The 41263-nt window shown below is 35.4% G+C and carries 40 protein-coding genes, 3 pseudogenes and 3 riboswitches (1 of these 46 running past the window's edge); of the genes and pseudogenes, 6 read left to right on the top strand and 37 right to left on the bottom strand.

The window, feature by feature from the left end; translation table 11 throughout:
• Window positions 1–381 precede the first annotated feature (381 nt).
• From OSO01_RS19365 to OSO01_RS19345, 5 genes are all read right to left on the bottom strand, one after another.
• Window positions 382–1737: a glycosyltransferase gene (locus tag OSO01_RS19365; RefSeq protein ID WP_147212125.1), complete on the bottom strand. Its 1356-nt coding sequence runs from the start codon at window positions 1735–1737 to the stop codon at window positions 382–384.
• Window positions 1738–1831: 94 nt separating this feature from the next.
• Window positions 1832–2542 (bottom strand): GntR family transcriptional regulator, encoded by a 711-nt coding sequence (locus OSO01_RS19360; protein ID WP_147212124.1) that lies wholly within the window; start codon window positions 2540–2542, stop codon window positions 1832–1834.
• A 73-nt stretch (window positions 2543–2615) separates the two neighbouring features.
• Entirely contained in the window at window positions 2616–3356 is a 741-nt protein-coding gene (locus OSO01_RS19355) for an SIS domain-containing protein (protein WP_147212123.1), read from the bottom strand.
• A gap of 35 nt (window positions 3357–3391) precedes the next feature.
• Entirely contained in the window at window positions 3392–4690 is a 1299-nt protein-coding gene (locus OSO01_RS19350) for a neutral/alkaline non-lysosomal ceramidase N-terminal domain-containing protein (RefSeq protein WP_147212122.1), read from the bottom strand.
• A gap of 382 nt (window positions 4691–5072) precedes the next feature.
• Window positions 5073–6233: an MFS transporter gene (locus OSO01_RS19345; RefSeq protein WP_147212121.1), complete on the bottom strand. Its 1161-nt coding sequence runs from the start codon at window positions 6231–6233 to the stop codon at window positions 5073–5075.
• A 100-nt stretch (window positions 6234–6333) separates the two neighbouring features.
• On the opposite strand from OSO01_RS19345, the gene OSO01_RS19340 reads away from it, so the two are divergent.
• The gene (locus OSO01_RS19340; protein WP_147212120.1) at window positions 6334–7203 is read left to right on the top strand and encodes a LysR family transcriptional regulator; all 870 of its coding nucleotides are present in this window, start codon (window positions 6334–6336) and stop codon (window positions 7201–7203) included.
• Between the two features lie 200 nt (window positions 7204–7403).
• On the opposite strand, the gene OSO01_RS19335 is transcribed toward OSO01_RS19340, so the two are convergent.
• The 5 genes and pseudogenes from OSO01_RS19335 to OSO01_RS19320 all read right to left on the bottom strand — a co-directional run bounded on the left by OSO01_RS19335 (window position 7404) and on the right by OSO01_RS19320 (window position 11476).
• Window positions 7404–8759 carry a DHA2 family efflux MFS transporter permease subunit gene (locus OSO01_RS19335; protein WP_307725859.1) on the bottom strand — a complete coding sequence of 452 codons (1356 nt, stop codon included), beginning with the start codon at window positions 8757–8759 and terminating at the stop codon, window positions 7404–7406.
• A 205-nt stretch (window positions 8760–8964) separates the two neighbouring features.
• Window positions 8965–9102 carry an RAxF-45 family protein gene (locus tag OSO01_RS23965; protein ID WP_281289861.1) on the bottom strand — a complete coding sequence of 46 codons (138 nt, stop codon included), beginning with the start codon at window positions 9100–9102 and terminating at the stop codon, window positions 8965–8967.
• 319 nt (window positions 9103–9421) lie between these two features.
• Window positions 9422–9795: pseudogene (locus OSO01_RS19330) on the bottom strand (histidine phosphatase family protein); the annotation flags it as partial.
• Window positions 9796–10280: 485 nt separating this feature from the next.
• The gene (locus OSO01_RS19325) at window positions 10281–10838 is read right to left on the bottom strand and encodes an NADPH-dependent FMN reductase (RefSeq protein WP_147212119.1); all 558 of its coding nucleotides are present in this window, start codon (window positions 10836–10838) and stop codon (window positions 10281–10283) included.
• A 116-nt stretch (window positions 10839–10954) separates the two neighbouring features.
• The gene (locus OSO01_RS19320; RefSeq protein WP_147212118.1) at window positions 10955–11476 is read right to left on the bottom strand and encodes a VOC family protein; all 522 of its coding nucleotides are present in this window, start codon (window positions 11474–11476) and stop codon (window positions 10955–10957) included.
• 255 nt (window positions 11477–11731) lie between these two features.
• Between OSO01_RS19320 and OSO01_RS23470 the strand changes: the two genes are divergently transcribed.
• Window positions 11732–11896, top strand: a complete 165-nt coding sequence (locus tag OSO01_RS23470) for a nucleoside/nucleotide kinase family protein (RefSeq protein ID WP_186813712.1) — start codon at window positions 11732–11734, stop codon at window positions 11894–11896.
• Window positions 11897–12622: 726 nt separating this feature from the next.
• The gene (locus tag OSO01_RS19310) at window positions 12623–13231 is read left to right on the top strand and encodes a class I SAM-dependent methyltransferase (RefSeq protein ID WP_147212116.1); all 609 of its coding nucleotides are present in this window, start codon (window positions 12623–12625) and stop codon (window positions 13229–13231) included.
• 151 nt (window positions 13232–13382) lie between these two features.
• Here OSO01_RS19310 and OSO01_RS19305 read toward each other — a convergent pair whose 3' ends face one another.
• From OSO01_RS19305 to OSO01_RS19280, 6 genes are all read right to left on the bottom strand, one after another.
• On the bottom strand, window positions 13383–13877 hold the full coding sequence (locus tag OSO01_RS19305; protein ID WP_147212115.1) for a LysM peptidoglycan-binding domain-containing protein: 495 nt from the start codon (window positions 13875–13877) through the stop codon (window positions 13383–13385).
• 767 nt (window positions 13878–14644) lie between these two features.
• Complete coding sequence (locus OSO01_RS19300; RefSeq protein WP_147212114.1) at window positions 14645–14965, bottom strand: antibiotic biosynthesis monooxygenase; 321 nt, start codon at window positions 14963–14965, stop codon at window positions 14645–14647.
• Between the two features lie 184 nt (window positions 14966–15149).
• Complete coding sequence (locus OSO01_RS19295; protein WP_147212113.1) at window positions 15150–16157, bottom strand: ABC transporter substrate-binding protein; 1008 nt, start codon at window positions 16155–16157, stop codon at window positions 15150–15152.
• A gap of 1 nt (window position 16158) precedes the next feature.
• The gene (locus tag OSO01_RS19290) at window positions 16159–16899 is read right to left on the bottom strand and encodes an ABC transporter permease (protein ID WP_147212112.1); all 741 of its coding nucleotides are present in this window, start codon (window positions 16897–16899) and stop codon (window positions 16159–16161) included.
• Between the two features lie 3 nt (window positions 16900–16902).
• A complete protein-coding gene (locus OSO01_RS19285) occupies window positions 16903–17676 on the bottom strand; it encodes an ABC transporter ATP-binding protein (RefSeq protein WP_147212111.1) in 774 nt (257 codons plus the stop codon).
• 141 nt (window positions 17677–17817) lie between these two features.
• Window positions 17818–17927, bottom strand: a riboswitch (TPP riboswitch).
• Between the two features lie 104 nt (window positions 17928–18031).
• Window positions 18032–18131, bottom strand: a riboswitch (TPP riboswitch).
• Window positions 18132–18257: 126 nt separating this feature from the next.
• Complete coding sequence (locus OSO01_RS19280; RefSeq protein ID WP_147212110.1) at window positions 18258–19979, bottom strand: SulP family inorganic anion transporter; 1722 nt, start codon at window positions 19977–19979, stop codon at window positions 18258–18260.
• Between the two features lie 258 nt (window positions 19980–20237).
• A riboswitch (TPP riboswitch) is annotated at window positions 20238–20339 on the bottom strand.
• Between the two features lie 201 nt (window positions 20340–20540).
• On the opposite strand from OSO01_RS19280, the gene OSO01_RS19275 reads away from it, so the two are divergent.
• Together OSO01_RS19275 and OSO01_RS19270 are read left to right on the top strand one after the other, a co-directional pair.
• The gene (locus OSO01_RS19275; RefSeq protein WP_147212109.1) at window positions 20541–21233 is read left to right on the top strand and encodes a FadR/GntR family transcriptional regulator; all 693 of its coding nucleotides are present in this window, start codon (window positions 20541–20543) and stop codon (window positions 21231–21233) included.
• Between the two features lie 4 nt (window positions 21234–21237).
• A pseudogene (locus OSO01_RS19270) lies at window positions 21238–22463 on the top strand (CynX/NimT family MFS transporter).
• A gap of 115 nt (window positions 22464–22578) precedes the next feature.
• Here the strand turns inward: OSO01_RS19270 and OSO01_RS19265 are convergent.
• The 3 genes from OSO01_RS19265 to OSO01_RS19255 form a co-directional block, all read right to left on the bottom strand.
• On the bottom strand, window positions 22579–23103 hold the full coding sequence (locus tag OSO01_RS19265; RefSeq protein ID WP_147212108.1) for a hypothetical protein: 525 nt from the start codon (window positions 23101–23103) through the stop codon (window positions 22579–22581).
• A gap of 121 nt (window positions 23104–23224) precedes the next feature.
• A complete protein-coding gene (locus OSO01_RS19260; protein ID WP_222595748.1) occupies window positions 23225–23860 on the bottom strand; it encodes a class I SAM-dependent methyltransferase in 636 nt (211 codons plus the stop codon).
• 481 nt (window positions 23861–24341) lie between these two features.
• Window positions 24342–24740, bottom strand: coding sequence for a VOC family protein (locus OSO01_RS19255; protein WP_147212107.1), 399 nt, complete (start codon window positions 24738–24740; stop codon window positions 24342–24344).
• 303 nt (window positions 24741–25043) lie between these two features.
• Between OSO01_RS19255 and OSO01_RS19250 the strand changes: the two genes are divergently transcribed.
• The gene (locus OSO01_RS19250) at window positions 25044–26432 is read left to right on the top strand and encodes an aminotransferase-like domain-containing protein (protein ID WP_147212106.1); all 1389 of its coding nucleotides are present in this window, start codon (window positions 25044–25046) and stop codon (window positions 26430–26432) included.
• Window positions 26433–26492: 60 nt separating this feature from the next.
• Here OSO01_RS19250 and OSO01_RS19245 read toward each other — a convergent pair whose 3' ends face one another.
• The 18 genes and pseudogenes from OSO01_RS19245 to OSO01_RS19170 all read right to left on the bottom strand — a co-directional run.
• On the bottom strand, window positions 26493–27488 hold the full coding sequence (locus OSO01_RS19245) for an aminotransferase-like domain-containing protein (protein WP_246145237.1): 996 nt from the start codon (window positions 27486–27488) through the stop codon (window positions 26493–26495).
• 22 nt (window positions 27489–27510) lie between these two features.
• Window positions 27511–27705 (bottom strand): hypothetical protein, encoded by a 195-nt coding sequence (locus tag OSO01_RS23795; RefSeq protein ID WP_246145236.1) that lies wholly within the window; start codon window positions 27703–27705, stop codon window positions 27511–27513.
• An 85-nt stretch (window positions 27706–27790) separates the two neighbouring features.
• Window positions 27791–29103: pseudogene (locus tag OSO01_RS19240) on the bottom strand (MFS transporter).
• 244 nt (window positions 29104–29347) lie between these two features.
• On the bottom strand, window positions 29348–29578 hold the full coding sequence (locus OSO01_RS23465; RefSeq protein ID WP_186813711.1) for an aldo/keto reductase: 231 nt from the start codon (window positions 29576–29578) through the stop codon (window positions 29348–29350).
• Window positions 29579–29636: 58 nt separating this feature from the next.
• Window positions 29637–29768: a hypothetical protein gene (locus OSO01_RS23960; protein ID WP_281289860.1), complete on the bottom strand. Its 132-nt coding sequence runs from the start codon at window positions 29766–29768 to the stop codon at window positions 29637–29639.
• A gap of 321 nt (window positions 29769–30089) precedes the next feature.
• A complete protein-coding gene (locus OSO01_RS19230; RefSeq protein WP_147212104.1) occupies window positions 30090–30380 on the bottom strand; it encodes a glutaredoxin family protein in 291 nt (96 codons plus the stop codon).
• A 19-nt stretch (window positions 30381–30399) separates the two neighbouring features.
• Window positions 30400–31176: a sulfite exporter TauE/SafE family protein gene (locus OSO01_RS19225; protein ID WP_147212103.1), complete on the bottom strand. Its 777-nt coding sequence runs from the start codon at window positions 31174–31176 to the stop codon at window positions 30400–30402.
• 101 nt (window positions 31177–31277) lie between these two features.
• The gene (locus OSO01_RS19220) at window positions 31278–32687 is read right to left on the bottom strand and encodes an MBL fold metallo-hydrolase (RefSeq protein ID WP_147212102.1); all 1410 of its coding nucleotides are present in this window, start codon (window positions 32685–32687) and stop codon (window positions 31278–31280) included.
• Between the two features lie 21 nt (window positions 32688–32708).
• Window positions 32709–33269: a DUF1641 domain-containing protein gene (locus tag OSO01_RS19215; RefSeq protein ID WP_147212101.1), complete on the bottom strand. Its 561-nt coding sequence runs from the start codon at window positions 33267–33269 to the stop codon at window positions 32709–32711.
• A 54-nt stretch (window positions 33270–33323) separates the two neighbouring features.
• Complete coding sequence (locus tag OSO01_RS19210) at window positions 33324–34523, bottom strand: NAD(P)/FAD-dependent oxidoreductase (RefSeq protein ID WP_147212100.1); 1200 nt, start codon at window positions 34521–34523, stop codon at window positions 33324–33326.
• Between the two features lie 515 nt (window positions 34524–35038).
• Entirely contained in the window at window positions 35039–35932 is an 894-nt protein-coding gene (locus OSO01_RS19205; protein WP_147212099.1) for a LysR family transcriptional regulator, read from the bottom strand.
• A gap of 183 nt (window positions 35933–36115) precedes the next feature.
• Window positions 36116–36691, bottom strand: a complete 576-nt coding sequence (gene srtD / locus OSO01_RS19200; RefSeq protein ID WP_147212098.1) for a class D sortase, LPxTATN-specific — start codon at window positions 36689–36691, stop codon at window positions 36116–36118.
• A gap of 167 nt (window positions 36692–36858) precedes the next feature.
• Window positions 36859–37944, bottom strand: a complete 1086-nt coding sequence (locus tag OSO01_RS19195; RefSeq protein WP_147212097.1) for a sensor histidine kinase — start codon at window positions 37942–37944, stop codon at window positions 36859–36861.
• The gene (locus OSO01_RS19190) at window positions 37931–38614 is read right to left on the bottom strand and encodes a response regulator transcription factor (RefSeq protein ID WP_077604052.1); all 684 of its coding nucleotides are present in this window, start codon (window positions 38612–38614) and stop codon (window positions 37931–37933) included. Before OSO01_RS19190 ends, OSO01_RS19195 begins: the two co-directional genes overlap by 14 nt.
• 34 nt (window positions 38615–38648) lie before the next feature.
• Window positions 38649–39239, bottom strand: a complete 591-nt coding sequence (locus OSO01_RS19185) for a peroxiredoxin family protein (protein WP_147212096.1) — start codon at window positions 39237–39239, stop codon at window positions 38649–38651.
• 13 nt (window positions 39240–39252) lie between these two features.
• Window positions 39253–40011, bottom strand: coding sequence for a cytochrome c biogenesis CcdA family protein (locus OSO01_RS19180; RefSeq protein WP_147212095.1), 759 nt, complete (start codon window positions 40009–40011; stop codon window positions 39253–39255).
• Window positions 40008–40664: a hypothetical protein gene (locus OSO01_RS23460; protein WP_186813710.1), complete on the bottom strand. Its 657-nt coding sequence runs from the start codon at window positions 40662–40664 to the stop codon at window positions 40008–40010. The genes OSO01_RS19180 and OSO01_RS23460 overlap by 4 nt, the downstream gene beginning before the upstream one ends.
• A gap of 376 nt (window positions 40665–41040) precedes the next feature.
• Window positions 41041–41263, bottom strand: partial view of a TetR/AcrR family transcriptional regulator gene (locus OSO01_RS19170; protein WP_147212094.1) — the 3' portion only. 341 nt of this gene lie beyond the right edge of the window; 223 of the gene's 564 nt are visible here — the last part of the coding sequence; its start codon lies beyond the right edge, outside the window; its stop codon occupies window positions 41041–41043.

Raw genomic sequence — 41263 nt, 5'->3', positions numbered from 1 at the left:
TTCTTTATGGTTGGTAAAGCTTCAACAAATATTTAAAGCGCTTTCAAAATTAATAAAAAATATGAGTGAAAACGAGGATTAAATAAAGATAGGGATATGAAAATATCCTTACTCTTCACTTTAATCACTACACTTCACTCATATCTAATGGAATCAGTAATATCTCAATATAAAGTGATTGTTCTAATAGCTCAGAATGAGTAATAGTTCTAATAGAAATAAAGTTATTAATAATTTACAAACTAGCATTAAATACAGTAATGCTCTGATTATTATCCACTTTTTCCTGCGTTCTCATCAGCCGTAAAATAACCACTTTAAGAAATAGAGAAATTTCATATTTTTTATTGGATTGAAAACTAGTCTATATCCATACCAATCCTACCAACCGTATTTTTTATATCCCCATTCTTTTTCAATATGTTCTTCTTTTTTTATAACAAGTGTTTCGTGAGGTATATCTTTTTCCACATTCAACCCAGGGTATAATGCACATTCACTTCCTACTTTCACTCCTGGGAAGAATATATTATTAATACCTGTTCTAGTATAGTCACCAATAAAAATTGCGTTTGAATAAATATCTGAATAAATTCTTCCATTTATTTTGTGTGTCTGTGGAGTATCATTAAATCTTACAATTCCGCATACACAGGCTGCAGCAATATCCACATATTGACCAATCACACCGTACATTTCGCTATAATGAATAGCTGAAATACCTTTCATGGTAACACCTTCTATTTCAGCATTATGCCCAATTCTGTTCTCACTGCCGATTACAGTATTTGGTTCAAGTTTTGCGTAATCTTTAACATATGAATTATTCCCTATCAAAACAGGTCCATTTATGATAGCTCCAGTATCAACGTTTACATTATCCCCGATAATTACATTGCCATTAATGGTCACATTTTTACCTATAGTTGAATTATCCCCTAATATAATATTACCGTTTATAGTTGATTCTTCAGAGATAAATGAATTATTTCCAATAGAATGACTATTTATCTCCTGAGTTAATGAATTAAGATAATATGCATTCACGTTTAATATATCCCACGGGAATTGTAAATGATGCACTTCATCCTTAGCAAATACAGATTGAATCTTTTTTCCCTCTTTCAAATAATCATTCAAACCATTTTCGATAAATAACTGATTAGGAATTACGGATCCTGTCACACGTTGACTGAATCCATAATTCGTGCAAGAAATTGTTTCCAGAGCATGCTTATCCAACTTAAATAATCCCGCCACTTCAGAGTTAACATAGTGTTCACGAGCATGAGCCAAAAATTGATTTACTTGATTATTCTCTACATGAGCACCAATCATATCAATACTTTTTTGTCTTTTTTCTATTAGCAGAACACTGGTATCTTCCTCTGATTTCTCAAGAGATACTATATCCTGTACACTAATAAGAGAATTACCTTTTTGAATAATTGCTCCTTCCTTAAATATTTCAAGATTCTTCCGCAAAAAATCATCTAAATTTTGATTAGGTTCTATACAATTAATTTCTTGATATTTTTTTATAAGATTTCTTGTTTGATCTGGTTTATAATTAAGAAATACATAAATATCCGATTCCAATATACCAGCTTTTAATAATCTCTCTATTTGCCAAAGAATCATTTCCTTATTCAATATCGGGAGGCTATTAATTTGATAATGTTTATCAAAGGGAAACATCCTTGGCTCTATTTCAGTACATAATATAAAAGCTTTCATTGTTTTCCTCCTAATCTTATCTTTCTGTTTTTTATTAAATATAAAATAAAAATCCAAGATAAGCGGGTCCAGAGAATATAGAATTTGGTCAGATTTATTTATATACAGTATGCATCAAATAGTAATTTTTTGTTTGATACAGTGCAAACCCAACATTAAATGGTTTTCCATTCTCCATACAAGCAATTATTTTTGTATCGATCAATGGCGCTCCTTCTTCAACATTCAAAAACTCAGCTACTTTTGAATTAGCTAAGGTAGCACTAATACGCTGATCTACAAATTCGTAAGATATTCCTTGCTCATCTAGATATTCATAAATAGAATTTTCACAAATCTCGGCATTTAAATCTTTCACAATGGAAGCATCAAAATATTCTACCTCATAAATAACTGCTACTTTATCAGCGTATCTAATTCGTTCAACCAGCCACAGTTCATCGCCGACAGCAATTTTCATATCTTCCGCTTGTACAGCATCCGCTTTTATTTTTTTCAATTCAAGTAATTTTGTAGAAGGTTCTATCCCCCTATTTTTCGCTTCGGAAGAAAAACCAATACCAGCCTTGAATCCAAAAAATTTAGGTATTGGATTAACAAATGTTCCTATCCCCTTTTTTTTGGATAATATTTTCTCATTGACAAGTTCTTCGATTCCCCGTCTAACAGTTATTCTTGACACCGAAAGATTATTAGATAATTCTGATTCTGATTCAATAATTTGATGTGGTTGATAAATACCTGCTTTAATTTTGCTTAGTATATAATTTTTTACAATCTCATATTTTGGTGCGTTATTAGCCATGTTAAATATCCTCTCAATCTGTTATAATCTGTTGTTATTATATCATCAGAAAGAATATTAATCATTTGGTGTGTTATTTCCAATATCCGTAATATTGATTGAAAAGCCTATCATTGTATTCGTCAGCTCCGTCTAAATTCGAGCTTTTAAACACAGGTATTTCTAACTCGGCTTCTTTTAAGCGTGAAATAACGCCAATAATAATTGCTTGTGAAATTCCAATTCCAGTAAAATCAGATGTAGGTCCTAACCCCGTATCTACCCCTTCCATGCGATAGGCAGCATCTCCTTTTGGTGCATGGTTATCAATAGTGACATCGGCAATTTCATAAATATTTTTTCCAGACTTATGCCGAGAAGAAACCGATTGAGAGTGCTCCATAGATGTCAATGCAATCACATTAGCCCCCAGCTTTTTAGCTTCCATACACATTTCTATCGATATGTTATTTCGGCCCGACTGAGAAACGACCATAATTGAATCTCCTGCTTCAACTTTATAAAGCGTTAACATATTCTTAGCATATCCATCTAATCGTTCCATATATGTGCTTTTATTCGGCATTTGATGCAGCATTAATTCAGGCGGAAGAATACCCTTCACATAAGCCAGTCCTCCAGCTCTAATATAAATTTCCTCTGCCACCATATGAGAATGACCTGATCCAAAAACATAAAAACGACCGCCGTCTTTACAGCTGTTAAAAATTAACTCTGCAGCCTTATTAATTGCTTCATCTTCATTTTCTATGACTTGTTGCCACGTATTACTCAAATAATTCAAGAATTTTGTAACTTCGTTTTTAACAGTCATTTTATCCCTCCTTTTATTATTATACATTCATATTATCATAACCTGTTATAACATGTAAAGAGTTCGACGTATTCTTCTATTTTGTTAATTAATTTCTCTGCCTCGCCTGCCTTAAAAAAGCTGCTTTGCGCCTCATACATATTCGCTTTATATAACTCCTTTTCTGCAAAATAAAATAAATAATCATTTGTCAGACTGAAAATGAAAGCATGATAGTTGTTTCTCAATTTCTCTGTTAAATTAGAAGTTATTTCTCCAGGGATAAAGATAATTAATTGATCATCGAATGCACCTATCCAAAAAGGTACTTTAAGTGAAGAAATATCACTTAGGGATTCCTTCATTTTGATAGCAGCACGCTTTCCTTCAATTTTTACTTGAATTAATTTTCTTTCTTTTTCACTGTATGTCTTATTTAACTTCTGTTTTAATTTTTCTTTAGAAATCTGTTCTTCTTTTTTAGAAATAGTACTGACATCTTTTGTTTCTAATCTTATTGATTTTTCTTCAAAAGAAAATCGTCCTAATATTTCTTTTTCTTTTATATATGCTTTCTCTCTTATAAACTGACTATATAATGCATTGCTAAAAAAACTAGATTGCCTGAAACTTTGTTCCTCTCTCGTAAATCGTGTACTGATATTTGCACTGCTCCCATTAATAAAACTTACTAAATCAAAAGCTTCATTCATCTTTTCATAAAAACCTGAAAGAAAGTCTGCTGAAATTAAGTAATTACTAGATGGCAAAACAGTAGGATGACAAGCATAATTAACGATAGCTGTTTTACTTGTATCCGTAGTAATTTCAAATACGGTCATTATCTGGTCTATTTTTTTTGAAGGCTGATGTCTATCTGTTGCAATTTCTTGAATATTTGTTTTACTTATACTGTAGCGAAACGACTTCATTTTATTTTTACTCCATACTATTGATTTAGTTATTAACAAAATAAGATGCTCCTCCAGGAAATTATCGTATTCTCCAAAAATCCCCGTTAAGCCTCTCTTAAATTGCTTATTTGTATCAATCATTCCACTGGGCCCCGAATGAGTATGAGTTGCAAAAAGAAATAAATCAAATGTATAAGAATCAGTTAAGAAATTTTCTTTAATTATTTTTTTAATTTTACAGTGTAATGTGCTATCAATGCCCACTACATCGAGTGAAATAAAAAATAAGTAATGGTGATTAGATTCATCCAAAAAAGTATGCGTTTTAACAAACAGTGGGTCATGTTCTCCTTGGCATTCTCTAACAGGATAATATCCACTTAATTTCTTCACTTTTAGAAAATCTATTTTCTTTTCTGAAAAACCATATAGAATTGCCATTAATATTCCTCCTCAAAACAAATTGTTACTTATTATAATATGTTATAAATACATGTAATTCAATGATTAAAAGGATATAAAAATAATGGCAGTCCAGTATAAGATATAAAATATCACGTCATTTCAGTAAAAAAGGTGCTCTCTTATTTTTCATTAACAGATTCGTTCTAATTGATCTCTCGGCATATATTCTGTAAATTCATCCAAGCAACTAGATACATCATCAGCAAAAAATGATTCTAATCAATGATGACCAGAATCATTTTTAAATTGATTTTAATCAGTTATGCCTGTAACTGCAGCTGTTCCAGTGTCATCTTCATCTGCTCTTATTATTAAAATAATGGATGCGCTGCTTCTATTTTGTGTCCGCCTCTTTTTATCACAACATTTTATTCAAATAAAAAGACCGCCTGATAAAAATAAGCGCAACTGCCACAAACAACCCGGCAATCCAGCTTAAGTTAACAATATCCATATTCTGAATAATAATTCCTCCTAGAGCAGAACCAAACATCATTCCCACATTCATTAATGCGGTATTAAAACTGAGTACTGTTTCAGATGATTCGGGTCTCAGTGAAACTAAATATAATTGCTTTGCCGGCGTTGTTGTCCAGGTTGCTACACCCCAAACCGCTAAGGTGATAAATACACCTATCGTCGAGTATTGGGTAAATGCCAGTACAAATAAGGCAGCAATATGAATACATAAACTGAGAGATATGGTTCGATTTGGCCCCCATTTGTCTACCGCATATCCTCCGAAACGTGATCCAATAAAAGCAAAGGTGCCTAAAACAAATAAGGCAATACTTGTCATCTTTATAGAAAATCCGGCTGTACTGCTTAACAATGGAGCGATGTAGGCGAACACCATAGTATATCCTAAAATCCAAAAAATTGTGGTCATCAACCCGGAAAGAACCCGCTTGTCTTTAATAATTTGCAGCTGTTGTTTAAACGGCGGTGATGGGTTTCCTTCGATAGCCGGCAGTAATTTGTAAAGTCCGGCTAACAAAAGAACTGTACCAAGCGCAATGATAAGAAAAACGTAACGCCAATCAACATATCCAGCTAAAAATGTTCCTATTGGCACCCCAAGTACCAAGGAAATCGTAAAACCAGTAAGAACCGTCGCCATGGCACTTCCCTTTCTTTCAGGAGCTGCAATTTGAGCCGCATAATTAGTAGCTATGACAATAAACAGTCCCCCACTCATTGCCTGAACAACTCTGGCTGCCATAAGAACGGCAAAATGATAGCTGAAAAATGCTATCAGATTTCCTGCAACAACCGTAGAGATGGCAAATAAAAGCACTTTTTTACGGTCAAATTTAGAAGTTAACATGACCAGTACCAATGCCCCGACGGCATAAGATAGCGCATAAATCGTGATCAACTGACCGGTCGTTGCTATAGACACGCCCAAATCAAAAGAAATCAGTTCTAATATTCCAGAAACAACAAATTCCCCTGTTCCTGTTACAAATGCTCCCAAAGCTAAAAGTATAATTGTAAATTGATTCTTCCTGTTTTTCATTTTCTATGTTTCTCCCTTCTTTGAACATTGTTTTTATTGTAAGTCCCGTGTTAATATAAGTAAAACTCGATTTTTTAATAAGGGAGATGAGTAAAAACTCATGAGCGTTGTTCGCTTTGAAATCATTGCAAAAGTAGTTGAGTCGGGGAGCTTTACAGCCACTGCTAAAAAACTAAATATGACACAATCAGCAGTAAGCCACGCTGTAGCCAGTCTGGAGACTGAATTGGGCGCTTCTCTGTTAATCCGCGACCGTAAAAAAGGAATTACTCTTACAGATGTAGGCCAAAAAGTTCTTCCTCATATTAGAGAAATACTGAGAAGAATGGAAAGTATCCATCAGGAAGTTGCATTAGCAACCAATTTAGAAACTGGAATGATTCGTGTGGGAACATTTGCAAGTGCTTCTTCCTGTTTGTTACCGAAATTGCTCGCAAAGTTTCAGAAAAAACATCCTAAAATAGAATTTAAGTTTTATGAAGGAACCTATGAAGAAATTATCGATTGGCTGAGTTCAGGTATTATCGACATCGGTTTTGTTGTAAAAGGAAAGTCAAATTCAGGTTTTGACTTGGTTCCTTTGATAAAAGACAACATGGTGGTAGCTTATCATCCAGAACACCCCTTCCATTCAAAAGGAACGGTGGATATGAATGATTTAAAAGACCAGCCTTTTATTATGCCGACAGGAATGTATCAATCTCATGTAGAAGAGTTGTTTGAAGAAGCACAAATAAAACCTCCTATCCGTTTCGAAGTGCATGATTGTACAACGATTGCTAATATGGTACAGGAAGGTCTCGGCATTACGATTGGTCCAGAATTATTCTTAAAGACACAGCAGAATATAAAAATCAGTAACTTGAATATTAAAAACACACGTGAAGTGACACTTGCCTGTCAGTCCATTGAAAATGCTTCACCTGCAGTAAAGGAATTCTTACGTGTAGCGAAAGATGTTTTTGAATGAAGACAAAATGTTTATGGTATTTATTGAATGGTATAAATACAAAAAGAAGCTATCTTCAAATGAAAATTAAGATAGCTTCTTTCATCTCGCTAGAAAAGGTTCATTGTCGCGAATTAATTACTTACTCCTCATTAGGCGGTATAGCTCGCCTTATAAAAAGTGAAAATATCAAACCCACTAAAGCAAAACAACTACCCACTTTAAAAGCAAACTGTATCCCGGCAACGACTGTATCTTCCTGCCCCCCCGATAATGCCCGATGTACTTGGGTAAAGGTTTTGCCCTACACTCATCATCGTGACATAAAAGGCGATACCAGTTGCACCTGCAATTTGCTGTAATGTATTGAAAATAGCAGTACCATGTGAATAATACTTAGCAGGAAGCTGGTTTAATCCATTTGTCTGTGCCGGCATGATAATCATGGCAATGGCAATCATCACTAACGTGTAGAGCAATATAAACATGAGTATCGAAGTTGCAGTGTTTACTTTGATGAATAACTGTAAACCAATTACTAACAAAATCATTCCTGGTATCACTAAAATTTTTGGACCGAATTTATCGAATATCCGGCCTATAAATGGAGAGATAGCCCCATTTATAATTGCACCCGGCAATAAAATAAGACCAGCAGCAACGGTACTGACACCAAGTGCATTCTCGAAAAGGAATGGAAGTAAAATAATCGTTGAAAATTGTGTCATCATGCCGATAAATAGGAGAAGAGCAGCCAATGAAAACATAGGATGTCTAAAGGTCCGCATTTCAAGCATGGGCGTTACTGACTTTAATTGCCTCCATACAAAACCTGAAAGACATACAAGACCAACACAAAGTGAAATATATACACTTGGATTCAGCCAGCTTACAGATTCATCACCAGCAAAACTAAGTCCAAAAACAATGCCGCCAAATCCAAAAATGGAAAAAAGAATAGAACGAATATCTATTTTTGGCCTTGTAACAGTTGTCACATTATCTAATACGAATATGGAGCTAATCAATACAAGAAAGATAAGTGGCAGCATCATGAAAAAGAGCCATCTCCAGTTCAAAAAATCTAATATGACTCCTGAAAGTGGCGGTCCTATAGCTGGGGCGACCATGATGACTAAACCAATAAACCCCATAACAGTACCTCTTTTTTTCGCAGGATAGAGCATGAGCAAAGTGTGCATCATTAATGGAAGTAACAAAGCAGTACCCATAGCCTGAAAAAATCTCCCGATAAATAAATATGGCAAAGCAGCAGCTAAACCAGAAACAAGACTTCCTACAGAAAATAAAACAAGGGATCCAATAAATAATTGTCTTGTTGTAAACCACTGAATCATCAGAGAAGATACAGGAATAAACACTCCCATGATCAACATATATCCTGTAACTACCCATTGAACAGTCGAAGGAGCAGCATCCATCTCATTTACGAGCACAGGAATCGCTAAATTTAAAAGTGTTTCATTTAAAAGGGTGAAGAACACTCCGGTTAATAGAATAACCATGATTAAAAATCTTTTTTCTTTTGGTATCTCTTTAGAAATATTTTTTGTCATATAAACCAACCTTTTTGTCACAATATATTTTCAAATCGTGTTGTCAACTCTAAAATTGTATTTTATGACGTATGACCTTTTAATCAACAAAAAGCCATGAGGAAATATACTCCCCATAGCTTCATTTCAAATTTAGCAAGCAAAAAGAAGAGCATGAAAAGCTCTCCTTAAACCAAATTTATATCACGATGGATAAGAGGTGGTTTCACTGTTTTTGTTCCCCTATCAAGTTGTTAAAAAAGGACATACGTATCCTGTTAACAACTGAAGCAGCAAACTTTGCACGATTCAAAAACAGATATTCTGTCCAAAATTCATGCGTAAATACAGTGAGATTTAACATCTCTTTCCACCTCCTTTTCCGTATACTCTGTCTTAAAGTGTAAAAGTTTCAAAATAATTTTTCAAGACATAAATACTATTTTATTAATAATAAATGCTTAAATACAGCATTATTGAATATAAGAGTATTACTTTATCAAATTGAAGAATAGTGCTTGGTCTTATATTTATACCAGATTCCGGGGGCCCTATTCCTTATATAAGGAATAGGGCCCCCGGATTTTGACTCATTTTTTATACCGCTCCTTCTCTTAGGGGTTGATATTGTCTTTTGTCTAAAAGTGTTTTATGAATTATCCAGATTAAGTATTTCTCCCTTCCTCTTGCTGCATAATATCTAATAAGCAATCAGAAATACGTTTCTGTACTTCATCCTCACCATCCCCACCAAATTGAACAAAAAAATCTCTATATGGAAGTGCTGGATTCAAATATTCATGCTCCCCTTCAAAACGGCCAAAATTCCATTCTTTCAATCCTTTTATTCGTTTATAAGGCAGATCTGTCACTAGTTCCAGAGAGTATCGCAGGCCCGCTCAGATGTGGAACTATAAGCAGCATCTAGTTCAATATTTTGTTTCTTAAAATACCCTTCGGCAATCCGCGCCTGCTCTACACTGTTTTCGGTTAATGGAGAGTCACACCATCCTTGAATCTTTTTCATTTGATTAAAAAATGTTTTTCCATGTCTCATTAAGTATAAATATTGTTTTGACACAATTGTTCTTCAATAATCTTTTACGGAATACAGTTTACCAAATATTGTATCTATTTCACTAATTCAATTTGGCTGTTTGAATCTTTTTAATATATGCTCAGGATTACTGGATTTAAGGATTAATATTTGCTCTGAAACAAATGTATGATGTAACTTTCTCTTAAGATAGCTTATGTGGAGCAGTATAGATTAAATGTTGTTGCTACCTTTAATCTAATAGCAACATTTGTCATGATGGTAAAAGAAAGTGTTGGCTATGTTTGTTTTACCTTTTGATAAGCTGATTAATACGAAAGAGGTCGTAATATTTGTACTCGCCCCTTAGATCAAAAACATTATTAATGTTCAAGCCAATTCCTGTAGTTCTAAGGAATACATTGGTATAGGCGCTAACCACCGAGCACAAAAATAGTTCCGGCCATTCTTTTTAATGGACTGGAACTATTTTTAATTTAGATCAGTTAATTTGCTTCAAATGTCTCAATTAAATCTACAAAAGCATCTACAAAAGACTGGAGAAATTGAATAGTGCTGTCATTATTAATTTTTCCAGTCTCATCTAACAGTGTCGCAACATTTGCTAAATATGCTTCTGGCTGCTGTACGACAGGCATGTTAAAAAACACGAGCGACTGCCGTAAATGATGGTTGGCACCAAATCCACTCAAGTTACTTGGTGAGTTACTGATAATTGCTGCTGGTTTATCATTCCAAACGCTATCTTCTTTAGGGCGGGAACCAATATCAATGGCATTTTTTAATACACCAGGCACGGAACGGTTATACTCCGGTGTTACAAATAAAACAGCATCAAATTCTTTCATTTTTTCTCGGAAGGTTGTCCAATGATGAGGAGGGTTACCCTCATCATCAAAGTCTTGGTTGTATAATGGCAAATCTCCAATCGGAATAATTTCTGTTTCAAATTTATCCGGAAATAACCCCATTACATTTTTTGCAACCTTCCTGGAAAATGACTCTTTCCGTAATGATCTTATTAATACTGCAATTTTTGTCATTTTTAACACACTCCTATTTTGTTATTAAACTGAAGTATATCCTGCTTGTATATTTTCAAGTGAATAATTATGCTCCATACAAACCATGAAATGAAAAATGGACCTAAATATATATTTTAAGGTGTAAATCTTTTTGCTTCACTATATTCAGGGTAATCTAATTTATTTGGATTGTAGCTTATTAACTCAATCAGCATACCCCATGGAGCACGTCCATAAACAAATTCCCCTGCTCCATTTTCCACATCTCCTAATAGCTCGCCTGGTTCCGTTAATAGTTCCCCGCCTGCTTCAACAAAATAATCAGCTGATTGCTGGATATCATCAACATAAAATGCAAAGTGCTGTACTCCCAGGTCAGAAGCAATAACTGGCTCTCTTTGCTCTGTATTTTTAAAATTAAAAAGCTCTAAGCTGGAGCCATTACCAAAAGAAAGAATACGGATATGAATAACCTTTGCCCCTTTTTTAAGACCTAATGTTTTTTCCACATCCTCTCCCTGCTGTGGTTCATCACCTAATTTCTTATTATCGTAGGAAATTTTTGCGTGAAAAGCTTTTTTGAAAAATGTAGTAGCTTCTTCAATATCTGGGACTGTAACTCCGATATGATCAATGCCGCTTGTTAAATTTGCCATGATAAAATCACTCCTTTTATTAAATGAACTAATATCTTTATATTAACTTATAGTATTTGCGAGTGCATACATATTAAAGGGGGGCTGGTTCTTAGTCAAGTGATAAAGTGCATTCTCTTTAATAGATACTTTTAAAATTTCAACTTGAACCTATTAATTTTTTCAGAAAACATATATGCTAGATATGTATTTTCGGCGAAGATAACTTAAATATTGATAAATTAATGGAATATGATTTCAGGAGGAGAAAGAAACATGTCTACCCTGCCAAATAAATCGAGACGTGCTGTAATCACTGCTCTTGCCAATGAAATTGTCTCATTAAATCTAGACCATCCGACAAGGGTTGCTATAGATGGCCGATCTGCTGCGGGGAAAACTACATTATCCGATGAGCTGGCTGAAGCTATCCGCGAATAAACCCGTGTAGTTTTCCAGTCTTCCATCAATCATTTCCATTACCCTGAACATAAAAATCGCTCGCAGCAAGGTGATTGGACGGTGCAAGCTTATTATGATTATGGATTCGATTATACTTCGTTTGCCAACTTCGTATTGGAGCCTCTTGGATCTGAAGGAAATCGAAAATGCCGAACGTCTCTTTGGGATTCATTCCATGACAAGGAGATCACAGATCAATGGCATACTGCAGGAAATAAGATATTGTTATTATATTTCTTCTGCGTCCAGAGCTTATTAATTACTGGGACTATGTAATTTGGCTGGATATTGATAACGAAACCATGGTGAATCGAGCTGTGCAAAGAGATATAGCTTGGGTTAACTCGGCTCAGGTTGTTGAAGAGAAATACCGACAATTTTGGATTCCCATGCACAAACATTATGAGCAGCAGACATCAGCACCTGATCATACTCATGCCTTTATCGATAATAAAATTTTCACTGAGCCTAAGCTTTTACGTCTATCAAAATAATTACCTGCAGACTGCTGATTTTCTATTTCAAGCCTTTCCATCAGCAGGTACATCCAAAAGCAGAGTACGCTTTATCTGATTAAGGAATTAACTTTCTACCAATCTTAGAGAGTCTATGCTCTTGGAAGCATAAATAAACAGATAATAAAATAAAAATGAAAGTTTAGGCTAATAACATTATGATTATGTTATGGAAGAAAGGAGATTATAAATGACAAACAATAAATGGGATGAACTATATAATAATCAGGAATACCGATACGGAAAAGACCCTAATGTCTTTATTCAATCAATGTTACTCGGTCAACCTCCTTCTGATCTATTAACTCTGGCAGAGGGAGAAGGACGTAATGCAGTCTATGCAGCTGAATTGGGGCATCAGGTTACTGCCTGGGATTATTCTTCCGTTGCCTTGAACAAATTACAGCGGCTTGCTGATGAAAGAAGTGTAGAGGTAAAAACAGAGTTAGTAGATCTAACACAAAATAGCCCTTTTAGAGAAAATCAATGGGATGTAGTATTGAATGTTTTTGGTCATATTGGAGATGCTTCTGTCCGTCAGCGTTTAATGAAAGGAATCAAAAAAACACTTCGACCGGGTGGAATCTATATCATGGAGGTTCGCTCTGATCGTCAGCTTCCTTACCGGACTGATGGTGGAAAAGACTCCAGTCTCTTATACTCGCCATATGAAGTACTTGATATTTTTACAGACTGGAAAATCAAGCATTTTTATTATGGTGAAGTGGAACGTTTTGAAGGTAAATCACACAATGGACTGGGGCACGTTATTCAACTCGCAGCTTATAAAACTCTATAATTTAATTGATCACATTTATTTTACTTTCTATTTCTTCTATTATAGGATGTTAGAAATGAAGCAGCCTGATACCAATGTTTTGAGGTAACAGGCTGCTTTTTTGTGGTAAAGTTATGAATAACATTATAAATCTGTAATCTAGTTTTCAGAGTTAATATGTCCACACTTTAGCTTGAAGTTCTTGTACTCCAAATTCAAGTGCATCATCTAAATCTTCCATGTAAATATCCAAATGGCCATTTGTAATTGCGCTTCCCCGATCTTCACACACGTAAGTTTCATTCAGATCTGAGATATGTATTTTTGTTCCAAAAGGAAGAGATTGCGGACATGCAATTGTTTTTCCTTCTTCTACCTCTTCACCAGACGCCGTTATACCATAGGCAGGGTCGCCAGGTTCTTTTCCGGTAGATTCAGGTCCAGCTGTATAGGCTGTAACAGTAAAAGAAGCTCCAGTTTCATCTGGTATTTTTATTGTTTGTCCAGCTTCAATATAGGCAGGATCCGATATGGATGGATTTGCTGCAATGACAGCATTTACATCTACTTGATAGTTTTGGGCAATACGGTATACATTATCTCCTGATTTTACTTCATAATTCTTCTCAGCAGCTGCTGTCCCTGCAAAGAGTACGAATCCAACCAAAGAAAAAATGATTAAAGAAATATACTTGATAATAACAACTCCCTTTCTATGTAATAACTACTATCTACCCTTCTTTTTAACTTGTAAACGCAAATTCTATCTATCTGAACATTTTTAATTTAATTGTAAAGAAAATGAAAAAATTGAAATATTTCTTCATTGCGTTAATTATTTTCCGTAATAGTAAGTTTGATAACTACTTGTCATCCCCCTTTTATATCTCTGATTAACGATTTTTTTATAAAATTCTTCGTAGATTTTACTGCTTCAAAGGTTTGTATCACAGCCTAAATCTACTGTATTTTTTATCAAATCAAAAAAGAAAGGAAAGAAAAATCTTCCCGTTAACCCGGACAAATAAGATTTTTCTTTCCTCTATTCTTTATTTTTCGCATATATAATAAGAAATCAGTTTTGTATAATTACAGGATTTCTTATGACCTATAACAAAAGAGAAGGAATCTCTATCAAGTCTCTATATGTTGGTTGGGGGGTAACACAATGAGTGATCTGATTAATCCACAGAATAATTTGATAGAGAAACCCCTTTCTGTAATGATAATGATAATCATTATCAAATTAGTTGTCAATACCTAATTGCAATATTATTTATTTTAATAAGCAGTTTGATTCGTTCACTAATTGATTATTGTATGAATTATTGGGGAAATATGCATAAATCTATTCATAAAAATGCCGTCTTCTTCACAGTTGAAGACGGCATTTTGTGAATAATCATAGTGTAACAAAACTTAGATAAAAGGATACTATGCTGGATGGTGCTGTACAAAGACTTCAAATATTGATAATTCCGTTCCAAGGATTGGACTATCTTCTTTTTCTTCTTTATTCTGTGATTCATGAGCTTTTCTTGTTTCTCTGCTTTCTCTCCAAACCTCAAAAGAAGCGTGATCATCCCACGTTGTGCAAACCTGCAGCTCATCATACTCTGCTGTATTTTCTTTTATCAAGACTTCCATAAATACAAATCCATCAAATGTGTGTACTGCCTTAGCTTTTTGGAATAATGCTGCGACCTCATTTACCTTTCCTTTTTTTACTCGTAATGTGTTAACGACTTTAATCATTATGCACAGCCTCCGATGATTTAGATAAAAATCTATGTTTATATTCTAATACCACTTCTGCCTGTTTTCCACCTATTCGGGTGTGCCAAAAATACGGTATACCATGAGAAACCCTTGCTTGAAACGCACTTGGCTGATTTCCAACAATACTTTGAACAATAAATAAGCAGCTTTATAGAACTTATTATTCAATATTGACAAATATATCATCGATATTTGGAATTTTTTTAATCACGCCGTATTCTTTTAACCAATTCGCTGTTTTTTCCCATGAAGCTCTTTCCTGTGTACCAAAACCCTGCTCTGAATCCATTTTTGGTAATAAAATAGTTAAGCTCTCTGTTTCAATTTCTTTTTCCAGGGGAAAGTTTACTTCATCCTGATAATCCAGCAGGATTTGCAGTGCTTCTTCCTCATTTTCAACCATGAAATCGTATCCCTTACGCGCAGCGCGCCAAAACGCTTCAATATTTTCTCGCTCGGCATCCCATGTTTCATCACTTGTCACAGCGACAATTTCGTAAAAATCAGGCACCCCGTAATCTACTGGATCAATAAAATCAATTGCATGCCCTTCACTGCGTAAGACTGGCACTTCATGATTCACATACATGCCACTCACTGCATCGACCTGCTCAGAAATAAGTGAAGAACCTAATTCAAATTCTACATTTATCATATCTACTTTTTCATAATCTCCGCCGTCATGCTCGACCATTGTTTTAACAATTGCCTCATTTACCGGAATTCCAGGGTAACCTACCTGCCTCCCTTCTAATTCTTTCGGCGATTCTATCGGATCATTGGAACGGGAAACAATCCGGTTTAACGGCTCACGAACGACAGCAGCCACAGACTTAACAGGAATATCTTCATTTGCTCTTGCTGCAATCACATCGGGCTGGTAATATAACCCCATTGTCACCTTGCCTGAAGCCGCAAGTGTCAGAGGGTCTGTTGGATTTGCCGGGAATTGAATATCAACTTCAATCCCTTCTTCCTCAAAATAACCCTTCTCTTCTGCTATGTATAGATAACTATGTACGGCATTCGGATACCAATCAAGCATAATAGAAACGGTATTTGTCCCGTTTACTTTTTTATTATCCTCTGCATTTGATTCTTCATTTCCACAAGCGCTTAGAATTGTAAAGCCTATCAGAATACTAACTATTGCTGTTAATTTATTCATACTAAAATCTTCTCCATTTCAATATATATTTTTCTAGCAAAACAACTGTAATAAATAATATAATTCCAATTAAAGAGAGAACGACTATAGGTGCAAAGACCCCTGCTCCATTAAATTGTGTCATCATCCGCCGGCTAAAATAACCTAGGCCAGCCTGTGCACCGAGCCACTCTCCAATTGCAGCGCCAATCACACTCATGGGGACGGCTACTTTTAACCCTGAAAAGAAAGAAGGCAGTGCAGATGGAACCTCCAGCTTGAAAAAAAGCTGTCTTTTAGATGCGCCAAGTGTTTGAAATAACTCTTTCAGTTCTTTACTTGTTGATCGAAAACCATCGAATGTACTGACGGTAATAGGAAAAAAGGTAATGATAATTGTAACGATGACTTTGCTCCAGATAGAATATCCGAACCAAAGTACAAAAATAGGTGCCAGTGCAATAATAGGAATGGTTTGTGATGTAATTAAAATAGGATAAATGGCTTGCTCTAATGTTTTTGATATATTCATACTGATTGCTAGGATAATTCCAAGTACTAATGAAATACCGAGGCCAATTGCAATAACAGCCAGTGTAACAGGAAGATGATGCAGCAGAAGCTCCGCTTTCAATTCCCATAGCTTTATCGCAATTTCAGTCGGCGCCGGTAAAATAAATGGTGTATTAACAAACCTCGCTCCTGCTTCCCATATAAATAAAAATATTGTGATTAAAATAATAGAATAAAGATAATTTTTCATTGATTACACCCTCATCCGAAATTGATCCAGCAGATTATTTTTTAGCTCCGTCACTTCTTTATTTCCTAAATCCTGTTGCCGTCTTGGACGTTCCAAAGGCACTTCAATCTCTTTAAATGTTGTAAAGGGTGTATCAGTAATGACAAAAATGCGGTCAGACAAAAATAATGCTTCTGTAATATCATGTGTTATAAATAAAATAGTAGATTGCTGCTCTTTCCATTGTTCTAATAGCCATTCCTGCATAAATAACCTGGTCATCGCATCCAAAGCTGAAAAAGGTTCGTCCAGCAATAGCACATTAGAACCGGATAAAGTAGCTCTTAAAAAGGAAACACGCTGGCGCATCCCACCGGATAGTTCATGCGGATATTTATTCTCGTATCCTTTTAAACCAAACGCCTCCAGCAAGCTATCGACAGCTCTTCTATCGAGACGACTTTCTTTGTGCAGTTCTAACGGAAGAACTGCATTTTGCTGAACTGTACGCCAAGGCATTAATAAATCCTGTTGAGGCATATACCCAACTTTTCCTGAACGGTCGGTTACTTGTTTTTCATTTAAATAGATAGATCCACCGGTCAGTTCTTCCAGCCCGACAATAAGACGAAAGATGGTTGATTTTCCTGAGCCGCTTGCACCGATAATACTTACAAATTCACCATCTGCAACAGAAAGATTCATGTTTTTTAAAATGGGAATCTCCTCTGCATCATTTTTATAATGGAAATCGACATTTTTAAACTGAAGTGCTAATTTATTATTTTGTTCTCTCATCCTTCGTTTTCACCCTCTTTCTGATAAAAAGTATAAGTTTATTTCTTAATAACACTTGTTAATAGATTGAATATGCACGCCTCCCTTCAAACAAAAATACCCCGGACACGAAGCCCAGGGTACACACATTTCCATATGATAGAAATTACTTTGCATGTTCCCTACGCTGGTCTCAACCAGATCAGGTTCTAAGGGTCTTTATCTTATGGATACTATCTCAACCAGCAACACTGGTCCCCCTACATTCTTATTAAATTGTATCTCTTACTATTTGAATCTACTGTAAGAGCATTAAAAAACCCACTCAACAAATATTGATGAATGGGAAATGAGTACATAACTAGATTATTACCTACTTAAGTAAACCTCACTTCCCTACGTTAGTGTTAACTAAATCAGGTTCCAAGGGTCAAGTTTCCTTTCTCAGCAATAAAATTGCTCCCCTAGCGATTATAGAAATATGAAATTTAGAATTAATAGTTTACCTGTTAATGCTGAACAAATCTTTACAGTGCGCTGTAAAGAAGAAGTAAATACTTAAGGCTTATTTAAGCATATATTATTTCAAAATGCAAACCTGCCTATCCAATCTCTTTCATTTCTTTACTTTGCTGAAAAACCTGGCAAGTGTTTGTTCCAGCTTTAGAACAAAGTGGACATTTCTTGACATTGATTAAATTCAATCCATAGTCTACGGCATCTTTTGAATCCTTAAAAATATGCTGAGCTCCTAATTTATCATATAAACCTTCAGCTTTTATCATATCTAATATCTCATTATTCAATTCAGCAAGCAGGATCGTGCCGCCTTGCTTTTTAAAATCTGTAATCAGTGAGGCAAAATTGGCTCCTCCAGTCGTATCAATAAAGGAAACATGTTTCATTTTTAAAATAAGCACGGTTGGTTTCCGATTAATAGAATACGTAATCATTGATTGAAAGCGGTCAGCAGCACCGAAAAACAATGCTCCATCAATTGTGAAAAAGACAATCTGCGGACATTTCGTTTCCAAGCTTTTGCCTCCATTTATTTCTTCTTTTAACTGATCAGGAACGACTTTTTCAATTCCTAATACTTCACTCATCTGTTTCACAAAGGAGAACATAGCCAGCAGCAATCCAATTTGAACGGCAATTGCCAAGTTAACAAAAACAGTTAATAGAAAGGTTACTACAAGTACCAGTGAGTCACTGGATTTCAACTTAATAATGTGAGTAAATGATTTATATTCACTCATATTTAAAGCAACCCGAATTAATATAGGTGCCATACTTGCGAGTGGAATATGGGAAGCAAAAGGTGCAAGCAGGAGAATAGTAATTAATACAAATACGCCTTGAAAAATCCCGGAGAAAGGACTTACAGCGCCACTTTTAATATTTGTTGCAGTCCTGGCAATAGCACCTGTTGCCGGAATTCCTCCAAAAAGAGGAGTAGCAAGGTTGGCAATACCTTGACCAACAAGTTCGCGGTTTGAGTTATGCTTCTTCCCTGTCATACCATCTGCTACAACTGCGGATAATAAAGACTCAATGCCCCCAAGCATGGCAATTACAAAAGCAGGCTGTAAAAGTGTCACTATTTTATTCCAGCTTAATTCAGGAAATTGGAAGCTTGGCAGACTTTGTGAAATGCTGCCAAATGCAGTGTGGATAGTATCCACTTTTCCAGGGAAAAATAAAAACGCAACAATCGATGGAACAATTAAAGCAACTAATAATATAGGTGCTCTCGGGAAAAGTTTTGGAACAAAAATAAGAATGAGAACTCCAAGTGCCGCAACGAAGATACTATATAAGTTCAGTGTTGAAAGATTTTGGATAATTTGAATGATATTTTCATGGAAATATTCTTTTTTCTCCATATTTTCCAGACCAAAAAAATTTTCAATTTGCCCGGTAAATATAATGATTGCAATCCCGGCCGTAAAACCGATTGTTACAGAACGAGGGATAAACTTGATAAGTCCACCCAACTTAAAAACGCCCATCAATATGAGCATTATTCCAGCCATAAATCCCGCAATTAACAAATCTTCGTATCCGAATTCTAAAACAATTGCAAGTAAAATGGGTATAAAAGCTCCCGTAGGGCCGGCAATCTGGTAACGGGAACCACCGAAAAGAGCAACGAGGACCCCTGCAATAATTGTTGTATAAAGTCCATATTCGGGTTTCACTCCAGAAGCAATCGCAAAAGCCATTCCAAGCGGTATTGCTACAATCCCTACTGTAATACCTGCAACCAAATCTCGCTTCAAATCGTTGGCGGTTAACCTATTGAACCGATTATCTTTGAACAATCTATGTTCAGCTCCTTTTATATACTGTTTTCATCATAAGGCATGTTACTATAATAAAAATAAAAACCTTTCCAATTCAGGAAAGAATTTATTATTTTTCGCAGTAAAAAGCCTTCATTGCTCCCATCTTTCCTTTGTTACGGTCCGCAATTCACCAGTAAAATTCATAAAAAAATCCTCCTTTAATCTTCTTCTAAAGACTAATAGAAGGAAACGTCCACATACTAAAACATACACGCGTAAAAACAGCGCATAGTTTATTTGCTCATTCTACTTCCCTCCGCCGGTCTTAACCAAATCAGGTTCTAAGGTGCTAAATATACATTTATCTCAGCCGCTGCGGCGCCCCCAGTAGAAAATTTTGATTTATTCAATTGACTATTATGCTAGCAGAACAAATTTTTTAGTCAAGCCTTTTCAATCACAAATCTATCAGATAACATTCCAATGTACTCCACTTTATAATAATCAGAAAAAGATAGCCATGTTGACAATTCTTTCTTTCAGAGCTAACATAACCAATGTACCAATCATCCTACAAATTTCAAAAGGGGTATTAAAATGATTCAAAAAACGAACCGTATGAATTTAGTAGAACAGGTTGCATCCCAAATCGAACAATTAATCGGATCTGGACATTGGCAAATCGGAGACAGAATCCCTCCCGAAATGGAACTGATGGAAAAGTTTGACGTCAGCCGAAATACGCTTCGGGAAGCGATTCGCGCCTTAGTACACGCAGGATTACTTGAAACCAGACAAGGAAGCGGGACAATTGTCCGTTCAACTAATGCTCTCGGTGCAGCAATAAAGCGTCATGTAAAAAAGTCTGCGCTGCTAGAGACCATTGATGTGCGCTTAGCTTTAGAGAAACAAGCTGCACAGCTGGCTGCAGAACATAGATCAGAAACAGACTTAGCAAAACTGGAGGAATACATTCAGCTTTCACGGCAGGCAGTTGAAAATAAGGATTATGAACAATTTATTAAATTAGATATTCATTTTCATCAAGCTATCGTATCAGCTTCTAATAATCAGCTCCTCATTGATTTATATGAGCCACTGGCAGAAATCATATATTCTTTTGTCCAGGATTTAATGGCGATGAATAAGCCTTTTAAATATGAAGAAGAACTTCATATTGAGTTATTTACAGCAATACGCAATCAGGATAAACATGCTGCTGCCACTTATGTTGAAGATTATATGGAAGTATTAAGAAAAGAAGTTGTTGAAATGATAGAGGAGGAATAACACCATGAATGATGAATCCATTTCATCTACTTTAAATAAAAATACAAAAAACAGCTGGCTGCTGCTTATCGGCATCATCTTAGTAGGATCTAATTTAAGAGTTCCATTAACTTCTGCCGGATCACTTATTTCCTTTATACGTGATGACTTAGGCATCAGCAATGCACTTATAGGAAGTATTACGACACTTCCCTTGCTTGCATTCGCCCTGCTCTCCCCGTTTGCTCCCAAAATAGCAAATCGGGTCGGTATGGAATTAACGATTGCTTTATCAATATTACTTATTATTGGTATTGCGGTTCGCTCCCTTTCAGGAACCCCTTTTTTATTTGCAGGAACTATTTTGATTGGTCTGGCAATTGCCATTGGTAATGTTCTTATTCCGGGAATTGTAAAGATGAATTTCCCGTTGAAAACAGGTCTGATGACTGGTATTTATGCTATATTCATGAACTTATTTGGTGCGCTTGGGTCAGGAGTCAGTGTACCTGTTTCTTCCATTGGCAACTTAGGGTGGCGGGGCGCCCTTGCTATATGGGGCCTGTTAACGTTAGTTTCTTTACTATTATGGCTCCCGCAGCTTCGTAAACAAAAGAAAAGGGAGCAGGAAAAAGTAAAAACAGATAAAAAAATAGTTTATGGCGCTCCCCGCTTGCATGGAAGATTACCATATTTATGGGTGGACAATCATTAATGTTTTATACTTTAATCACATGGCTTCCAGATATTCTGCATACGAACGGCTATAATTCAAATAATGCTGGATGGATGGTTTTTCTAATGCAGTTTGCACTTATCCCAGCCACTTTTATCGTTCCAGTTATAGCGGAGAAATTGAAAAATCAAGTTGGTCTAAGTATCGCAACAGCCACTCTTTTCATTGTTGGATTTTTTGGGCTGCTGCAAGGAAGCCCTGCGCTGGTCCCTTTATGGGCAATTATGCTTGGAATTGCTGGAGGAAGTGCTTTTAGTCTATCGATGATGTTCTTTTCACTTAGAGCAAAGGATGGAAAAGAAGCAGCTGAATTATCGGGGATGGCACAGTCTTTCGGTTATCTTTTAGCAGCAACAGGATCGATACTTGTCGGTGCACTGCATGATATGACTGATGGATGGACAATTCCTCTCTCCCTGCTCATTCTTATATCTATTGTTCTGCTGATTGTTGGGATTGGATCAGGGAAAGAAGGATATGTTACTGAAGAACATCAAGCTAAAATAATAAGTTAGTAAGGCTTATTAAGATGCGATGCCTTCGTAAACTCCAGGATTTAGGGTGATTATTATGATGGTTATAACCAATCAGCTTATAATCATCATAAATAAAATAAAAACGATACACTACCTACTGATTAACCACAATTAAATCAAATGAGGCCGGTGGACACAGGGCTGAGAAATAGTAATCCTCTGCCGGATCCCAACACAGATGCCAATCCTCATCCTCATGACCTTCTCTTACATTATGCCGATAGCGGCTAACTTCGGATGACACCTCCACCAGAATTTTAAAATCAATAACGTCAGACATTTCAGGCAGCGAGCTGTAAATTCCGTCTAGGATAATTATCATGGAAGGCTCTTTCGTTACCAGAGATGTTGCCAATTCATTTTCCGTATAAAAGGAGAAAGGATGATATTGTGCGTTTTCACCTGTCAGAAGAGGCAGCAGCACCTCCCTGCGTACACGCTTCCAGTCAATACAACGGCGGCACTTCTGCTCTGATGTATAGGAGTCCCATTCCTCGTCAGTGATTGTTGCATCGAAGAACTCATCACACGGAATGACAGTCGCTTCCACGTGTGAAGCAACTTCAGCGGCTAATGTAGATTTTCCGGCGCCACTTCCCTCGTCCAGGGATACTACCAAAGGTTTGGTTCGTCCTTTCAGACGTGTTCTTATAGCAGATACTATTTGCTGCGCGACTGCCTGCGTTATTTCGTTGTTTTTCCCTTTGTATCTAACAGGAATATCTTAAATGACAGGAATTTTATTTCTTACTGTGAGCAACTATGATAAATCGGTGCTCATAGTTTAAAATATAACCATTTGAGATTAGCTCTTTATAGACATTCAATAACTCTTCAAAATTATCTTCTGCATGAAACGCCGGAAACTCCCACTCAATAACGTTCGCATAATAAATTAAAGCTTGTATGTTAAAAAACTTTTGGTAAGTAAAGCATTCATCAGCGAATATAATATCAAATTCATTTTCCTCCAAATCACGTTGCGTATTTTTTAAATTTAAGGACTTGTATCTTGGCTGAAAGTCTGGAATCAGCATATTTGATAAGCGATTCCCATTTTCTCCGCCAACCTGTTGAGTAATAAATATACCGTTTGGCTTTAATACTCTTTTCACTTCATTCACATCAAATGATTCATGTCTATTAATGATAATATCAAAGCTATTATACTCAAAGTCAATGATGTCATTGTCATCGATGGAAGCCAGTTTTATCCCTAAAGGAACCACTTTTCTTTTTAAAAGTTCAATATTAGGCTGCCAGCATTCTGTTACTGATGTTTTTTCACAAGGACGATTTAAGGATAGGAGAAATTCTCCGCCTCCCGTTCCCATATCAAGTAATTCTAAATCTGAAGACAAATACTTATTTACCAAGCTGGCATAATTCCAGGGGAGAGCTTCATTTTCCCAATTGTCCCTTATACGGGAAAAATCCAGCCTTCGAATTTCACTTCTTCATAGTATTTTATCCATTCTTTTTTTAACGTATTTCAATTTATTATAACTATTCCTCCACTTTTTATTTATGTGGACGATACAGTTAACTGATGAATATTCAGGTTACACTCGACACAGATTCATCAGATTTACTAACTGTATCGAGTAATTAATTCGTTTCATTCTTATTACACTCATTTTAACAGAATATTCTGTTAAAAAATTATAATTGTAAATTTTCAATTATGACTGGTTCATATTAATATATCAAACTTTACTTCCAAAATACAATAGCCTGACACCGCAATATCAGTATCAGGCTGGTTTTTGTACTATTAATAGAACAAGGTCGTTATCTCTTTTCATTTCTTCTATTCCTTTATTACCTCTCTTTTCATTTCTTCTATTCCTTTATTACCTATTGTTTCATCCACATCGGTTCTAACATATTTCCATCAATATCCGATACCTCCAAGCCATACATTTGCTCTTCCGGTACTCCCATATCAGCGCGGTAAGCATCACCGCCATTTTCTTTCGCTACCCGTCCAAATTCTTTGACTGCTTCAGCGCTTTCCATACTGAAACAGATTAAAGCTGCATTTTCTTTTTGTGTATCGGCAATCTTCTTATCTTTAAGGAACTGTTGATAAAAAGAATGTTCTAACAGCATAATATAAAAATTTTCGTCCCAGACCATACAACTTGCATGAACATCAGAGAAGTCACCGTTCTTTGTAAATCCAAGTTTTTCGTAAAAATTAGTGGCATCTGCTACATTATTGACTGGAAAGTTAACATAAATCATTGTACTCATTAAAACGCCTCCTTTTTATCAGTTTACTACAAATGAATAACAAAGGCTTCTTCTCGATTGCTCAAAATTTTTCTTTTATTTAAAAATTCTCTCTGCAATTGTTAGTACGGGCCGTCACATATAAAGTAAAACCTCATTCAGCAGAGGGATTTTCAACGCCTGCCGAAAACATTTGCAATTACTCATTTCATCGAAAGGCGTCATCTCTCTCATACGCCGCAAGAAGCTGAAAGAATTGTTTAAACACAAAAAACTACTATAAAATATAGTACAATAGAGGAAATATAAAAAAGGATGATTTGTATGTCTATTAATTCTTTTGAAGACTATCCAATGACTTGGAAGCCATTGATTGATAAAAATAACAGGCCAGTTTATCAAGGTCTTGCCAAGCAGTTAGAGGATGATATTTTAACCGGTGTTTTATTGCCCGGAACTAAACTGCCTCCTCAGCGGGAGCTGGCTGATTATCTAAATTTAAACTTAAGCACTATATCGAAGGCTTTTAAAATGTGCGGGCTAAAAGGTTTATTAAGTTCATCTGTTGGCAGCGGAACTTTTGTAGCGTATGATGCTTTGTCAAATGCCTATTTACTAGAAGACACAAAACCAAAGCATTTAATAGAAATGGGAGCTACATTACCAGATAATGATTCGTATAAACCTCTGCAGCTTCAGTTGAAAAATATGGTACGGGAAACCGATTTTGAAAAATGGTTCGGTTATGGTCGCGCAGGTGACAGCCTTTGGCAAAAAGACGCAGCTGTAAAATTTATCAAAAGAGGCGGCTTTGAAACGACCGTTGAGCATATTCTATTAGCAAATGGCGGTCAAAATGCAATTACTGCCATATTGGCAAGTCTTTATAAAGCTGGTGACCGTATTGGTGCCAATACGCATACTTACCCTGGATTAAAAACCGTTGCATCGATGTTTGGCATACAAATTGTACCAATAAAAACCGAGAGTCATGTGATGAGTCCATCTGCGTTTGAGGATACATGTAAAAATGAACATATAAAAGGAATCTACTTAATCCCTGATTTTCATAATCCAACAGCTTGCTGCATATCTGTTGAAACCCGAAAAGAAATCGCTACGATTGCCAGGAAATATAACAAAATTATTATTGAAGATGCTACATACAATCTCCATCATCCCAAACCGCTTCCGGCAATCGCATCATTTGCGCCTGAACAGACCATCTATATTGCAAGTCTATCCAAATCAATTGCTCCGGGGTTGCGTTTAGCTTATGTATCCGTGCCAAACCAATTCAAGGAGTTAATTTCAAAAGCATTGTATAATTTAAATATATCCGTCTCTTCCTTACTTTCAGAATTAGCAGCACGTACAATTGTATCCAACCAATTTGAAGATTTAATCGAAGCACATCGCACAGAAGCTATTAGAAGAAATAAAATTGTAGATCAATATTTTGCTGATTATACATGCTTAGGTGCTGAAATAGGAATTTTCCGGTGGCTCCTTTTACCGGGAACAATAACAGGTGCACAATTTGAATTGCTTGCTGCACAACAAGGAGTCCAGGTATATGCAGCTGAGCGTTTTGTAGTGGGAAACAGCTGTCCGGACAGAGCTGTAAGGATTGCTGTTTGTGCACCGGAAACGATTGAAGAGCTTGAACGGGGATTGATTATTCTTGAGCGGTTACTAAAAAGTATCAGTTGATATAAATAATTGAAATACGCCTGAACCTATTAATATACCAGGATTCAGGCGTTAACTCTATTATGCTTTTTGTACTTCTTTTTTATTTTCATTTTTTAATTTACGCTGCAAAACCTCCCCGATGCGTTTCATCCCTTCTATGATTCTTTCTTCAGGCATATTTGAATAATTTAATCGCAATGTATTATTATTTGTACTATTAGGGAAAAAAGGACTACCTGGTACAAATGCAACATTATTTTCTAAACACTCAACTAATAATTGTTCTGAGTCAATCATTTCAGGCAGCTCAACCCATATAAATAAGCCACCTTCCGGAATACTATAATTTATATTGTTCGGAAAAAATTGTTTCATACAAGATAACATCGTTATGCATCTTTTTTTATATACGTCTTTAATTTTATTAATATGCTCCTCCATATCATAAAGCTCCAAATACTTCGCAGTTATTCTTTGGGCAAAGCTGTCTGTATGTAAGTCTGCTGTTTGTTTAAAACAGACGTACTTATCAATAAAAGTCTCATCAGCACAAATCCAGCCAAGCCGTAGACCCGGAGCGAATATTTTAGAAAAAGAGCTGATATAAATCACTCTATTATCTATATCAAAATGTTTTACAGGCGGGATTTCTTCTCCAGCAAATCTTATTGCTCCGTATGGATTATCTTCTACAATCAATACATCATATTGTCTGGCCAGCTCCGTCATTTGCTTTCGCCGTTCGAACTTTAGTGTACGGCCTGTCGGATTTTGAAAATCTGGAACTGTATAGATGAATTTCGCATCAGGATATGCTTGTAATTTTTTCTCTAATTCTTCCATGATCATCCCATCATTATCCATGGCTACTTCTACAAAGGTAGCATTGTATGATTCAAATACATTAATTGCTGCCAGATAAGTCGGACTTTCACAAATAATAATATCTCCTGGATTAATAAATAATTTTCCAGTTAAATCAATGGCCTGCTGAGACCCAGACGTAATCAGAACGTTATCAACAGCAGCATTTATTCCGATATCCTCCATTCTTTCGCAAATAGCTTCTCTCAAAGCCTGATCCCCTTCTGTCGTACTATAGGAGTGAAGTCGTACCTTCCTCAGTCAATACTCTATTACAAACTTCTTTAACATCTTCTACTGGAAACAGTTCTGGAGCAGGCAACCCTCCAGCAAAGGAGATAACTTCCGGTCTGGCTGTTATTTTTAATATTTCACGTGTTTCAGAAGGCTTTACTAACTGTGTTCTCTCAGCAAATTTATTTTTCATTTTAGGATCAGACCTTTCCTATTTTTCATTTTCATTTGAAACTTATTTATGTTTTAGTATTAAAAGAAATTATTCTCTTGAATTTTCAACTTGCTTCTTCCAGTTTCTGCTGTTTATTAATATCCGCCCAAATAATGATCGGAATAAGCAGTAATGAAAGCAGCGCCCCCGCTATTGAAAGAATTGCATAACTGGAATTTGCCACAATTAAACCGGATATTCCTCCTCCTAATGCGCCGGATAAAGCAATCCAGACATCCACTGTTCCCTGCGTTTTCGCTCTATTATCAAAGGATGTAGAATCAACCAGGATTGCGGTTCCGCTTATTAAACCAAAATTCCAGCCCAGTCCAAGTAAAACTAATGCCCCGATAAGTACTGTCATGGAGTCTGCAGGTCCAAAAGCAGCTAAAGCCCCTGAGGCTAAAAGTGTGATTGCAGAAGCAACAGCCATAAAAGCACGTCCAACTCTATCGACAAGACTGCCCGTTATCAAAGAAGGAAAATACATGGCTCCAACATGAAAACCAATAACCAGTCCAACAGCTTGCAAATCATGACCGTGATGTTCCATATGTATCGGGGTCATTGTCATAATAGCAGTCATTATAAATTGTGTTAAAATCATAACGGAAGCTCCTGCAAATATTCCTCGTTTGTTTTTTGGCAACAATTCAATACTTTGTTCTGATTGTCTATTACCAGCTTTATTTTTTAGATTTGATATTGCTTTAGCTACAAGCAGAGGATCAGGACAGAGATAAATAAGAGAACTAAACCTGCAAGTATATAAGCTGCAGCCGCCAGTATAAATGGACCAGCTAAAGCAGGTATACCTAAAAATTTTGCGAAATCACCCATAACTTCAACAAGATTCGGACCAGCTACTGCACCAAATGTTGTTGAAACCATTGCCATACTGACTGCCTTGGCTCTTTGATTTGACTTTGCAAGGTCTGTTCCAGCGTATCGTGCTTGTAAGTTGGTGGCTGACCCTGCCCCATAAATAAACAGAGAAATAAATAACAGAACAATACTGCTCATTAAAGCGGAAATAATTACACCTATAGCACCGATTCCTCCAGTTAAAAAACCTGCAGAGAGGCCAAATCGACGGCCATAATGCTGAGAAAGTCTGCCCACCAGTAAAGCAGCTCCTGCAGACCCTAAAGTAAATAATGCTGTAGGTACCCCTGTTACACTATCTGTACCTAACATATCCTGAGCTAAAAGTGCTCCAACAGTAATTCCTGCTGCCAATCCTGCCCCTCCAAAAATTTGGGACATGATGACGACGATTAATGTTTTTTTATATAGTTGTTTTTGTTTTTCTGGAGAATCAATATAAGGCTGCAGCCAGGATTCATTATCACCAGAGTTTATTTCTTTTTTTCCCAATACTTTTCCCCGCCTTCATACTAAAAATAGACATCTTTAAATAACAATCATAATATTTAGATATCTTATCACGAATAAAAAAACCATACAACATAATAATTGTATGGCAAACAATATTTCTTAATCAGTTACAATTTGATAATTTATAGAAAAGACTTGCAAAAATCTAACTATTATTCAAATCCTATTAGGTGATGTGGTAAATAAGGTTCTTCCAAATAATCGATGTGCCCCTGTTGTAAATTTATATCGAAAGCATGTATGGATCTTCAAACTGTTCCACTTTCGTTGCTCCAATAATGGGAGATGTAATTTCTTCTTTGTTTAACACCCATACAAGTGCAATCTGAGCACGTGTTACATCGTATTTATCTGCTATTTCACCAACTCTTTCGATAATCCGTTGGTCAGCTTCATCTATATTATCAAAAAAACTTTTACCCACAGGATCAATTTTAGAACGGGGAGTTTGCACATCTGGCTTCCTTGTAAACCTTCTTTTTGCAAAAGGGTCCAGGGTGTTACTGCGATGCCTAAGGACACTTCTGTTTGCGCTGTTTCGTGAATAATTCCGCAATAAAATAATTTTCTTCTTCTCTGATATCCCAAACATCTACATACGTATCTTTAATTCCTGATAACTCTGTGATAAAATGTTGGTGCACTCTTTTCCTCTCCCGTTCCTTTTGTCTTGACAACTCAAGGTTAACAGAGAGAGGAAAATAAGTGTATTTTTTTGTCTCCGTTCCATCTGGCGATGGAACGGAGGACACCACCACATTCAGTATAGAACCAATAAAAATCACTTATCTCCGGCTAAAAAGATAAGTGATTTTTTATTAACAATTTATCTGACACAATCATATTGGCAGATAACACGAAATCTGAATATAATTTATGTATACTAACTCACGGAAGAACAGGATGTTTATAATAGTAAAGTAATGCAAAAAAACTTTACCCCATTACTTTTTTTCTTATTCATCTCAATGCATAAAGCTTCGTTCTTCAATAATTAAGGCTTGCATTATTTTTTCTGGTTTAAATCCTGAAATCCGTTTTCCATTTATAATAGTCTGTGGTACAGATAACCTTCTTGCTTTTGAAATTAAGTGAAACATTGCTACAGGACTCATATCCACATTCACTTCTTTGTAAGGAACTTCAAAAGAATCTAGAAAACTTTTCACCATGCCACATACCGGACATAATGTTGATGTATATACTGTTATAACTTGACTCGCCCCTGTCCCCTCGTAATTATTAGTTGTCTGCATATGGAAAAGATAAAATTAATCAAATAATATCTGTCCAGATTTTAATTGCAGTAACAAATATTAAAAGTGCTAATATGGTCCTTAAAATTTTGATATTCATTCTTTTTCCAATAATTGCACCAATTGGAGCAGCAATTAAGCTGGCAATTATCATGACAGCTGCTGGTCCGTATAATACTTGATCAGTGATAATTTTTCCCATAGCTGATCCAATGGAGGATAAAAAAGTGATTGCTAATGAGGAAGCAATTGTTACCCTAGTAGGTATATTTAATACCACAAGCATAATCGGAACAAGTAGAAATGCACCGGCAGCACCTACGATTCCTGCTCCCACCCCAACAATAAATGCTGAAATAATCGCAATTAAATAATTAAATTTCACTTGACTGTTCTCCTGCTCCTCTACATGTTTCTTGGGTACAAACATCATAATCGCAGCAACGGTTGCCAAAATTGCATACACCAAATTAATATTACTATCTGATAATAAATCAGAACCGAATCCACCTATAAAACTTCCAACTAAAACAGAAATTCCCATCGTTAATATTAAAGATTTATTTAGATATCCATCATTTCTATATGCCCACATGCCACTAATTGTTGAAAAGAAAACTTGAATAGCTAAAATACCGGCAACTTCTGATGAAGATAAGGAGCCTACTCCGAGTAGTACCGGAATATATAATAAAAGTGGATAATTAACAATTGAACCACCAATACCCAACATTCCAGATACAAACGATGCAAAGAGCCCAATTAAAAATAATACAATAATAAAGCCTAATTCCATTTGATCACCTGTTTCCAATCGATTCTAGCATGTTACTTTCTTACATTCCATCTTCTAGTAAAAACATAATGATTATACAGTTACTAAAACGATAAAGCGTGTCATCTCTTTGTTATTGGAAACTTTTCTTTCGTCCATGCTAAGTATCCGCCTTTTACGTTCAATACATTTTTAAAACCATTTGCCTGCATCAGACTGGTAGCAATTGCTGAACGTGCACCAGAACGACATTGCATCAAATATGTTTTTTCTTTAGGTAATTCTTCAATTTGATCAACAAGTGTGCCTAACATAATATGGTGTGCACCAGCAATTCTTCCTTCTTCCAACTCTGAATTATTTCGGACATCAATAAGATAATAATTGTCATCCTGTAAATATTTTTGTAATTGTTGCACAGATATTTCATCATAACTTTCCAGTTTATTTTCATCTTCTAAAGCAAGCGATGGTTCAGCTGCTGCTATCACTTTATCTAATCCTATAGAACGCAGGCTCATCTTTATTGCCTTAATATTCTTTTCAGAAGCAATCAAAATAATATCATGATCATAGTCCAGTAACCAGCCGGCCCAGTTTGTAAATGATTTATTAAATGGAATGTTTATAGATTCTTTTAAATGTGCTTTGGAAAATTCAAAAGCATCTCTTGTATCTATCAATACAGCATCATTTTTAATTTTTTCTAATTCGGAAACACTCGATAGTTGAGTTGTTTGCTCTTGGTTAATAAGGTCAGGGCCGATTTTGTTTAACTTTTTCATCATGGCAAAATATCGGGGCGGTTCAGGTTGTCCGGATAGAAGAATCTTTACAAATTCTTCTTCATTATTTGTTCGCAATGCCCAATTATTGATTTTTTCATAGCCTACTGTTGTCATTGGAACAGCCCCAAGTGCTTTTCCACAGGCACTTCCTGCTCCGTGTCCCGGCCATACTTGCAGAAAATCCGGCAGTTGTTTAAATTTTTGCAGGGAATGAAACATTTGTCTGGCCCCTATTTCGGCTGTATCAGCTATCCCGGCAGCTTTTTCCAATAAATCAGGCCTGCCAATGTCACCAACAAAAACAAAATCCCCAGTAAAAATGCCCATTGGTTCTTTAGATCCGCCACCTTCATCCGTTAAAATAAAGGAAATACTTTCTGGAGTATGACCTGGCGTATGCATTACCTCAAATTTAATTTTACCAAGTTTAAATTCACTTCCATCTTTCAGTAAAGAAGCATTTATGTTTTCCGCATAGTCGTACTTCCAATCTTCATCGCCTTCATCAGATAAATAAAGTTTTATATCATGGTTAACTGCCAACTCTCTTGCTCCAGAAAGAAAATCTGCATGTATATGTGTTTCCGCAGCAGCAATAATTTTCAATCCTTCCTTTTCGGCTGTTTCAAAATAGGCTTCTGTCTCGCGTACCGGATCAATAATAATCGCTTCATTAGTTTGTTGACATCCAATTAAATAAGACATTTGAGCTAAATTTTCATCAAAAAAAGAACGTAAAAACATACGTATTCCCTCCATCATTCATTATTTTTCTTTGTCTACAACTTCAAGGAATGATTCTAAATATCGGAATCCTTTTTGAATGGTTGGATCCTTCAATAAACGGTACATTCCATACAATGAAAAATGAGCAGTATTTTCATTCTGTTTATACTGTTCATTTGTCTCCTTTATAACCTTGGCTGCTTTATCCAGTGGAATAATATCATTTATTCCTTTTAATGCATATTCAACAGATGCTGTATCGGTTGAAAAGTCAGTAACGAACTGAGAAATTTCATCAGCCTTTTTTAATAATGGAACTAACTTAGGCAATAAATGCATCAGTTCTAGAAGAGCAGTTAAATGTTCTTGATTAATATGCAGGTTTTCGATTTTTTCTTCTATTTCATTACTAATAGTAGATAACGATTGTTTGTCTTCGATGACATTCTCAATAAATTCCAATTTATCATCCAGCGTCTGTACTCTTGACACAAAATCAGGCAGTTTTTGGACGAGATAATATAAAGCGTCTACCTGTTCCTTTTTCTCCAGTTCTTGTATTACATCATCCATCGTTGACTGCTTTTGAGTAGTGTCCAATTTTAAACCTCCATTTCATAAATATACTAGTATTAATAAAGTTGTATTATTTCATTACATTGTTCCTTTCAACATTCCATTCCAGTACATAATTGGCAGCAGATTTTTCTTCACAATATACATACTCCTTCTTTCTTTTGATTGGTCAATTGGAAAAGTTTCCTGTGGATTTTTATCATAATCAAATTCCGCCATTACCAATTTGTTGACACCTGTCACCAAGGGGCAGGATGTATAGCCATCATATTTTGCTTTCATCTGTCTGCCGTTCATGATAGAAAGAATATTTTCAGCAACTACAGGAGCTTGTTTACGTATGGCTGCTCCTGTTTTAGATGTTGGAAGACCGGATGAATCACCAGCACTAAATATATTTTGGAACGTTTTATGTTGAAGTGTATAAGGATTGACATCCACCCAACCGGCTGCATCTGCAAGCGGACTGGCCGCTATAAAGCTGGGAGCTCCCATTGGTGGCGTAACATGGATCATGTCATAATTAACTTTCAATTTTTTATTTGTTTCTATATTTTCGAAGACCGCTAATTTATTCTCCCCATCTATTTCAATCAAATCTGTCATATAGGTTGTTTCGATGCCTTTTCGATCAATAACCTGTTCTAATGTTTTCGCATAGGTGGGCACTGCAAAAATATTTCCCGTACCAGAAATAAATTGTATTTTTGTTTTTGAACGGACACCAGAATTGTTGAAATAATCATCTGCCAGGTACATAATTTTTTGTGGAGCTCCCCCGCACTTAATTGGGGTACTTGGCTGAGTAAATATAGCGGTTCCACCTGAAAAATTTCTAATATTTTCCCAAGTACTTTCCACGAATTCAGGTGAGTAATTACTGCAGACACCATTTTTTCCAATTGCTTCTTTCAGTCCTTTAACGCTGTCCCATTTTATTTCAATACCAGTCGCTACAACCAGAAAATCATAATGAATCAGTGTCTGTGCATCTGTCATAATAGAATTTGTATCCGGCATAAATTCAGCCACATATTCTTTAATCCATTGAACACCATCAGGTATAAGGGTTTCTTGTTTTCGATGAGAATCTTCTAATTTAGATTGTCCTCCGCCGACTAAGGTCCATAAAGGCTGATAATAATGATCCTCGGAAGGGTCAACAATCGTTATATTTCCTTTTAAATAGGGTGCATTTCGTATGATTCGAGATGCAATTGAAATCCCCGCTGATCCAGCACCAGCTATAACAATTTTAGAAAATTTAGTTTCACGCAATTTTTTCCCTCCTAAATTGATTTGTTTTAAAGATAGATTTGAAAATAAATAATTTTACTTAATTAATCAAAACTTTCCAGATTACATTACTTTAATAATCTACATCTGAAAAATCCATTAATTATATATTTTACTGTTATTGTTATCCTACTATATAAAAACCTTTATAAAGTATAGAAGAATATTATAGGGTATAACATTTTATTATCCTTAAAAAAGATCGTTTTCAAAATAAAACCTGGTTTGAAAACACATGTTAGTTTATCCATGCAGATACAACTACATTGTTACTGTTTTATCTTTAGATAACTCTTATTGGAGTTCTCATTTTAATAGTTTTATACGATTCTATTAATTAAAAAATCTGTACCGTTACTATGTTTCTTCAGTAACTGGTACAGATTTTTAATATTTTCTTAATCAAATTGTACAACCTCTGTTTATAAAAACTTATGTTTGAAATATTTTATTTCTTATATTTATAAAAAAGTGTATAATACATTTAATCTTAAAATTTAAAACCTCTTTCCTTCTTTCAAAAATTGAGTAAATATGTTAATACTGCTTTTGGGGAATCTTGTTGGTCTTTTTACTATCCATAAATTTCTAGAAATAGCTATATTCGAAATAGGCATATGTTTAACAACTCCCAATTCAAGTTCATGTGCAACAGATAGTTTAGGGATTATTCCAACTCCAAGACCAGACTCAACGCCGCTGATAATTGCCTGTGTACTTCCAAGCTCTAAATAATGTCGTATTCCCTCCAAAACATTATTTTCTGCAAATACTGATTCTATAATTTTTCGGGCACCTGCATCATTTTCTCTAAGAAGGATCTTCTCTTTCGTTAAATCTTCGATATTTATCGACTCTTGATTTTTCCAATGATGGTTCTTCGGAATTATCAGGATCAGCTCATCTTTAGCAAATTTCTCAATGTGAAAATCTTTATGCATAACCATGCCTTCCACTAAAGCAATATCAATTTCCGAACTTTCTAATTTAGATATGATAGTAGGTGTATTTCCAATAGCTAAACTAAACTCAATATTTCTGTACTTTTTTTGAAACTTACCTAACACTTTTGGCAGAAGATATTCTCCGATTGTTAAGCTGGCTCCAACATGTAATGTTTCCTCTTTATCATTAGATATATTGTCCATTACTACTTGAGATCGTTTATAGTATTCAACGATTTCCTTAGCGTAAGGATATAATTTAGAGCCTGCATTTGTAACTCGTATTGAGCTGCCATCACGATCAAATAAAGCAACTCCATAATGATTTTCCATTTGTCGTATTTTACTCGTTACTGCAGGTTGTGTTACATAGCTTGTTCGAGCTACTTGGCTAATACTGCCTTGTTCAATTACCTTACAAAACATTTCCAAATTATCTATATTCACAGTAATAACCACCTTTTCTACAGAGACATTATAAATAGAGAGATGAATTAAAAAGGCAAGATGCTATTTGCTAAAATACATTATTGCTATGTGAATCTTTTGTATTAATACCTTCTAACAGAATTAATCACTAATTACTTATCTCACTTTGTAAATTCTATAAACTCTCTCTATTATGTTGATTTATTTATTTACCGGATAAGCATAAGCAACAAAACGATCCGGCGCATTCCCAACCATATGGAATGGATAACAGGTAGTTACGACAAGAACTTCTTCTCCCATTTCTCCAATCACAAAAGTATCATCTTCTGGAACAATCTCGGTATCTCTAATTTCGTATGTGTACTCCCCATATGGCATATTAACTACAAATGTATCTCCTAATTCTAATTCACCAAAGTCTCTGAAAACTGTGTCACGATGACCGGATAAAAGGATTTGTTCATCTTGATCTGGATGTACAGAATTTGATAAATGACCAACTCCTTTTTCTAATGCATCTGGATCTGTTCCTTCAACAACTGGTAAAGTTTTTCCGAGTTTTGGAATTTCCAATGTTGCAAACGCTTCTTGATCTTCTACTTCAAATGTCTCTATAGCATTCCTATCGCCAACTAGTCCTACTTCTTGATTTATCTTTTCTTCAGCTTGAGCTAATGACTGTTTTTGAGATTGTTGATGCCCCAAAAATTGATAACCAAATACGCCCAAACAAATAACACCAATAATAATAAAAATAGCTCCGAACCTTTTCATTCACTGTGCCTCCCTACAATAGTTTAATTCAAATTTTTTACCTTGTTTGTTTACTGATATTATTTATAAATGGTTCGTTACTTTTAACTAATAAACACAATTAACCTTAATGTTCAATACAAGTTATTATCAACTATCGCTCTTTATAATTTAGTTTTCTCAATAGCTTAGGAACAAGGGATAACAAACCAAAAAGTATGCACATGTGCTTCAGAATGGACGTCTATTTTTCCATAGTGCCGTTCAATGATTTCCTTTGAAATCGCAAGACCTAAACCAGATCCCCCAAATTCCCGTGATCTGGAGGTTTCGATACGATAAAAACGTTCAAAGATTCTCTCGTTATCTTTTTCTGAAAGGGATCTGCCCGGCCCTGTTATAGAAACTTTATATTCATTATGAATCTTTTCACCTTTTATATTAATTGGTCCTGCATCGTCATAATAACGAATCGCATTATCCATTAAATTGCTGATGACCTGAGAAATACTTGTACGATTTATAACAGCAGTACCAGTTTGAATATCTGTTTTTAATTCAATCTGTTTCTTTTCCAAAGGCCAATGAAATATTTTAATTGATCTTTCAATGAATTCCTTCATATTAGTTAGTTCTTTTTCATGAAAAGAATATATTTGCATATCATCCCATTCTTTCAACTGTTCCATTTGCTCCACCAATTGTGTGAGTTTAAATGACTCTGCATAAAGAGATTGATATAAATTCTTATCACCTTCCATTACACCTTTTTGCAAAGCAAGCAAGTAGCCATTTAAATTTGTCAGCGGCGTACGGAATTCATGCGATAAATCGGATACAAGATTTTTTCTTTGTTGCTCATTGGTTTCCAACTGTTGAACCAGATCATTAAAATGGCGAATTAATTCGCCTACTTCTCCGTTCCCCTTTACATGAATGGAGCTGGGGTACTGTCCCTGCTTCATCTCTTTCGTGGATTGAATTAATTCTCTTAATGGCTGGATCATTTTTTTCGTTAAGTAAAAATGGATCAGGCTTCCTAAAATAACAGCAGAAATACTAAATATCCATAAATATTGAAAAAGTGTTGCCTGAAACTGATTTTGTTTTTGCTCAGTCATTGAGGTCAATCCATCTGCCAGCATACAGGCTGTATTGTAAATTGCCCAGCTGCTGAGCATCACAAAAGCTACAATTACAATCATATTAATGACCGTCAGTTGAATTAAAAATCGCTTAGGAAGAAAATTCCTCCCCCATTTATTCTGTAACAAATTTATACCCCATTCCTCGAACTGTCATAATACGCTCTGGTGAAGCTGGATTAGCTTCGATTTTTTTACGTAACTTTTTGATATGAGCATCAATGGTCCGGTCTGATACTAATTTGTTTGCATAAGGATATAATTGCTCCATTAAACTTTCTCTGGAAATCACAACATTTGGATTCTCCATAAAATAATATAAAAGATTAAATTCATGCTTGGTTAATTCTAATTGCGTATTAAATAACAATACTTCCCCTTTTCGAGGCTTAATACAAAGACCATTGTATGCTATTTTTTGGCAAAATTGTCCTGTACGGCGAAGAACAGCTTCTATATGAGCCAGAAGTTCATCCGGGTCAAAGGGCTTCACTAAATAATCGTCCGCTCCGATTTTTAGACCATTAATTTTATCCTCTGTACGTGATTTGGCAGAAAGCATAATAATGGAAACTTCATTACGTTCCTGCTCCCGTAACCATACACAAAATTCTTCCCCGCTTAACTTCGGAAGCATAAGATCTAAAATAATAAGGCAAGGATGCTCTGTTAAAAAAACTTCTTTCGCCTCTTCGCCGTCTGCAGCTGTAAAAACTTCATAGTCTGCTTTTTGTAAATAAATACGGATAAGATCACGAATCAATTTATCATCCTCGACAACTAAAATCGTCTGTTTCATCCCCATTCCTTCCTTCTGCTGTTCTATAAGTAGATTACTCCATTTTTTCAAATTCCTGAACCATAAAATCATAATTCAAAGAACCAAAGGCTTTAAATGACACTACTCCATTAGAGTTTATCATATATGATGTAGGTATGGGCTGGATCATATATTGTTCGGCGACTTCTATTTCCTCGTCTAACAGAATTGGAAAAGTTAACCCATGTTCATTTATAAAATCTTCGACCTGCTGCAGGTTGTTTTCTGTCTCTGTTAAATTAACCGCTAAAATAACAATATCCTTATCTTGATAAAACTCCTCCATATCCGGCATTTCTGCCCGGCATGGCGGACACCATGTTGCCCAGAAATTAATCATGACTTTTTCCCCGCGATAATCAGATAACTTTACAGTTTCTCCATTTAAAGTTTGAAGCTCAAAATCCGGAGCGATATTTCCAACTTCCAGACCAACTTCCGACTCTCCTGATGTAATGTCACTTTCTTCAGTGTTTAACTGTTCTCTCACATCTTCTTCTACAGGTACAAATTCATCCGCAGACTGTCTGCTGGAATCTATAAAATCATACAGTGCCCATCCAATCATTCCGACAACAATAATAGCGAAAATCCATTTTTTCATTGCAACACCCTCCTTAGCCTAACCTTGATAACCATGTATCATCTACCAAATCAAGTAAAAATCCTGAAATAAAAGGCATCCATCCAAAGAACAAAACGATACCCATAATAATCATCATTACTGCTCCAACTTTCATAATGATATTACTATGCCGGACAATCCATCTTGTTTTTCCTATAAATAATGTTAGAACAAGGAATGGTATTGCGAAACCGATAACATACAAAAAAGTGTAAAATATTCCTTGTCCAGGATTACTTGCAGCTAAAAGTAATATAGATCCAAAAATAGGCCCAATACATGGTGTCCAACCGGCAGCAAAGCCTAATCCTACAAAAAATGTTCCGAAATATCCAGCCTGTTTTTTTGTGTAATGGAAACGACGTTCTTTCATCAAAAACGGTATATTTATCCACCCGGCTATAAATAGTCCCATAATGATAATAAAAATCCCGGCTATTCTTTGGATGAACAATCCGGAGTCTCCAAACAGCAAATTTTGTACCCATTGTCCTAAAATAGAAGCTCCTGCTCCCAAACTAATGAACACGAGGGAAACTCCCAACAAAAACAGTAAAGAATGAGCAAATAATTGACGAAGCACCTGAACATTCATATTTCCTTGTAACTCTTTTACACTAATTCCAGTTATGTATGACATGTAGGCCGGAAAAATCGGTAATACACAGGGGGATAAAAAAGATAATATACCTGCTCCCATTGCTAAAAACATACCAGTAAGCAGCATTGTATCTGCCTCAATAATACTCATCGTTTTAACCTCACTTTTATTTTGCAGAATAAATTGATTAACACCAAAAGGCTAATAAAAAAGACGCCAATAAACCATGGTTCCATGATATAGCCAAAAACCATTACGAAAGGTTGAATGAAAGATAAGATTATTATTCCGAGAGACCAGCTGCTTAGAATAATCAGTAACAATAATCTTATTTGTATCCGTTCCCGCAGGAAAAAATATAATATAATCAAAACAGAGAGAAGTAACAGATATCCTAAAGCATATACATTATCTTTCAAAATAATTTCAAGAAATTCGTATAAAAAAGAAGCAACTAAAAATACATGTACAAAGGAATCCATGAATGGTGTCATATCCAATTTCTTTTGCTTCTCCTTATAGACTAGCGTAATAATGCTTGCAAATACTGCAAAATAAAAAGCCTTTGAATCAGCTGGATAAGCTAATATAGTTAATGGATCAGACAGGAAGCTAGAGAGATTCAGAACTATTTTCCCGATCCACATAAAAAGGATAAAATTAATTAGCTGAGATATGATTTCTGCTATATGCTTTTTCTTGGTCTTTGCAGGCAGATCACTCATGATGAATAAGGAAAGACATCCCACTAAAAAACTGGCAGTGACGATTCCTATCGCAATTAGTTTACTTGCTATTGCCATTCAAGTCTTCCTCCATTCCAAATAAACCCTTTCCATTACTATATTAGACAACCAATGTGAAAATTTGATGAAAAGGATTAAACATTTTTTTAGTATATATTTGATAAAATAAGGATGCTGTATCATTCCCCTTGTCTTCTAAAAAGCTTTGAAAGTAAAAACATATTGGAATAAATGAATTGTTCTAAGTAGAGGGGATGTGATGTATAAAAGAAAAGATGATGTCTTTAATGAATAATTAGACATCATCTTTGTATACTTTTGGTTAATCTAACTTTTTAAACCTTCTAATTTCAAAAGCATGTTCCCTGCATGTTTTGACGGGTATCACCAATATCTCGACAGATTAAAGGCAATAACTTTTCACTAGAGACATTTAAAGCGAAGTAATGGAATCAATCTCTTTAGAAACGACGGAATCAAAATAAGAGATATCTCTTGAACTTTGAGTAATTAACTGTACTCCCTGAATCACTACAAATAGATGATTCGCTATTGGACTTGCCTGTTCTTCCGGAATGTGAAACTCTACTAATTTTTTTTGAAGCCATAATACATTTTTATTAAAGAAAGTATTGATCTCTTCCTGTAATTCATTA

The organism is Oceanobacillus sojae (assembly GCF_007991515.1).
Taxonomy (GTDB): Bacteria; Bacillota; Bacilli; order Bacillales; family Amphibacillaceae; genus Oceanobacillus; species Oceanobacillus sojae.
This window is presented reverse-complemented; position numbering and strand designations above follow the sequence as displayed.

Bases quoted from the DNA above. Each gene is read 5' to 3' on its own strand.
- OSO01_RS19365 (WP_147212125.1), bottom strand. From the start codon at position 1,737: ATGAAAGCTTTTATATTATGTACTGAAATAGAGCCAAGGATGTTTCCC.
- OSO01_RS19360 (WP_147212124.1), bottom strand. From the start codon at position 2,542: ATGGCTAATAACGCACCAAAATATGAGATTGTAAAAAATTATATACTA.
- OSO01_RS19355 (WP_147212123.1), bottom strand. From the start codon at position 3,356: ATGACTGTTAAAAACGAAGTTACAAAATTCTTGAATTATTTGAGTAAT.
- OSO01_RS19350 (WP_147212122.1), bottom strand. From the start codon at position 4,690: ATGGCAATTCTATATGGTTTTTCAGAAAAGAAAATAGATTTTCTAAAA.
- OSO01_RS19345 (WP_147212121.1), bottom strand. From the start codon at position 6,233: ATGAAAAACAGGAAGAATCAATTTACAATTATACTTTTAGCTTTGGGA.
- OSO01_RS19340 (WP_147212120.1), top strand. From the start codon at position 6,334: ATGAGCGTTGTTCGCTTTGAAATCATTGCAAAAGTAGTTGAGTCGGGG.
- OSO01_RS19335 (WP_307725859.1), bottom strand. From the start codon at position 8,759: ATGACAAAAAATATTTCTAAAGAGATACCAAAAGAAAAAAGATTTTTA.
- OSO01_RS23965 (WP_281289861.1), bottom strand. From the start codon at position 9,102: ATGTTAAATCTCACTGTATTTACGCATGAATTTTGGACAGAATATCTG.
- OSO01_RS19325 (WP_147212119.1), bottom strand. From the start codon at position 10,838: ATGACAAAAATTGCAGTATTAATAAGATCATTACGGAAAGAGTCATTT.
- OSO01_RS19320 (WP_147212118.1), bottom strand. From the start codon at position 11,476: ATGGCAAATTTAACAAGCGGCATTGATCATATCGGAGTTACAGTCCCA.
- OSO01_RS23470 (WP_186813712.1), top strand. From the start codon at position 11,732: ATGTCTACCCTGCCAAATAAATCGAGACGTGCTGTAATCACTGCTCTT.
- OSO01_RS19310 (WP_147212116.1), top strand. From the start codon at position 12,623: ATGACAAACAATAAATGGGATGAACTATATAATAATCAGGAATACCGA.
- OSO01_RS19300 (WP_147212114.1), bottom strand. From the start codon at position 14,965: ATGATTAAAGTCGTTAACACATTACGAGTAAAAAAAGGAAAGGTAAAT.
- OSO01_RS19295 (WP_147212113.1), bottom strand. From the start codon at position 16,157: ATGAATAAATTAACAGCAATAGTTAGTATTCTGATAGGCTTTACAATT.
- OSO01_RS19290 (WP_147212112.1), bottom strand. From the start codon at position 16,899: ATGAAAAATTATCTTTATTCTATTATTTTAATCACAATATTTTTATTT.
- OSO01_RS19285 (WP_147212111.1), bottom strand. From the start codon at position 17,676: ATGAGAGAACAAAATAATAAATTAGCACTTCAGTTTAAAAATGTCGAT.
- OSO01_RS19275 (WP_147212109.1), top strand. From the start codon at position 20,541: ATGATTCAAAAAACGAACCGTATGAATTTAGTAGAACAGGTTGCATCC.
- OSO01_RS19255 (WP_147212107.1), bottom strand. From the start codon at position 24,740: ATGAGTACAATGATTTATGTTAACTTTCCAGTCAATAATGTAGCAGAT.
- OSO01_RS19250 (WP_147212106.1), top strand. From the start codon at position 25,044: ATGTCTATTAATTCTTTTGAAGACTATCCAATGACTTGGAAGCCATTG.
- OSO01_RS23795 (WP_246145236.1), bottom strand. From the start codon at position 27,705: ATGAAAAATAAATTTGCTGAGAGAACACAGTTAGTAAAGCCTTCTGAA.
- OSO01_RS19230 (WP_147212104.1), bottom strand. From the start codon at position 30,380: ATGCAGACAACTAATAATTACGAGGGGACAGGGGCGAGTCAAGTTATA.
- OSO01_RS19225 (WP_147212103.1), bottom strand. From the start codon at position 31,176: ATGGAATTAGGCTTTATTATTGTATTATTTTTAATTGGGCTCTTTGCA.
- OSO01_RS19220 (WP_147212102.1), bottom strand. From the start codon at position 32,687: ATGTTTTTACGTTCTTTTTTTGATGAAAATTTAGCTCAAATGTCTTAT.
- srtD (WP_147212098.1), bottom strand. From the start codon at position 36,691: ATGAAAAGGTTCGGAGCTATTTTTATTATTATTGGTGTTATTTGTTTG.
- OSO01_RS19190 (WP_077604052.1), bottom strand. From the start codon at position 38,614: ATGAAACAGACGATTTTAGTTGTCGAGGATGATAAATTGATTCGTGAT.
- OSO01_RS19185 (WP_147212096.1), bottom strand. From the start codon at position 39,239: ATGAAAAAATGGATTTTCGCTATTATTGTTGTCGGAATGATTGGATGG.
- OSO01_RS19180 (WP_147212095.1), bottom strand. From the start codon at position 40,011: ATGAGTATTATTGAGGCAGATACAATGCTGCTTACTGGTATGTTTTTA.
- OSO01_RS23460 (WP_186813710.1), bottom strand. From the start codon at position 40,664: ATGGCAATAGCAAGTAAACTAATTGCGATAGGAATCGTCACTGCCAGT.